46 protein-coding genes and 1 pseudogene (1 of these 47 running past the window's edge) are annotated in these 57,671 nt (G+C 39.0%); 23 read left to right on the top strand and 24 right to left on the bottom strand.

What is annotated here, in order from left to right; all coding sequences use genetic code 11:
* Positions 1-423, bottom strand: the beginning of a protein-coding gene (locus DC53_RS19180) for an MGH1-like glycoside hydrolase domain-containing protein (RefSeq protein ID WP_033028351.1). 879 nt of this gene lie to the left of the window's left edge; only the first 423 of its 1,302 coding nucleotides appear in the window; the start codon lies at positions 421-423; the stop codon falls past the left edge of the window.
* A gap of 196 nt (positions 424-619) precedes the next feature.
* On the opposite strand from DC53_RS19180, the gene DC53_RS19185 reads away from it, so the two are divergent.
* The 4 genes from DC53_RS19185 (at position 620) to DC53_RS19200 (ending at position 7,323) form a co-directional block, all read left to right on the top strand.
* Entirely contained in the window at positions 620-3,061 is a 2,442-nt protein-coding gene (locus DC53_RS19185; RefSeq protein WP_033028350.1) for a TonB-dependent receptor, read from the top strand.
* A 197-nt stretch (positions 3,062-3,258) separates the two neighbouring features.
* A complete protein-coding gene (locus DC53_RS19190) occupies positions 3,259-4,839 on the top strand; it encodes a sodium:solute symporter family protein (RefSeq protein ID WP_033028349.1) in 1,581 nt (526 codons plus the stop codon).
* A gap of 10 nt (positions 4,840-4,849) precedes the next feature.
* Positions 4,850-6,091 carry a glycerate kinase type-2 family protein gene (locus DC53_RS19195; protein ID WP_007378626.1) on the top strand — a complete coding sequence of 414 codons (1,242 nt, stop codon included), beginning with the start codon at positions 4,850-4,852 and terminating at the stop codon, positions 6,089-6,091.
* 74 nt (positions 6,092-6,165) lie between these two features.
* Complete coding sequence (locus DC53_RS19200; protein WP_002957728.1) at positions 6,166-7,323, top strand: ROK family transcriptional regulator; 1,158 nt, start codon at positions 6,166-6,168, stop codon at positions 7,321-7,323.
* 294 nt (positions 7,324-7,617) lie between these two features.
* Here DC53_RS19200 and DC53_RS19205 read toward each other — a convergent pair whose 3' ends face one another.
* Positions 7,618-8,544 (bottom strand): manganese-dependent inorganic pyrophosphatase, encoded by a 927-nt coding sequence (locus tag DC53_RS19205; protein WP_007376559.1) that lies wholly within the window; start codon positions 8,542-8,544, stop codon positions 7,618-7,620.
* 119 nt (positions 8,545-8,663) lie between these two features.
* Here DC53_RS19205 and DC53_RS19210 point away from each other — a divergent pair, with 119 nt between their 5' ends.
* The gene (locus tag DC53_RS19210) at positions 8,664-9,179 is read left to right on the top strand and encodes a hypothetical protein (RefSeq protein ID WP_007376558.1); all 516 of its coding nucleotides are present in this window, start codon (positions 8,664-8,666) and stop codon (positions 9,177-9,179) included.
* The gene (mutM, locus tag DC53_RS19215) at positions 9,179-9,988 is read left to right on the top strand and encodes a bifunctional DNA-formamidopyrimidine glycosylase/DNA-(apurinic or apyrimidinic site) lyase (protein ID WP_007376557.1); all 810 of its coding nucleotides are present in this window, start codon (positions 9,179-9,181) and stop codon (positions 9,986-9,988) included. The genes DC53_RS19210 and mutM overlap by 1 nt, the downstream gene beginning before the upstream one ends.
* A 218-nt stretch (positions 9,989-10,206) precedes the next feature.
* Here mutM and DC53_RS19220 read toward each other — a convergent pair whose 3' ends face one another.
* The 7 genes from DC53_RS19220 to lptD form a co-directional block, all read right to left on the bottom strand.
* Complete coding sequence (locus tag DC53_RS19220; RefSeq protein ID WP_007376556.1) at positions 10,207-12,222, bottom strand: methyl-accepting chemotaxis protein; 2,016 nt, start codon at positions 12,220-12,222, stop codon at positions 10,207-10,209.
* A 137-nt stretch (positions 12,223-12,359) separates the two neighbouring features.
* Positions 12,360-13,178 (bottom strand): symmetrical bis(5'-nucleosyl)-tetraphosphatase, encoded by an 819-nt coding sequence (locus tag DC53_RS19225; protein ID WP_007376555.1) that lies wholly within the window; start codon positions 13,176-13,178, stop codon positions 12,360-12,362.
* 16 nt (positions 13,179-13,194) lie between these two features.
* A complete protein-coding gene (gene apaG, locus DC53_RS19230; protein WP_007376554.1) occupies positions 13,195-13,584 on the bottom strand; it encodes a Co2+/Mg2+ efflux facilitator ApaG/CorD in 390 nt (129 codons plus the stop codon).
* Positions 13,568-14,374 carry a 16S rRNA (adenine(1518)-N(6)/adenine(1519)-N(6))-dimethyltransferase RsmA gene (gene rsmA / locus DC53_RS19235; protein WP_007376553.1) on the bottom strand — a complete coding sequence of 269 codons (807 nt, stop codon included), beginning with the start codon at positions 14,372-14,374 and terminating at the stop codon, positions 13,568-13,570. The genes apaG and rsmA overlap by 17 nt, the downstream gene beginning before the upstream one ends.
* Positions 14,371-15,363 (bottom strand): 4-hydroxythreonine-4-phosphate dehydrogenase PdxA, encoded by a 993-nt coding sequence (gene pdxA, locus DC53_RS19240; protein ID WP_033028348.1) that lies wholly within the window; start codon positions 15,361-15,363, stop codon positions 14,371-14,373. Before pdxA ends, rsmA begins: the two co-directional genes overlap by 4 nt.
* Positions 15,364-15,365: 2 nt before the next feature.
* The gene (gene surA / locus DC53_RS19245) at positions 15,366-16,661 is read right to left on the bottom strand and encodes a peptidylprolyl isomerase SurA (RefSeq protein ID WP_008136592.1); all 1,296 of its coding nucleotides are present in this window, start codon (positions 16,659-16,661) and stop codon (positions 15,366-15,368) included.
* 39 nt (positions 16,662-16,700) lie between these two features.
* Entirely contained in the window at positions 16,701-18,947 is a 2,247-nt protein-coding gene (gene lptD, locus DC53_RS19250) for an LPS assembly protein LptD (protein ID WP_033028347.1), read from the bottom strand.
* Positions 18,948-19,059: 112 nt separating this feature from the next.
* Here lptD and DC53_RS19255 point away from each other — a divergent pair, with 112 nt between their 5' ends.
* Genes DC53_RS19255 through djlA form a run of 3 tightly spaced genes read left to right on the top strand, consistent with a single transcriptional unit; the run spans position 19,060 to position 21,613 of the window.
* Entirely contained in the window at positions 19,060-20,061 is a 1,002-nt protein-coding gene (locus DC53_RS19255; RefSeq protein ID WP_033028346.1) for an aminoglycoside phosphotransferase family protein, read from the top strand.
* Positions 20,058-20,717, top strand: coding sequence for an N-acetylmuramate alpha-1-phosphate uridylyltransferase MurU (gene murU, locus DC53_RS19260; protein ID WP_033028345.1), 660 nt, complete (start codon positions 20,058-20,060; stop codon positions 20,715-20,717). Before DC53_RS19255 ends, murU begins: the two co-directional genes overlap by 4 nt.
* Before the next feature lie 29 nt (positions 20,718-20,746).
* Positions 20,747-21,613: a co-chaperone DjlA gene (djlA, locus tag DC53_RS19265; protein ID WP_033028344.1), complete on the top strand. Its 867-nt coding sequence runs from the start codon at positions 20,747-20,749 to the stop codon at positions 21,611-21,613.
* Here djlA and DC53_RS19270 read toward each other — a convergent pair.
* Complete coding sequence (locus DC53_RS19270) at positions 21,596-22,486, bottom strand: DUF3530 family protein (protein ID WP_420892167.1); 891 nt, start codon at positions 22,484-22,486, stop codon at positions 21,596-21,598. The two genes, djlA and DC53_RS19270, sit on opposite strands and share 18 nt — an antisense overlap.
* 133 nt (positions 22,487-22,619) lie before the next feature.
* Positions 22,620-23,273: a bifunctional tRNA pseudouridine(32) synthase/23S rRNA pseudouridine(746) synthase RluA gene (gene rluA, locus DC53_RS19275; protein ID WP_033028342.1), complete on the bottom strand. Its 654-nt coding sequence runs from the start codon at positions 23,271-23,273 to the stop codon at positions 22,620-22,622.
* A gap of 130 nt (positions 23,274-23,403) precedes the next feature.
* Between rluA and DC53_RS19280 the strand changes: the two genes are divergently transcribed.
* Genes DC53_RS19280 through DC53_RS19290 form a run of 3 tightly spaced genes read left to right on the top strand, consistent with a single transcriptional unit; the run spans position 23,404 to position 24,174 of the window.
* Positions 23,404-23,631 carry a ribbon-helix-helix domain-containing protein gene (locus DC53_RS19280; RefSeq protein ID WP_033028362.1) on the top strand — a complete coding sequence of 76 codons (228 nt, stop codon included), beginning with the start codon at positions 23,404-23,406 and terminating at the stop codon, positions 23,629-23,631.
* Entirely contained in the window at positions 23,631-23,918 is a 288-nt protein-coding gene (locus tag DC53_RS19285; protein ID WP_008136603.1) for a type II toxin-antitoxin system RelE/ParE family toxin, read from the top strand. Before DC53_RS19280 ends, DC53_RS19285 begins: the two co-directional genes overlap by 1 nt.
* 34 nt (positions 23,919-23,952) lie before the next feature.
* Positions 23,953-24,174, top strand: coding sequence for a hypothetical protein (locus tag DC53_RS19290; protein ID WP_033028341.1), 222 nt, complete (start codon positions 23,953-23,955; stop codon positions 24,172-24,174).
* 749 nt (positions 24,175-24,923) lie between these two features.
* On the opposite strand, the gene rapA is transcribed toward DC53_RS19290, so the two are convergent.
* On the bottom strand, positions 24,924-27,818 hold the full coding sequence (gene rapA, locus DC53_RS19300) for an RNA polymerase-associated protein RapA (protein ID WP_033028339.1): 2,895 nt from the start codon (positions 27,816-27,818) through the stop codon (positions 24,924-24,926).
* 305 nt (positions 27,819-28,123) lie between these two features.
* Between rapA and DC53_RS19305 the strand changes: the two genes are divergently transcribed.
* From DC53_RS19305 to DC53_RS19315, 3 genes are all read left to right on the top strand, one after another.
* Positions 28,124-29,521, top strand: a complete 1,398-nt coding sequence (locus DC53_RS19305; protein WP_033028338.1) for a PhoH family protein — start codon at positions 28,124-28,126, stop codon at positions 29,519-29,521.
* A 66-nt stretch (positions 29,522-29,587) separates the two neighbouring features.
* Positions 29,588-33,382 carry a PAS domain-containing hybrid sensor histidine kinase/response regulator gene (locus DC53_RS19310; protein WP_033028337.1) on the top strand — a complete coding sequence of 1,265 codons (3,795 nt, stop codon included), beginning with the start codon at positions 29,588-29,590 and terminating at the stop codon, positions 33,380-33,382.
* Positions 33,366-34,265, top strand: a complete 900-nt coding sequence (locus DC53_RS19315; protein WP_007376541.1) for a diguanylate cyclase — start codon at positions 33,366-33,368, stop codon at positions 34,263-34,265. The genes DC53_RS19310 and DC53_RS19315 overlap by 17 nt, the downstream gene beginning before the upstream one ends.
* Before the next feature lie 363 nt (positions 34,266-34,628).
* On the opposite strand, the gene DC53_RS19320 is transcribed toward DC53_RS19315, so the two are convergent.
* Together DC53_RS19320 and DC53_RS19325 are read right to left on the bottom strand one after the other, a co-directional pair.
* On the bottom strand, positions 34,629-35,009 hold the full coding sequence (locus DC53_RS19320; RefSeq protein ID WP_007376540.1) for a DUF3192 domain-containing protein: 381 nt from the start codon (positions 35,007-35,009) through the stop codon (positions 34,629-34,631).
* 185 nt (positions 35,010-35,194) lie between these two features.
* Entirely contained in the window at positions 35,195-36,139 is a 945-nt protein-coding gene (locus tag DC53_RS19325) for a D-2-hydroxyacid dehydrogenase (protein ID WP_007376539.1), read from the bottom strand.
* Between the two features lie 389 nt (positions 36,140-36,528).
* Here DC53_RS19325 and DC53_RS19330 point away from each other — a divergent pair, with 389 nt between their 5' ends.
* The 5 genes from DC53_RS19330 (at position 36,529) to DC53_RS19350 (ending at position 43,753) form a co-directional block, all read left to right on the top strand.
* Positions 36,529-37,662: a 1-acyl-sn-glycerol-3-phosphate acyltransferase gene (locus DC53_RS19330; RefSeq protein ID WP_033028361.1), complete on the top strand. Its 1,134-nt coding sequence runs from the start codon at positions 36,529-36,531 to the stop codon at positions 37,660-37,662.
* A gap of 269 nt (positions 37,663-37,931) precedes the next feature.
* A complete protein-coding gene (locus DC53_RS19335; RefSeq protein WP_033028336.1) occupies positions 37,932-38,177 on the top strand; it encodes a DUF1289 domain-containing protein in 246 nt (81 codons plus the stop codon).
* Positions 38,178-38,620: 443 nt separating this feature from the next.
* Positions 38,621-38,824, top strand: a complete 204-nt coding sequence (locus tag DC53_RS19340) for a DUF3283 family protein (protein ID WP_033023391.1) — start codon at positions 38,621-38,623, stop codon at positions 38,822-38,824.
* A 2-nt stretch (positions 38,825-38,826) separates the two neighbouring features.
* Positions 38,827-39,228, top strand: a complete 402-nt coding sequence (locus tag DC53_RS19345) for a GNAT family N-acetyltransferase (protein ID WP_033028335.1) — start codon at positions 38,827-38,829, stop codon at positions 39,226-39,228.
* Positions 39,229-39,250: 22 nt separating this feature from the next.
* Entirely contained in the window at positions 39,251-43,753 is a 4,503-nt protein-coding gene (locus DC53_RS19350) for an EAL domain-containing protein (protein WP_033028334.1), read from the top strand.
* A gap of 15 nt (positions 43,754-43,768) precedes the next feature.
* On the opposite strand, the gene DC53_RS19355 is transcribed toward DC53_RS19350, so the two are convergent.
* Positions 43,769-44,722: an ion transporter gene (locus DC53_RS19355; protein ID WP_033015870.1), complete on the bottom strand. Its 954-nt coding sequence runs from the start codon at positions 44,720-44,722 to the stop codon at positions 43,769-43,771.
* Entirely contained in the window at positions 44,722-47,391 is a 2,670-nt protein-coding gene (locus DC53_RS19360; protein WP_033028333.1) for a bifunctional acetate--CoA ligase family protein/GNAT family N-acetyltransferase, read from the bottom strand. The genes DC53_RS19355 and DC53_RS19360 overlap by 1 nt, the downstream gene beginning before the upstream one ends.
* Positions 47,392-47,505: 114 nt before the next feature.
* On the opposite strand from DC53_RS19360, the gene DC53_RS19365 reads away from it, so the two are divergent.
* Positions 47,506-48,222 (top strand): SIMPL domain-containing protein, encoded by a 717-nt coding sequence (locus DC53_RS19365; protein WP_033028332.1) that lies wholly within the window; start codon positions 47,506-47,508, stop codon positions 48,220-48,222.
* On the opposite strand, the gene DC53_RS19370 is transcribed toward DC53_RS19365, so the two are convergent.
* The 8 genes from DC53_RS19370 to DC53_RS19405 form a co-directional block, all read right to left on the bottom strand.
* Positions 48,219-48,887 carry a hypothetical protein gene (locus tag DC53_RS19370; RefSeq protein ID WP_007376530.1) on the bottom strand — a complete coding sequence of 223 codons (669 nt, stop codon included), beginning with the start codon at positions 48,885-48,887 and terminating at the stop codon, positions 48,219-48,221. The two genes, DC53_RS19365 and DC53_RS19370, sit on opposite strands and share 4 nt — an antisense overlap.
* A gap of 89 nt (positions 48,888-48,976) precedes the next feature.
* Positions 48,977-50,812, bottom strand: a complete 1,836-nt coding sequence (locus tag DC53_RS19375) for a DUF885 domain-containing protein (RefSeq protein WP_033028331.1) — start codon at positions 50,810-50,812, stop codon at positions 48,977-48,979.
* A 79-nt stretch (positions 50,813-50,891) separates the two neighbouring features.
* Positions 50,892-52,028, bottom strand: a complete 1,137-nt coding sequence (gene hemW / locus DC53_RS19380) for a radical SAM family heme chaperone HemW (protein WP_033028330.1) — start codon at positions 52,026-52,028, stop codon at positions 50,892-50,894.
* Positions 52,025-52,624, bottom strand: a complete 600-nt coding sequence (locus DC53_RS19385; RefSeq protein WP_033028329.1) for an XTP/dITP diphosphatase — start codon at positions 52,622-52,624, stop codon at positions 52,025-52,027. The genes hemW and DC53_RS19385 overlap by 4 nt, the downstream gene beginning before the upstream one ends.
* Positions 52,625-52,628: 4 nt before the next feature.
* On the bottom strand, positions 52,629-53,072 hold the full coding sequence (locus DC53_RS19390; protein ID WP_007376526.1) for a DUF4426 domain-containing protein: 444 nt from the start codon (positions 53,070-53,072) through the stop codon (positions 52,629-52,631).
* Positions 53,073-53,132: 60 nt separating this feature from the next.
* Positions 53,133-53,666: a YggT family protein gene (locus tag DC53_RS19395; protein ID WP_002962568.1), complete on the bottom strand. Its 534-nt coding sequence runs from the start codon at positions 53,664-53,666 to the stop codon at positions 53,133-53,135.
* A gap of 27 nt (positions 53,667-53,693) precedes the next feature.
* The gene (gene proC, locus DC53_RS19400) at positions 53,694-54,515 is read right to left on the bottom strand and encodes a pyrroline-5-carboxylate reductase (protein ID WP_008136620.1); all 822 of its coding nucleotides are present in this window, start codon (positions 54,513-54,515) and stop codon (positions 53,694-53,696) included.
* A 17-nt stretch (positions 54,516-54,532) separates the two neighbouring features.
* Positions 54,533-55,246, bottom strand: coding sequence for a YggS family pyridoxal phosphate-dependent enzyme (locus DC53_RS19405; protein ID WP_033028328.1), 714 nt, complete (start codon positions 55,244-55,246; stop codon positions 54,533-54,535).
* A gap of 2 nt (positions 55,247-55,248) precedes the next feature.
* Here DC53_RS19405 and DC53_RS19410 point away from each other — a divergent pair, with 2 nt between their 5' ends.
* Together DC53_RS19410 and DC53_RS0120265 are read left to right on the top strand one after the other, a co-directional pair.
* Entirely contained in the window at positions 55,249-56,289 is a 1,041-nt protein-coding gene (locus DC53_RS19410; RefSeq protein WP_008136622.1) for a type IV pilus twitching motility protein PilT, read from the top strand.
* Between the two features lie 9 nt (positions 56,290-56,298).
* Positions 56,299-57,436, top strand: a pseudogene (locus DC53_RS0120265) (PilT/PilU family type 4a pilus ATPase).
* Positions 57,437-57,671 lie beyond the last annotated feature (235 nt).

Below are 57,671 nucleotides of genomic sequence, written 5' to 3'. Positions count from 1 at the left end.
TAACGCTTTAACTTTTTGTTCTGCAAGTGCTTTATCTTTAGCGCTGGCAAGCATTTCTTTCATTATGGTGGCGACTACTGGCGGCTGTGAAATAGACGTACTTTTAATTTTTTTATCCGAACCCCATACGTCAGGGCCAGGAAAATAAGTATCTGAATCTTTATGAAACAAGATGTGCGGCACCATGCCATTATCCCATTGGCCTGAAAATAACACATCAATTTCTTGCCATGCGCGGCTTTCGTCTGATTTCATCCAACCTAGCGCTGTAATGGCTGAATCCCAGTTCCACTGAAACGGGTATAGGCCATGTGTTGGTACTGTATAGCCACCTAAGTCGTTCGCTATAAGTGTTTTAGTAGCAAGGTCTGCAAGCGATGAAGCCGTTGCTGAGTCAATTTTACCGCTGTTTGCAGTAGTCATATTGGGTGCTCTTTGTGTGTTATTTCCGATTTGGATAATATTAAAGCACTCATTATGGGTTGTAAATGTTTTTTTTCTGTGCTTAAATCCTGTTCGAAGTAACAAAAAACTAACATGTTTACTTGATTATTTCGGCTTTGCTTAGCCTCACTCTAAGTAAATACACACAGACAACCAGCACAATTGGAGAATACCCGTGAATAAAACAACGATCGCCTCTATTGTATCTTTATGCCTTGCACAGGGCGCTTATGCGGCAGAAGAAGCTGCACCAGATACAGCAAAAAAAGCTAACAACGTTGAGCGTATTATCGTCTCTGGTACCAGTAAAGGGCGTGTTATTTCAGACACTCCACAATCAGTAACATCTATTAGCGAAGACGAGCTGGTAAAGCTGTCTTCAAGTAGCCAAGCGGATGTGCTTCGCTATATTCCGGGTATTAAAGTAGAAGGCGGTGGCGGTGAAGTCGCTACTAATCTACAAGTAAGAGGCTTACCTTCATCGGGTCAGTTTCAGTTTACGCCGCTGTCTTATGATGGTTCACCTACACTGAGTGTTTTTGGTTTAAACTCATCGGCGTTTGATGTGTATTACCGTAATGATTTGGGTATTGAGCGCGTAGAGTTTGTGCGTGGTGGTGTATCTAATTTATTTGGTCAAGGTTCTGTGGCCGGCATTATTAACTATATTTCTAAAACGGGCAGTGATGATCCGCAAAGTACCGTACAAATGGAGCTTTCTGACCAAGGGCGTACTCGCTTAGATTTTGCAGCGAGCGGTCCACTTAACGAAGACGGCTTATATTATGCGCTTTCAGGCTTTTACCGTTACGACGAGGGCCCATTAGATACAGGCCTTGAGACTAAAGGTACACAGTTGCGTGGTAATATTCGTAAAGAATTTGATGATGGCTCTGGCTCATTTACTGTTTACGGACAGTACATTGACGACCAAGCTCAGTTTTACTTACCTATTCCACTTGATGGCGACAGCCGCGAGCGCTTAAGTGGTAATGATGGTCGTGAAGTCGAATCACTGCAAACGGCGCAAGTATCTAACTTAACCTACGATACAGCAAATGGTCGTTATGAATCGCCAATCAGCGATGGTGTAGTTACTAAAGGTGGTTCTATTTCAGTGGTGTTTGAAAAAGAACTCGCTAACGATTTTGCCATTAATATGCGCAGTAAATATGCTAAATACCAACACGAATTTAATCTATTTTTAGACGGCGACGGTATTATTAATGTACCTGAAAGCCAAGACGACTTTTTAGCTAACCGAGGGCTAGGTGATGCAAGCGGTGCTGAGTTTTCTTATGTTAATTCAGGTGTCGCACTTGCAAGTGATGACTTACTATTTGCTAACCGCATTTTAGACCGTGACCGCCCAGCTGAAGATTTTTCTGCAGAATTTAATATCATCAAAAGCATTTTTGTAGGTGATTTTAGCCACGATATTACAGTCGGTACATTTTTCTCGCACAGTGAAGCCGACGACGACAACGTTATTACAACTTACTTAGGTGAGTTTAATAACAACCCTCGCTTAATCGACTTAACGTATACCGATGTCAATGGCGATGAGGTTCAGTACACTCAAAATGGTATTAGTGGCCCAGGCATTTCTTATACTAACCAAACCATTAGCGCTACCCGCAGAGCATTGTACGTAGCGGATCAAATGGAAAGCGACGATTGGATTTTTGACTTTGGTGTTCGCTACGAAGAAATTGAAGGAAAAATTAGTCGTGAAGGCAGCCAAGTAGTTCAGATTTCTGATGATCCAACGCTTGCACCTAACTTACAAGTTAACACTACGGGCAGTGGTGTAATGACTTACGGCGAAGTCGACACGTCTGAGTTTGCTGCATCGGGAGCGGCGTTATATCGCCTAACCGATAACTTAAATATATATGCCAATGCATCTCGCGGGTTTTTCTTCCCAGAAATTAGAGGTATTCAGTTTAACGATTTAGGCGAGCCTGCCAGCTACGAAGCCGAAATTGTTGAGCAAGGCGAGCTAGGTGTTAAGTTTTTTGATAACGACTTTAGCGGTAGCATTGCGTTATTTAGAACTGACTTAAAAGACAGACGCAGCGTAGACTTTGTAAATGATGGTAATGGGGGCGTATTAGAGCTGCCAGTGATGCAATCAACTAAAGCAACGGGTGTTGAGCTTACCGGTCGTTACGATATTACCGATGAGTGGGCTGTTGATGCCAACATGACCTACACTGATCACGAGTTTACTGAATTTGACTCAGACCCTTCTATTATTGGTAACGAATTACGTCGTAAACCAAAAATATTATTTAACTCATCTATTAGCTACACCGCAGATAACTGGGATGCATCGATTTACCATAACTTTACCGGTAAAAATTTTGCTAACGATGCAAACTCTGTGGAACTTGATTCATTCCACTTATTTAGATTTGATGCAGGCTATAACTGGCAATTTGCACCAGAGCAAACAGTACGCTTAAGCGTTGGGGTATTTAATCTGTTTGATTCTGACGGTGTTACTGAAGGTTCACCTCGTCTAGGTAATAGCCAAACGGCAGATAACCCATATTTTGTAGGTCGCCCAATTCTCCCACGACGCGTTACCTTAAGAGTTAAATACGACTTTTAAATAAATGCTTTATGCCTATTAACCTACTTTGGGGTTAATAGGTTTTTTGCATTGTGATGTATTTTTCAGCTAAGTTAGCTACAGGTTTATCTTTTTGATTAGGTTCGTTTATTTAAAAAGGTAAGGGCAGGTAGCCATTTGGTATTTAATTTTTGAAAAGGCGCTGTGTTTTCATATTGTGAATACGCGAATTAATTATGAATATATTAGATTTTTCAATAGTTGCTCTTTATCTTGGTGCCTTATTGGTAATGGGATTTATGCTACGCGAACAAACCAATAAAAATGATTACTTTTTAGGGGGTAAAAGCTTAGGTTGGAAGCCTTTAGCTTTGTCGGTAATGGCCACTCAGCTTTCGGCTATTAGCTTTATTTCGGCTCCTGCATTTGTTGGTTTGCGTGAAGGTGGTGGTATGCAATGGCTCTCGTATGAGTTGGGTGTTCCGCTGGCGATGATTTTAATTTTAGCGACTATTTTACCCAAGCTTTATAAAAGCGGCATTGTCAGTATTTACGATTATCTAGAAATGCGCTTTGGCCGCTCAACCCGTGTGCTTATTAGTGTGGTGTTTCAATTTAGCCGTGCGTTTGCCACTGGCATTATGATTTACGCGGTATCGCTTATTTTACAAGGCACCATGGGAATAGAAGCATGGCAAGCAATTGTACTAACGGGAGTTATAACCGTTTTGTATTCACTGCAAGGTGGGATGAAAGCTGTAGTGTACGGTGATGCGATTCAAATGGTCATCATTGTATTGGGTACTATTGCTTGTATAGGGTTTGGACTGTATCACTTAGGTGGGGTTGATACCTTCATTGCCAATGTTGATTCGAGCCGATTAGAAGCGATTAAGTTTGATTCATTTGGTTTTAGTGGTGATGGCTTTGGCTTTTTACCGATGATTTTTGGTGGTGTGGTACTTTACGCCTCTTACTACGGATGTGACCAAACGCAAGCACAGCGTGCGCTCAGTGCAAAAGATCCTAAAAACCTACGCTACATGATTTTAGCAAATGGTGTAGTGCGTTTTCCTATTACTATTTTATATTGTGTGTCGGGTTTAATTGTTGGCACATTGGCAATGAGTAACCCTGAATTTTTAGCAAAAATTCCAGCAGATAACCCTGATTGGATGATGCCTATATTTATTTTAGATTACCTCCCGCACGGCTTAATTGGTTTGTTAGTTGTCGCTATTTTGTCGGCAGCGATGTCGTCACTTAGCTCTGCAATTAATTCACTTTCGGCGGTAAGTATTGAAGATTACAGCCGTATTTCTAATAAAGAGCTAGACCAACCATCTTACTTAAAGTTAGCTAAGTACTTAGGTTTAGCATGGGGTGCAATTACCTTAGTACTATCACTTTTTGCCGGTGATATAGCGCCGACCATTATTGAAGCTATTAACAAAGTCGGCTCGCTATTTTATGGCCCAATACTGGCGGTATTTTTAGTTGCTGTATTAAGTAAACGCAGTGCTGCATTGCATGCCAATATTGGCTTAATTAGTGGTGTATTAATTAACTTGTTGGTGTCGGTATTTGCGCCTGATATTTTCTGGTTTTGGTGGAATTTTATCGGTTTTGTAAGCGCTGCGGTGATTATTTATGTTACGAGTCGTTTAATTTCAAGAGAGGTAAACGAAGTCACAAAAGTACAAAATGCCGAGACCGTATCAAACTCAATTTTAACTGGCAAAGATATCGTTATGCTACTTAGCATGTTTATTGTGATGATATTAATTTGTTTAGCTATTCCTTCAATTTTTTCGTGAGCTGTGACTAATGGATTCTAAAAAGTCGTTTTTAATTGATTTATTTACCACTGCGGTAAATGCCTGCAAACCGAGTGCTTGCATGAGTAAGTATTTAGAAAATATAGATGCAAGCAAAGGTTTGTGTGTAGTAGGGGCGGGTAAAGCCGCCGCTGAAATGGCCGCCGAAGTTAATCGCTTTTATGGTGATAAATGTTTTGGCGCAGTGGTAACGCGTTATGGCTACGAAAGTAGCGGTGATACTGGGCGAATTAAAGTGCTTAGTGCAAACCACCCAACACCAGACGATAACAGCTTAGCTGCTGGCAAAGAGTTATTGGAACTTGTAAAAAATAACCCGGCTGATATTCCTATTTTGTTTATTATTTCGGGGGGCGGTTCGTCGTTGATGTGCCTACCTGTTGATGATGTGCCTTTTTCACAAAAGCAAAAGCTTAATCAGTTTTTACTTAGAAGTGGTGCAAGCGTTGATGAAATAAATGTAGTGCGTAAGCAGTTGTCACTTGTTAAAGGCGGTAAGTTAGCGCAGGCCGCTAAGTCAGATTACGTTACGCTCATTATTTCAGATGTAGTAGGGGACAAACCAAGTGATATAGCATCAGGCCCTACTATTAGCGATGGCAGTACTAAAGCCGATGCACTGGCTATTTTACAAAAGTACAATTGGCCAGTAATGGCAGAGGTTGAAGCGCATTTATTAAAACCAGAGCAAGAACGAGTTGCTGATACCGTGGGTGAGTACTTTATTGTTGCAAATGCGCAGCATGCTATTGATAGCGCTATAAGTGTTGCACAGCACCAAGGCTGGGAAACCCAGGTACTAGGGTATGATATTCAAGGCGAGGCTAAAGAAGTTGCAAAGGAACATGCGGCTATCGCTCTTGAGCAAAAAGCCCAAGGCAAGCGCGTTATGTTGTTCTCTGGTGGCGAGCTTACAGTAACTGTTGCTGATGTTTATGGCGATGGCGGGCCCAATCAAGAATACTTAATGGCGTTGGCTGAGGTACTTAATGGCGAAGCGGGTATTTACGCACTTGCTTGTGATACCGATGGTGTTGATGGTAGTAAAGATGTAGCGGGTGCGTATATAAATAACAGTACGATTGCTCGCGCACAAGATGCAGGCGAAAACTTACGCGCACAGTTAGAAGGGCATAATAGTCATCAGTTTTTTAAAGCCATTGATGATTTAATTATTACTGGGCCAACTAACACAAATGTGAATGATTTTAGAGTGATAGTGATTGAGTAGGCGCAGTTTGCCCACTTGTTCTTTATAATGGTTTCACGTAATCTTGTGCTCCAATTTTGTTAGGGTTAATACCTATGTTTTCGTTAAACAACAGTAACTTATTACGCTCTGGTTTTGAGCTTGGAAAAGGCGAAAAGCTATTTCAAGATATTGAGCGCGATATTATAAAAGTGGTGTTTTGGGAAAAGTGCGTAACTCAAAGTCATATTGTGAGCGCAACTCGTATTCCACAGCAAACTGTGTCGCGTTTACTTAAGTCGTTAACCCAACACGGTGTAATTGTACAAACTGATACGCTAATTCCTAATAAAAAAGGCAAACCTGGGTTTGGCATTGCCCTTAATCCCGATTACGGATTTACCTTTGGCTTAGCTATTTTGCTTGATGCTATTTCGCTTGCTGTAATGGATTTTACGGGAAAGGTGGTTTACACCCATATGCAGCTAATGTCGGATATGAGCATTAATAATGTGCTTAAATGTGCACAAAAGCTGGTAGAAGATATAAGCGCTGAGCGTGACATTCCAAGTGAAAAAGTACTGGGAATGGGTGTGGGTATCTCTGGCTTTTTTAGCTCAATGGATGGGAAAATGAATACCCACCATATGCTAGAAGAGTGGTCGCAGGTTGATATTATCGATATTGTGTCGCAGCATTTTCAACTCCCAACTTGGGTTGTTAACGATGCTACAGGCGCAGCCGCAGGTGAAGGTGTTGCAGGTATTGGGCGCGAGTATAAAAACTTTGTTTATATGTTTGTGTCGGCTGCATTTGGTGGTGGTATTGTAAATAATGGCGACGTACTGCGCGGTACATACGGAAACGCAGGTGAGCTTGGCGACATGCTACCGCCTAAATTATATGCCCACCCTAATCTTGAATTACTAAAACGTATTTTGAAAAAAAATGGCGTAGCGGTTACTTCTATTTACGACCTGCATGACAACTTTGATCCTGATTGGCCAGGCGTTGAAGAGTGGTTGTTTAAGGTTCAAGACTCATTTGATTTAGTGGCAACCTGTTGCTCTGCTTTATTAGATGCTGAGGCGATTATTATTGGTGGCCATATTCCAAAAGAGTTGGCTGAAAAAGTTATTGCACGAACTGAGGTTTATGCACAATTTAGACGTGGCGCTAAACGCCCTATGCCAAAGCTGGTGGTATCTAATATTGATAATTTTCCGGTATCAATTGGCGCAGCCACATTGCCATTTAGAGAATTGTGTTTGTAGCTTAATACCAATCCGCAATAATACTTAATCATTTTGCGGGGCTACACGTGTCGCTACCTGCGTTAAAAAATTCTCATTTACGACTGCATGGATGCAAAAGGTAGAGCAATGCAGGAGCAATTGCCGAGAACAACTAAATATCGAATTTTTTGCCTAGCTATCAACACGTTTTTCCAACCTCAAAATAGCTTATTTAATTAAGCTAATTGGTATAAGAAATACACATTTTAAAAACAAAAAAGCCGATATTGTTTTATGCAATATCGGCTTTTTTAGTGCTATTTGTTAAAGTTATTAGGCTTTTGAAAACGCATCTTGCAGTGGTGGAACTACTTGCTTTTTACGGCTCAGTACACCATCTAACCATACTTTATCATTCTCTGGTTTTACACCGTAAGCCTGCTCAACTAAGTTTGCATCGTCAGATACAATTAGCATTTCTGAGCCTTCTTTCATTATGTCGGTAAGCAGTAAAAATACAGAGTGGCGGTTGCCCTCTACTTTTAACTTAGCAATATCGGCTGCAAGGTCTGCTTTAATATCGTCAAAAACAGCAAGGTCGATTACTTCTAGTTGGCCAATGCCTACTAGGTTACCGTTCATGTTGAAGTCTTTAAAGTCACGCATTACTAAATCACGTGCTGGTGTGTTTTCTACCGCAGATTTAACGCGGAACATATCCATACCAAGTTCTTTAAAGTCTTCTACGCCTGCAATTTCAGCTAGCGCTTCAACACATTTAATATCGGCAGTAGTACATGTTGGTGATTTAAATATGACTGTGTCGCTTAAAATTGCGCACAGCATAATACCAGCGATGTCTTTAGGGATTTCTACACTGTAAAAATCGTACATCATTTTAATAATGGTGTTCGAACAGCCAACAGGGCGAATCCAACATTCAAGCGGAGTCGATGATGTTAAGTCACCTAGTTTATGGTGATCTACCACACCAACAACGCGAGCTTGGTCGATATCATCGGGTGCTTGTGTTTTTTCTGTGTGATCCACAATGTAAACGTCTTCGCCAGCGTAGCTTAATTTTAGCTCTGGTGCTTCGAAGCCAAATTTATCAAGGATAAATTGAGTTTCTGGTGAAATTTCACCAAGACGTGTTGGAATTGCTGGCTCATCGATTTGGTTTTTTAAATAAGCCAGTGCAATTGCACCACAAATAGAATCTGAATCTGGGATTTTATGGCCCACTACATACATAGACATTGACGGAACTCCTTTAAATTTGCCGATATTCTAACAAAGTCTGCACGGTTTAACATATAGACAGTGCAATTAAGTTTTAGTTACACTTTAAAATCTTGAATTAAATAGGAAGTGTGCACATGCAACTTGGTCGCAAAGGTTGGAACAACGTTATTATTTTTTCAATGTTGATTATGATCTTCTTTTTAAATGGCTGGCATAAGCAACTTTTTAATTCAGCTGATGAGCCTTCGGTACAGCCTGTATTACCAATTCAAAGCTTTGTATTGACGCTTACATTTGTTGATCAAAAAATTGAGCGTATTGGAACTAGTTGGCGTACAACAATGTTACAAAAAGATGCGCCATTTATCTGGCAAGCTTCTGAGCAACAACTTAGTGATTTAATTAACCAATGGCAAAGCGCGCAGTTAATGGGTGTTAACGAATCTGTTGTTTTTAATCCTAATGCGCCTTTATATGTTGCTACTTTTGAATTAGCTGGTGAGAGTTTACCTTGGATTTATTTGCTTTATAGAGGCGATGGGCAATATTACTTACTCGAAAAGAGTAGCCAACGAATACTCGCACTCGATTTAAAAACTGCACAGCAGTTATTTCCTAGTTTTGATTTTTCACAAAGTGAGTCTAATTAATGCCTGAATTACCAGAGGTAGAAGTGAGCCGAATGGGCATCACTCCCCACGTACAAAACCAAGTTGTCACAAAGGTAAATATTTACAATGCCAGTATGCGCTGGCCAGTGCCAGATGACGTGTATCAACTTGAAGGGCTAATTGTTACAAGTATTGAACGACGAGCTAAATACTTACTTTTACACTGTGAGCTTGGCAGTACTATTTTACATTTGGGTATGTCAGGTAATTTACGTGTTGTAGATAAAAGTGAGCCGCTTAAAAAGCATGACCATGTAGAGTTTATTTTTGGCAACGGTAAAGCACTGCGCTTAAACGATCCTCGTCGTTTTGGTTGTTGCTTATGGCAAGAGCCCGGTGAAGTGCATAAGCTACTCTCTAAGCTTGGTCCTGAGCCGCTTACCGATGATTTTTTTGCTAAACGCGTGTACGAACAATCGCGCAATAAAAAAGTACCCGTAAAGCAGTTTATTATGGATAACGCAGTGGTAGTAGGTGTTGGTAACATCTATGCGAATGAATCGTTATTTAAAGCGGGTATACATCCAAAGCGAGAAGCGGGAAAAGTTTCACAAAAGCGCTATCAAGCACTTATTCCTATTATAAAAGACACGCTTGCTGCGGCTATTATGCAAGGTGGTACTACGCTTAAAGATTTTGCACAAAGCGATGGTAAACCAGGGTATTTTGCACAAGAATTATTAGTATATGGGCGTAAAGGCAAGCCATGTATGACATGTGAAAGCGAACTGCAAGAAATACGGCTAGGGCAGCGCAGCACCGTTTTTTGCAGCCATTGCCAAAAGTAATAACACCAGCCTTCTTAATGAAGCGCATTGGCATAAGTAACCTGAACTCTGGATAATAAATCTATCTGGCTAGAGAAAATAAATTTAAATATCACCATGATTCAATACGTTAGTAAACCTCTTAACCAGAGCTCAGGTTAAGTACTTTATTTAAATAAACAAAAACCCCGTTGATACTTGGTATCAACGGGGTTTTTAGTTTGCGCTAATTGCGTTATTTAAACCTTAAACTCATCGACTGATAAACGAAGTTCTTCAGCAAGTTTTGCTACTTCTGAACTTGAGATGTTTGTTTGGCTTGCGCCTTCAGCGGTTTGTTCTGCAATGGCTACGATTGATTCTAAGCGTTCACTAATCTCTTGTGCTACTTGTTGTTGCTCTAATGCAGCAGTTGATATTTCTTCACTGACATCGTGAGCTTGAGATACCGCAAATGTAATAGAATCAAGCGCGCTACTAGCTAAGTCTGTTTGCTCAACACACGATACAGCACGTTGTTTACCTTTGCTCATTGCTGTTACCGCAGCTTCTGCGCCTGTTTGTAGCGATTCAATCATTGATTGAATTTCTTGAGTCGACTCTTGTGTTTTACTTGCTAAAGAGCGAACTTCATCGGCTACAACCGCAAAGCCTCGGCCATACTCACCAGCACGTGCAGCTTCAATTGCAGCATTAAGTGCTAATAAGTTTGTTTGGTCTGCAATACCGCGTATTACATCTAATATGCTACCAATTGATGCGCTATCTTGATGTAGTTTATTGATAACTTGAGAGGCGTCGTCTACTTCACGAGCAAGCTGCTCAATCGTCGCTTTATTGTTGTTAGAAATACCTTTAACGCGTTCGGCTTCTTTGTCAGCATTTTTAATTTCACTAAGCGCTTGTTGAGCACTGTTGCTAACTGTTTGCGATGTGCTGCTCATTTCAGTGGTTGCAGTTGCTGCTTGTTCAACTTGTGCTTGTTGATTGCGAATTGCTTGACTTGATTCTGCAGTAATTGCAGACGTTTCTTCTGAAGCGGCGGCCAGTTGAGTCGAGCGAGAAATAATGCCTTTAATTAAGCTGCGCAAGCTATCAATTAAAGTATTACAACTTTTAGATAGTTCGCCAAACTCATCTTTAGCAGTGTCATCTAAGCGTTGTGTCATGTCGCCACTGGCAACAATATCTAAAATACGATTAACTTCAGCAAGCGGTTTGGTTATACGACTAACTGTAATAATGGCAATTGCTATCGCTAGAAGTGTTGCGATAACCATCCCTACCCATGTCCATAAATTAGCTGAATCTACATCGCTGCGCACACCTTTTTGTAACTCAAAGGCAACATTGCTTGCTTGTGCAACTAATTCATCAATTTGATTAAGTGCCATTTTCGTTGCTTGCTCTGATTCGGCAAGCTCTCTTTCGGTCAGTGTGATTGAGTCAATTAGGCGTTTTTTATTTGCAGCTAAACCACTATTACCTTTAATATTATTTTCGAGGGTATCTACATACTCTTTTAAGTTATTGAATAAATCACTGTGAGTTTGCTCTATAGCAGGCTTTATTAACGCTAGAGTGCGTGTTACTTCATCAAAATAGTAGCTTTGTTCGTTTTTAACAATATCAAGTGTATTGAGTGTTTTAACTGTCAGCATGTCGGTACTATTACTTACAACCGACATAAAGTTATTCTCTAAATTATTAGCCGCTTGAAATGCGCGTGCATGATTTTGCTCAAAACCGTCTATGTCCAAAATGTCGAGTACGACAGAATTTGCATCTTCAGCGTTAAGTTCGATAATTTCTAATTGAGACTTTAATGTTTTATTAAGTGCTAATTGTTTACTCTTATCTACAAGCAAGCTCTCTACAGTACTTAAAAAACTTAGGTAGGTTTGTTCTACATTTCTACTGCTTTGGTTTAAAGCTGGATCATCTTTTACGACTGCTTGTAGTTCGCTATGAAGGCTATTAAATAGCTGTTTTTGTTCGAGTACTTGTTTTTTTATTGGCGCCAGTTCATTTGCAGATGAAGTGTAAAAACTCGCTTGAGCGGCTTTACTCATTAAAATGAATTCAGCTTGTAACTCAGAGCTTTTATTCAGAGCTGGAAGTGATAGTTGGTTCACTTTTTGAGTTGAGCGGTCAATATTTGCTATTTTTATTAAAGAATTGCCACCAATTATTAAAAGTAATAGCGTGATAAATATAAAACCACCCCAAATACGTTGGCTTACTGTTAGATTCATATAGGTTTCCACTCAAAAGTACTTCAGTTAGAACTTATCGGCGTTTGTACTGATAAGTTAAGTAATTAAAATCAATTACTTTAATTAATTTTAATTATTAGTCTATAAATCTAACAGATGTATTAGATTATTTCAGGTTATTTAGACAAAAGGTGGGATTTTTCTACAATTTTTTGTTTGCTAGGTAGTTTCATTAGCGTCATGCTGTTACCCCACACACACCCTGTATCTAAAGCGTGTACACATTTATGGTTTGTATTACCTTCAAGGGCAGCCCAGTGCCCAAAAATAATATCCTGTTTAATGTTTAATATATTTGGATGCATAAACCAAGGTGTTAACTCATTATTATTGATTGTTGCGCCTTTTGCACTAAGTTCTAGTTGATTATTACTTGTTAAAAAGCGCATTCGAGTAAAATAATTAACTATGTATCTAAATTTTTCAAAGTCGTCTAGATCATTATGCCATTTCACAGGGTGTGGCTTATACATTTGCTCAAAGAAGGTTTTTGCATTATTTGATTGGTAACAGCTTTGCGCAAACTGTGCATATTTTAACGCATTTTCAATTGACCAATCAGGGTTAAGACCAGCATGAGATATAAAGCTATTATATTTTTTTAAGTATAAGGCAAGAGGCTGAGTTTGAAGATATTCAATGTAATAGGTGAGTTTATGGCTATTGAATATTGGGCTAAGTTTGTCTTTTGGGTTAGTTGGTTTATTTAAGTAATAGCAGGCAATCATATGCAAATCATGATTGCCAAGTGTAATCGTTATGCTGTCTTGGTTTTGGTAAATGTAATCTAAGCAGGCTAAAGAGTCTGGTCCGCGAGCGACTATATCTCCTACTAAGTAGAGGTGATCTTTACTTGGGTTAAAATCTACCCGCTGTAGCAAGGTGCTAAATTCGCTAAAGCATCCTTGTAAATCACCTATTACATAATCAGCCATACAATTTAGTTATCATTTAATGCAAAATATTAGGGCAAGCTAAACGAAACACGTTAATAGGTGCCTGAAACTCAGAACCGAATTCATTGCGTAAAGTATAATGCCCTTGCATAGTGCCTACTGGTGTATCAAGTATAGCTCCACTGGTATATTTGTAGCTTTCACCAGGGCCTATGGTTGGCATTTCGCCAACAACACCTTCACCTTCTACTTCAGTTTCTTTGCCATTTGCATCTGTAATCAACCAATAGCGGCTAAGTAACTTAGCGCTACACAGGCTATGATTTCGAATGGTTACCGAATAGGCAAATACGTATTTTTCGATCTCTGGTTGAGACTGACCTTCTACGTAAAATGTTTCTACAGATACCTTAACAGGCGATCCAATATTACTGCTTGTTGTCATAAATCCAATTAGCTATATCAATAAATTGTTGTAAAGATAAGCGCTCAGCGCGCAACGTTATGTCTATCCCAATGCTTGTAAGCTCTTCTGCTGTTAGTAAGTTGCCCAAGCTGTTGCGCAGTGTTTTACGGCGCTGATTGAAGGCTTCCAAGCACACAGTGTTTAGAATTTTAACGCTTTTAGCCGTGCGTTGTTCTGGCTTTTTAGGGATTAAACGAATAACTGCAGAATCAACCTTAGGTGCTGGCTTAAAGCACTCAGGTGGCACTTCTATCACTGGCATTGCATTACAGTAGTATTGAGTCATTACACTTAAACGGCCAAAGGTTTTACTACCAGGGCCTGCAACCATACGCTTTACGACTTCTTTTTGTAGCATAAAATGCATGTGTTCAATATTGTCTGCAAATTCAAAAAGATGAAACAGTAAAGGCGTAGAAATATTATAAGGTAAGTTGCCAAACACTTTTAATTTTTTGTCGTCTCTTACTAGGCTTGCAAAGTCAAACGTCATTGCATCGCCTTGGTTAACGGTTAATTTAGGGCCTAAAAATGGGTGCTCAATTAAACGTTGTGCTAAATCTTTATCTAGTTCAACAACCGTTAGGTGGCCACTAAGATCAGCGACAGGCTCTGTAATAGCGCCAAGTCCAGGGCCAATTTCTACTAAGTTGTCTTCTGGTTTAGGATCGATTGCAGAGACTATTTTATCGATGATCATTTCATCAAATAAAAAGTTTTGCCCAAAACGTTTACGGGCGCGGTGTCCTAAATGTACTTTATCGGTCATTGATTTTGTGCTTTTTCTTGGGCGAGCTTAATTGCTTCGCGGATCGCTAATTCAAAACTGCCAACGTCAGCGGTACCTGTACCGGCTAAATCTAGCGCAGTACCATGATCAACTGAAGTGCGGATAAATGGTAAACCTAATGTAATATTCACAGAATTACCAAATCCCTTGTATTTTAGCACAGGTAATCCCTGATCGTGATACATAGCAAGCACAGCATCAGCTTCAGATAGATATTTATCTTGGAATAACGTGTCCGCAGGTAATGGACCTATTAAATTCATACCTTGGCTTCTAAGTACATCAAGAGTAGGTGTGATTGTTTCAATCTCTTCACGTCCTAAGTGACCATCTTCTCCTGCATGCGGGTTTAAACCGCATACCAAAATACGTGGCTTTTCGATACCAAATTTAGTTTGTAAGTCGTGATTTAAAATACCCGCTACTTTAGTAAGACGTTCTTCGGTAATAGCACGCGATACATAAGCAAGTGGGATATGGGTTGTCACAAGTGCGACACGTAAGCCCTCAGTTGCCAGCATCATCACAACGTCAGCAGTATCTGATTGCTGTGCAAAGTATTCAGTATGGCCGCTAAAAGAGATACCAGCTTTGTTAATAATACCTTTATGGACAGGACCAGTTACAACAGCATCGAATGTACCATCCATGTTTTTTTCACTTGCGATACGCAAAGTGTCTAAAACGTATTGGCCATTACCGTCGTTTAATACCCCAAGTTCTACATCAACACCTAAATCAACTTGATGTATATAAACACTACCCGCAGGTGCTACTTTTGTGGGGGCATTTTCATCAAACTTAATTAAATTAATAGGCAAACCAAGATGTTTAGCACGTTCTTTAAGCAGTTTACCATCAGCTAGTACGACAAGCTGAGCATCCCACGCTTGCTGAGCAAGCGTAAGAAGTAAATCTGGGCCGATGCCTGCTGGCTCGCCCGGGGTAATCGCAATTCTTAAGGTCATATTTATTGGTCTGTAGGGAAAATTTCAACGTGAGCTTGCTCGCGCATTTCTTGTTGCCAGTTAAAACTTTCTTCTTTAAATTTACGATTGAACAACATGCCATGAGCACGATTGCGTTTAGCAAGCTCTGTTTTATCAGCTACACGTTTGCCAAGTAACTGAACAATATGCCAACCAAATCGAGTTCTGAATGGTTCACTAATTTCATCTTGTTTAAGAGAAAGTAAAGTATCTCTAAAAGCTGGAACGTAAGTTGTTGGATCAGTCCAATCGTATTCGCCACCTTTGAGAGCTGAACCTGGATCTTCAGAATATTCTTTAGCTAGTTCACCAAAATCAGCGGTACCAGCACGTAAGTCTTTTGCAAAACCAGCAAGCATATTTCGTGCTTTTTCTTCGCTTAAAATAATAGAGGGTTCGATTAGTATATGACGTGAGCGCACTTCAGTTGTTTCTACAACTTGTAGTCCACGAATTTCTTGTACTTTAATTATATGAAATCCAGCGCCAGAGCGAAGAGGGCCAATAATAGCACCACTTTTTTTGCCTTTAACTGCTTCTGCAAATAATGATGGCATTTCATTAATACCCATCCAGCCTAGTTGTCCGCCTTCAAGTGCTTTTGAACCGCTTGATGACGAAATGGCAATACGTTTAAATTCTTGATCATCATTTAATAGTTCTATTACTTTATCTGCTCGTGTTTTTGCTGCAGATATTTCATCAGCAGTCGCATCATTAGGAATATCGATAAGAATGTGCCCGATATTATACTCTTCAGAGTTTTGTCCCTGACTTTCCATAATTTTTAGCAAATTATCAACTTCTTGATCGCTAATATAAATTCGGCGATCTACATTGGCGCGTGTAACTTGTTGAGTGGTTATTTCTTTACGGATTTCTTCACGGTATGCTTGAAAACTCTCGCCAGAACCTTCAATGGTTTTACGTAGATCAGCAATTGTACCGCCTTGCTCTTTTGCCATATTTGCTAGCGTTTGGTCTAGCTGGCTATCAGATATTTGTAATCCCATACGTTCAGCCATTTGCATCATCAATGTTTGGCTAACTAAGCGTTCTATTGCTTGTACACGTAAGGTTTCATCTTTAGGAAGTTGTTGCCCTTGCTCTTCGGCTTGTTTTTTAACACGATTTACAATGGTGTCTACTTCACTATTTAAAATAACGCCTTGGTTTACAACGCCAATCACCTTGTCGATTTCTACAGGGGCTGCTAATGCACTTTGGCAAAGGCTGATACTTAAAACTGTTGATACTAATAATTTTTTTAAAGTCATGTTCTCTTTACTACTCTTGCTAATAGTACTGTTGTGATACTAGTTACTAAGAAAATACGGTCTACGATAGCCAAAAATACCTTGTTGTAATAGTTTTTGTGCATCATAGCGGCTTTTACTACCCAGTCCTTTTAATACAAAATTAAAACCAATACTTGAGTCAAAAGTTGCTTGTTCTTGTCCTATTGACTGATTTAAGTCAGTTTCGATTTGGCGATGACCAGTAATTTGGAATGCCCAACAGCATGATTCATACTGTAATCCGCTCAATATTTCGATACTTCTGTTATTTTCAAGATCTCGATGATAGCTTGCAATAAATTGCCATTCGTCACTAATGGGAATACTTGTAAATACACCCGCTTGCTCGATTGTATTTCCTGAGACATCATTTGCATAGCGATGGTTCAATTGTACTAGCTGATTATTATCACCTTTGTAATCAAGTGTTACATTTGACTGAACCATTTGTTTACCATCTGTATCGTATTGAATACCTCCAGCAAGATACCAACGTCGATGCCAATGTAACATGGTTTGGGCTGCAAATAGTGCATTATAATTAGTGTCTGAGTTTAAACCTTGCTCTGTTGGTTTAGATGAGTCACTTAAATAAAATATTTGTCCAGCGCTAAAGTTAAACACTTCTTCTTGTTTTTTATCAAACAAACGCGTTGTTGCACCCAATGTAAATTGGTTTGCAGCGGCAATACGGTCAACACCCGAAAATCGAGTGTCTCTAAATAAGCCATAGTAATCGTCTTGTAGCTTAGTTGTATCGAATAACCCAATATCAGATTGGTCTTTATTGGGGGTATATAAATACTGAACTTGAGGCTCCAAAGTTTGAATACCATCTTCAATAAAAGATGATGTATTACGTTCAAAATTTAGTTGAGAATATAAACGAACTTTAGGGATTGTACGTGATACGCTTTCGCTGTATTGCGTGCCATCTAAATCACCATGTTGTTTATAATTTGTTTGCAATAAACTTACTTCAGATAAAAACGACCATGCATGTTGTTTGTAATCAAAGCTAGCTTTAGGCTCTAAATGCACTCGCGTTGCTTGATCTATAATGGCTGAGTCGTTAGTAAAATGACTGATTTCGCCAGAAACTGTAAAATCAAAATTATCAATACGCCATGGGGCTGTTTGAGTAAAGTTGATTTGAGGTATAGCGGTATATGATTCTAAGTGATCACCGAGTACTTCAAAGTTTTGCACTTTAATATCTGTACGCCATGTCTCACCTAAGTGTGTTAGTGCGCCAGTTCGGTAAAGTTGGGTATCGGTTTTATTTGCATAGTTAGAATCAAGATCAGTAATGTAATTGTCATCACTTACGTTGGTAATATCTACATTAGCTCGCCAGCTCTCACCTAAATAACTTCTTTGTTGCCAATGAAACATATAACGTGAATCAAGAGTTGGCTCTGAATCGTCTTTATTTAAGTACTCTACACCGACCAAACCTTCATGTTGCTCAGTTAAGTACCGAAACTCTGTTTGCAGTTGCAAGCCTTTACGAGACATATAGCGCGGGGTAATAGTGGCATCAAAATTTGGCGCTATGTTCCAGTAATAAGGTGTAATTGTTTCAATACCATAGCGATCTGAGCTGGAAATATTAGGCTTTAGTAATCCTGATTTACGACGTTCATCGAGTGCAAATGTAAAATAAGGCAAATATAAAACAGGTGTATCAAGAATTCTTAGTATCGCATTGTGAGTTTCACCCCAGCCTTCCTCGCGGGATAAATTAATTTCGTCTGCTTCTATTTCCCATACAGGGCTTTGACCAGGACAAGCAGTAAAGCTTGCATTCATGAGCACTAAGCCAGAATCATTCACGGTCAGCTTTTCTGCACCACCTTTACCTTGTTGATCGGTTAAACTGTAATCTGCACCAAGTAGGCTAATTTCTGAGTTGCTTAAATCGGCGTTTAGCCCTTTGCTGCTTATTTGGCTAATTGTGTCACGATAAGTAATTGGTCCGGTTGCATTTAATAAACCACGCTGTTTATCTATCAACGCAGTTTGTGCGGACAAACTCATATTAACGGTGTTAATATCAACATTGCCGGTAAATTCAGCACTTTGAGTGCCGAGGAGCTCTACATCATCAGCTTTAATATCAACAGTACCAAGCTCAAGGCCTGGAAGTGGTTGCCAAGCTCTGGTTTGCATTGAAATGCCACAAAGGTTGTGCGTCAGTTCAGTTTCGGCAAGCGATGGTGCGCTAACTACGCTTAGCATCAATATGCCCCAGGTTTTGCTCATTTATTGACCTTAATGCTTTGTGATTAAATATAATTTACACATAATAAAGGAAAATAATGGCAAATACAGTAATTGACCTAATTAACTTAGTTAAAAATAGATATCTTATAAAATGACACGCTTTGATAATTTACAACAATTTATAAACACACACTTTAATACGCAGCCTACTTTGTTAAGTGCGATAACAGGGGATGCTAGTTTCCGTCGCTATTACCGTTTAACGTGCAGTAATGAGCATTTTATTGTGATGGATTCAGAACCCCAAAAAGTAAATAACGCGCCTTATATATCACTTAATAAGGTATTTACCGAGCAAGGCTTTTTACTTCCAAAAATAATTGCTAGCGACGAGCAGCAAGGCTTTTTTATACTAAGTGATTTAGGCAGTAAGCATTTGGCTGATATGCTAGATGATGAAAATCGTATTGAGTATTACAAAGCTTTAATAAGTTTAAGTGCTCAATGGGCAAAAACACCACCCTCAGCTGTTATGCAAGCTTACAATAAAGACTTTATAAAACTTGAGCTCGATATATTTAGTCAGTGGTTAGTAAACGACTTTATAGATGAATCCCCAACTGCAGCGTATCAAGCTATGTGGCAAACAAGCTGTGAGTTACTCACTCAGGCTATGCTTGTGCAGCCTACAGTAACCGTGCACCGTGATTATCACAGTCGAAATATTATGAATAGTAATGGCCTGTGGGCGATTATAGATTATCAAGATGCGGTACGTGGTCCGCTTTGTTACGATTTAGTATCGCTGCTTCGAGATTGCTATTTTAAACTTCCGGCAAAAGAGCTAACAAGCTTGCTTGATTTTGCTTATAGCGAGTTCACTGCTCAAAATTTAATGGTTAATACCTCATTTGATGAGTTTAAATATTGGTTTGATTTAACCGGTATTCAGCGCCACTTAAAAGCAGCTGGTATATTTTGTCGATTATATTTACGCGACGGGAAAACAGGTTATTTAGATAATATTTTACCCACACTTGATTATATTATTGAAGTGGCTGCTAATTATCCCGAGCTTAAAGCATTGAGTGATTGGACTAAACATACCATAGTGCCAAAAGTGACTGAAAAGTTAGCAAAGGAGCGCACATGAAAGCGTTGATTTTAGCCGCAGGACGCGGGCAGAGGATGATGCCGCTAACACAGCATATGCCAAAACCAATGTTAAAAGTAGCAGAAAAACCACTTATTGAGCATCATATAAATAACCTCAAAGCTGCCGGAATTACCGATATTGTAATAAACCTCGCTTGGCAAGGTGATAAAATAAAAGATTACTTTAACGATGGCAGTCAATTTGGGGTAAACATACTTTACAGTCAAGAAGTTGAAGGTGGTCTTGAAACTGCTGGCGGTATTATTCAGGCGCTACCTCTGCTTGGAGAGTCTTTCATTGTAGTTAATGGCGATGTATATACCGATTATGATGTAAGTGCGCTAATGCAGCTGCATTTGCAAGCGGGTGAGGCGCATATTGTGCTAATACAAAACCCACCACATAATCCAGATGGTGATTTTGCATTAAGTCATTTATCGCCAGAGAGTCAAAAGTATACATTCTCAGGGATCAGTCGGTATCAGGCTGATTTTTTCAAAGGGTTAACGCAAGGGAGGCGTCCTTTAGGGCCTATTTTACGTGAAAAGCTAAGTAAGCATGTAATCTCTACTGAGCTTTATATTGGTCAGTGGGATGATATAGGTACACCCGAACGTTTAAATGACTTAAACAAACGCCTTGCGGCGCATTAACTAAATTTTTTAAAAAGGCAGCATTATAAATGTGGGGAAAAATACTCGGTTTTTGTTTTGGCTTTATGTTTGGCAAAATTTTTGGTGCCATTTTAGGTTTATACCTTGGCCATTTATTTGATAAAAGCTTAAAAAGTAACTTTGATAAAGCGGGTGGCTTTTCAAGCTTGTTTAACGATGCAGATGTAAACGAGCGCCAAGCTTTGTTCTTTTCGAGCTGTTTTGCCGTAATGGGACATATTGCTAAATCGAATGGCAGAGTTAGCGAAGTGCATATAAAAGCCGCCAACTTGTTTATGGATGAAATGGGTTTGAAAGGCGAAGAGCGCCGCGAAGCACAGCAGGCTTTTCAGTCGGGTAAAGAGGGCGACTTCTCACTTAAAGAAACCGTGCACGACTTTAAAGAACGCTTTGCTAAGCGAAACGACTTGATGCAATTGTTTTTAGAAATACAAATTCAAATGGCATTCTCTGATGGGGTGTTAGCCGAACAAGAAAAGCAATTGTTAGCAGAGGTAAGTAAGCAGTTAGGGATTTCGAAAACGCATTTTGCATTTGTATTAAAACGCTATCAAGCAGAATTTAACTTTAGAAAGCAACAACAGCGCTTTAATCAACAGCAACAAAGCCAAGGGCAAAGTAGCAGCTACCGTGAAGGCTCGGGTCATCATGTCCCACCCAATAATAATATGAATCGTACACAGGCATTGGCGTTATTAGGGCTTAATGATGGTGTGACTGAGCGTGAGATAAAAGTAGCGTACCGTAAACTTATGTCCCAACATCACCCAGATAAATTGGTATCGCAAGGTTTACCAAAACACATGATGGAGCTTGCAGTTAAAAAGAGCCAAGATATTCAAGCGGCTTATGAATATTTAAAAAAGGCGGCGTAAAAAGCCGTCTATTTCTTTTGTAAGGCGTGCGTGTTGATCTGGTTGATCGCGCAGGCCAAACAGCTGGCGTTGGCGATAATCAAATTTAGCATTTCGGTTAACCCAGCGTTGGCGATTTTTAAGGCTCATTAAAATATCATTGCTGTCATTAGCATAGTAAATATCGAGTAAAGCTGGCGTAACAAGTGATGTTGTTTGGCTCAAATCTTTATTACGTTTAGTATTAGGTAAGTAACTGCTTAAACTTATAAATGCATCTACTCTCTGTTCTGGAAAGTCGGCATAGTGCTCAAGTAATACGCCAGCACTGGTACCTTGTGCAATAACCACTACGTTACCTGGCTCTTGCATTGCAGTTTGGTATAGCGCATTAAAGCGAGCAATCAGATTTATTTTATAATTGTCGAGTACCTCATTAGTCACTTTTTCTAAAGCATTAACATAATGAGGTTCTGCATTTTTCTTCATATCTGCAGTCGCAGGCTCTGTGCTTGTAGCTGCATCAGGTGTCGTTGTTTCTGCAGGCATTTCTGTTGATGAGTCTGGTTTTTTGCTGGCTTGCCAGTCTATGTCGGGTACCGTCATTGCGTAAGTGGTATAGCCTAAGTTATTAAGTTCTTTTCGTAAAAAACTCATGCCAGCATTGTTTGTTGGCACTGATTGCCAGTCGGGTATAAGTAATACAACACCTCTAAAGTCGGCGCTCATATATTCGCTGTATAAACTCAAAAACTCGGTTTCACCTGCAAGTATTGATTTTATTTCGTCATTTGGAAGCAAGCGTTCAATATCGTTGTTTTCAATACTTGATAATGTAGGAGGGGCAATATGCTCTGCAGCTGTTACCTGTATGCTTAAAAATAGCGTACACATCAGTAATACGTTAAGTATACTTTTTAAAAACTGCGCAGATACCATAAGAAGCTCAAATAATGAATACTAATTAGGTATCGGCGTAGTACGGTAAAAGTTTAGCACTATGGCTTAATAATCATTAATGCAATGATTAAAACTCAGGTTCGGCTTCAAATGTAAGTATTTGCTCTGTTGTAGGGTGCTTCAACTTCAGCATTTGTGCGTGTAATTGTAAGCGAGGAGCTGCGGCAAGTGCGTCTTTATGGGCATAGAGCCTATCACCTAAAATAGGATGTCCTAAACTTAGCATATGTACACGTAACTGATGTGAGCGCCCAGTTATTGGCGTTAGCTCTACACGGGTAGCATCGGCTTCGCGCTCAAGTATTTTAAAGTGCGTAAGCGATGGCTTACCATTTTCGTGATCAACCATTTGTTTAGGGCGATTAGGCCAATCACAGATAAGCGGCAGATCCACGGTTCCCGTATCGACCTCAAGCTGCCCAAATACACGTGCAATATAACGCTTAGCTGTTTCGCGTTCTTGAAACTGCATACTTAAATGCCTGTGCGCTGCTTTATTCATAGCAAGGCAAAGTATGCCTGATGTTGCCATATCTAAACGGTGGACTATTTTAGCTGTTGGAAAAACACGATTAACACGGTTAATTAAGCTGTCGGCGTGTTTAGGATCTTTACCCGGGACGGTTAATAACTCGCTTGGCTTATTAACGATGAGCAAATCGTCGTCTTGGAAAAGTATTGTTAAATACGGGCTCATTGGGGGATTATAGTTAACTAACACAGCCTGCCTTAATGATTTTTAAGGGCGCTATTTTAGTGGAGCGAGGCTGAAGGCTCAAGGGAAAAATTTATTGCGTGTTTTTTGTTCTGGTGTAAAATTACACCAACTATTGCAAGCAAGGTTTAATGTTATGGCTAGACAAAGTATTTCGCTTACTGAGCAAAATGATTTATGGCTGCGTAATCACGTTGAAAACGTGGGTGATTACGCAAATAAAAGTGAACTGGTAAACGACCTGATCAGGCGTGCTCGAAGAGCTGAGGTAATAAATAGTAAGCTTGTAAAGTCTGAGCAAAGTGGCTTTAGCACTCAATCTGCAGATGAAATGCTAGCAGAATTCAAATCAAGCACGAAGTAATGCGTACATACAAGCTTTCAAACGATGCTAAAGAAGATTTACGTCGCATTTACCAGTACGGCTGTGATGAATATTCACAACAGCAAGCAGATAATTATTTTTATGCTTTTTTTACTATGTTTGAAAAACTAGCAGCAAACCCTTATTTCTACCAATCAGTTGAGCATATACGTAAGGGTTATCGGCGAGCAGTCTGTGGTTCAGACAGTATTTATTACAGGGTTACCGAAGAAAATGTAGAAATTATGGCTATTTTGGGTGGACAAAATACACAAGAGTGGTTGTGAAAATTTAATCTGGATACCAAGCAAAGGATGTTTCATGTATGGAAATATAGAATTTTATTGCAGTCGATGTGGTCAATTAAATAGTCATGAGCCCGATTCTAATAATGACTTACCTCTTGCTATTGACGGGGAGGTTGAGCACCAATTAGAAATTCTTAATTGCACTAACTGTGACAATCCTTCTCAGGTGCATGTAAGTAAAGATCCTCACTCTTTAAATTTTGATTATCACCTAAATGATGGCTATAAGCTATAAGCTATAAGCTATAAGCTAGGAGAAGGAGAAAGTGAGTATCAAGCTGTATTTAAAAGTGCCGTATTTAACTTAGAGCAATTAACCTATCATCTTTTATCAGAAAACTATGTCAATAATACTTATTTTAATAGACTGTTTTATACTCAATGTATCATTACGTTGGAGACTTACTTTGGTGATGCATTAAGGTGTCATGTACTCAGTTCAGATGAGTATATAAAAAAGTTCATTCTTACTTCGGAAAAGCTTAAAAATGAGACGTACTCTCTTAAGCTTATTATTCAAAAACCTAATTTATTAGAAGATATAGTCACCAGTAGATTATCAGAAATTCTTTATCATAATCTCGGGGTAGTTAGTAAAATATATATGAATGTATTAGATATTGATCTTCAAAAGCTGATAGTAAATGAAAGGAGATATTTTGAGACTGCAATACTTATCAGGCATGATTGTGTTCATCGAAGTGGAAAGACAAAAGATGGAAAAGCTCATTATATTTCAAGGGATGATATCCAAAAGCTTGCAATCTCAGTCAGCCAATTGATTTTAAATTTACATGATGCAATGCAATATCTCGACGTGAACATAAGCGAAAATATTGGAGGTATTAGCTTCTAGTTAATATAGATTGTGAGTCTAGTGACGGAATAGTTACTGTGTTTTAGATGTATTTTTATGAAAAAAAGTGCGATATAAATACCGCACTTTTATTTAACTTACGCTTATTAGCAGTCTTTTCTGAAACCTTAGTGCGAAACAACAATTAAGCGAATGGCATCAAGTTGTAACTGCGTTTTTTCAATATACGTAGTTAGGTCGTTGCGTTGCTTATCGTAAAACGTTATTTCTTCTTGGCGAATATTCGGGTTAATTTGCTTAAGGGCAACAAGTCGCTCTTGCTCTTCACTGAGTGATGTTTGCATTTTAACAAGCGACGCTGCACGAATAACTTCAAGTTTTTCTTGTGCCATATCTTTAGCGGTTGTGATCATAGGGTGAACAGCGCTTTGCAGTGCTCCCGCAAGTTTACTGGCTGTTTGGCGGCCAACGGCTGATAGCTGCTGATTAAAGCCTTCAAAAGCCACATTCTCACCTAAGTTATTGCCTGCTTTATCAAGCAATATACGAATTGGTGTAGGCGGTAAAAAGCGACCAACTTGCAATACTTTTGGTGCCATTGCTTCTGCAACAAAAATAAGCTCAACAAAAAAGGTACCAGGCGGTAACTTTTTGTTTTTAAGTAAAGCCACCGATGCGCTACCAAAGTCGTCGTCACAAATCATATCCATGGTGCCTTGCACCATTGGGTGATCCCAACTAATAAAGTGTACGTCTTCTTGCGAAAGAGCTGTGTCGCGATCAAAGGTAACCGTCATGCCATCGTCTTTAAGCGATGGGAATGAGGCGCTTAACATATGCTCAGTTGGCTTTAAGATAATGGTGTTTTCGCCTTTATCTTCTTGGCTTATGCCAAATGTATCAAACACGTTGATCATGTAGCTTGGCAACTCAAACTGGTTATCGAGTTTTTCGATATCAGCTACAAGTGAATCGGCAGCACCTTGACCCGATGAATGTAGCTCTAGTAAACGATCTCGTCCGCTTTCCATTTTTTTACGCAGTACCGCATTTTGTTGTGCTACTTGCTCAAGTAATGGATCGAGTTCGTCTTCATCGCAGTTATGCGCAGAAATATATTCAAGTAAGTCATCACGGAACTCTTTATAAAGCATTTGACCCGTTGTTGATGTAGATTCGAATGCATCTAGACCTTCGTTGTACCAACGTAGCAATACTTCTTGAGCGGTGTTTTCAAAATATGGCACATGAATGTTCACATCTTGCGTTTGACCTATACGGTCTAATCGACCAATACGTTGCTCTAGTAAATCAGGGTTCAGTGGTAAATCAAACAGTACTAAGTGATGCGAGAACTGGAAATTACGACCTTCTGAGCCAATTTCTGAACACAGTAATATTTGTGCATTATCGTACTCGTCTGCAAAAAATGCAGCAGCGCGGTCACGCTCAATAATAGACATACCTTCGTGGAATACCGACGCTTTAATAGCTTCACGTTCACGCAGTATTTGCTCAAGGCTGATAGCTGTTTCAGCTTTAGCACATATAAGCAGTACTTTTTCGCGCTTAAGTGTTTTAAGGGTGTCGATTAACCAATCTACACGTGGATCGAATAAACCCCAGCTTGCGCTTTCGCCTTCAAACTCTTGGAATATTTTTTCAGGAAACAGAGCACGGTGTGCACTTAGTTCAGGGTTTTGAATGCCGCCCATGTTACCAAGAACCGACATAGCCGTTTTATACTGTTTTGGCAGTGCCATTGGGTAGGCGTGTAATTTACGGCTTGGGTAGCCGTCAATGCCGCTGCGGCTATTTCTGAATAATATACGACCTGTGCCGTGGCGATCGAGTAGCATGTTAAGTATTTCTTTACGCGCTGGTAAATCACCTTGCTGTGCTTTTTCAAGAATATCAGTAATGTCGGTTTCTTTTAATAACTCAATTAGCGTGGCTTTGGCTGCGTCGTCCAGAGCTTGCTCTTGCAGTAATTGATTTGCCGCTTGCGCTACGTCTTTATAATTTGCTTCTTCTTCTTTAAACACGTCGTAGTCGTAAAAACGATCCGGATCGAGTAATTGTAAACGCGCAAAGTGACTGCTGTGACCAAGTTGATCAGGCGTTGCTGTAAGCAAAATAAGGCCAGGAATATCTTGGCTAAGCTCTGCCATACGTTGGTACTCTGAGCTTGGCTTGCCGTTATTGATGCTTAGATGATGGGCTTCATCTATTACTAAAAGATCCCAATCAGCAAGTGTTGCTTGTTCAAACCAACGTTTTTTCTTGGTTAAAAACTCAAGGCTGGTAAGTACTAGTTGCTCTGTATCAAACACGTTTGGAGAATCTGCAAACGCTTCGTCGCAGCGCTCTTCATCAAAAATAGAAAAACGTAAGTTAAAGCGGCGTAGCATTTCTACTAACCATTGGTGCTGTAAGTTTTCAGGAACCACAATAAGTACGCGACTCGCACGGCCACTAATAATTTGTTGATGTAGTATCATGCCCGCTTCAATTGTTTTACCAAGGCCTACTTCATCTGATAAAAGTACGCGTGGTGCAAAACGTTTACCCACTTCTTGGGCAATATAAAGCTGGTGCGGAATAAGATTAGCACGCTGACCAATTAAGCCTTTAATAGGCGATTGTTCACGTTCAAATTTATGTAACCACGTTTGGTAGCGAAGTGTGTAGCGATCAAAACGATCTACTTGGCCTGCAAATAAACGATCTTGTGGTTTATTAAACTTAATAAAATGATCTAAAAAGGTTTCTTTTAACTTGGCTGTTTCGCCGTTATCAACACGGGTGCCGTGATAACAAAGTAACTCGCCTTGTACTTCAATAGACTCTACTTCTAATTCCCATTCTTCAACGCTTTTGATCACATCGCCAGGATTAAATGCCACACGGGTAACAGGTGCTTCTGCACTAGAATAAACACGGCTCTCACCACTGGCAGGAAATAATATGCTGACCTGACGGCCTTCAATGGCAACAACGGTGCCTAATCCTAAATCTGACTCTGTATCACTGATCCAACGCTGACCTAAGGAAAAATTCATGTATGTCTCGTCTATGATGAAAAAGGCGGCTATGTTACCTGTAAGCTAACACCACTGCAAGGCGCTATTTGGCTCACTTTTAATTAATTTTGTAAGTGTTAATTATTACTATTAAAACAGCTTGTTTATGACTCTTTTTTAGGTAAATCAAAACTAATTACAGTTTGTAATAAAACGGACTTTTATGACAAATAGACTAAACTTACATTATGCCTTAGCAATTAAGTATTGCAGGTTTAAGTTTTGCCCGTTTTACTTAGTTATTTTGGTATAGCATAAAAATCATAAAACGTAAGGAAAGTGCTATGGAAAAAGCTTCGAACCTTGAAAGTAAAATGTATGTGCTAGATACCAACGTACTACTTCACGAACCACTCGCTTATTTGTCTTTTCAAGAACATGACGTTGTTATCCCAATGACGGTGCTTGAAGAGCTTGACCACATAAAAGACAGAAAACACGATGTAAGTCGTGATGCGCGCGTCGCTATTCGTGGATTAGATGAAGTACTTAAAAATGCAACGCCTGAACAAATGCTACAAGGCGTGGCGCTGCCGAGTAACAAAAAGGCAAAAGCGAGCTCTGCAGGTACCCTCATTATTGTAAACGATCATTTATTTGCCGACTCCATTTCTGGTTTACCAGGTAACGAAAACGACCATCGTATTATTAATTGCGCCGTGTACTTACAAAAGCAGCACAGTGATTCAAAAGTAATACTTGTTACAAAAGACATAAATATGCGCCTAAAAGCCAAAGGCGCCGGGCTTAAATATGTTGAGGATTACCGCACCGACCAACTTATTGACGATATAAGCCTGCTTACTAGTGGTTATAAAAAAATTGAAGGGGATGTTTGGGAGCATGTAGGGGAGTGTAATACTGAGCAGCATGGGCGCGATACGTTTCATCATGTGCCTAAAAACTTAATACCTGATGTATTTTGTAATGAATATTTACTTGATGGAGGGGATCAGTTTGCGGCGCGCGTTAAATCGTACGATGACGAGCACATAACGCTAAAAGATATTGGCGTTGAGCGTTTAATGCATCAACAAGCATGGGGTGTTAAACCTAAAAACATTTATCAAGGTATGGCGCTTGATGCACTGCTGGATACAAGTATTGAACTTGTTATTTTAACCGGCCCTGCGGGGTGTGGTAAAACCTTGTTAGCACTTGCCAGTGCCCTTGAAATGGTCATCGAAAAAGGTATTTACGATAAAGTAATAGTCACCCGTAATACCCCTGAAATAGCAGAGTCCATTGGTTTTTTACCCGGCACAGAAGAGGAGAAAATGGCGCCATGGCTTGCAGCCATTACCGATACGCTGGAGGTATTGCACAAAGGCGACGAAAATCCGATATCAAGCCGAAACTACATTATGGAAAAAGCCAATGTGCAGTTTAAATCGGTTAACTTTATGCGTGGGCGTAGCATTCAAAATGCGGTGGTAATTTTAGATGAGAGCCAAAATTTAACGGCATCTCAACTTAAAACGATTATTACTCGCTGCGGCGAAGGTACTAAATTAATTTGTACGGGTAACTTGGCGCAAATAGACAGTAACTACCTAACACCGGTGACTTCGGGCTTAACGTACATAGTAGAGCGTTTTAAAAACTTTGAGGGCAGTGCAACGATAAACCTTAACGGGGTTGTACGTAGTCGCTTAGCGTCATTTGCAGAAGAAAATTTATAACTTGCGCTTAACAAATTGGCTCGATAGTCTATCGATTGATTTTCGAGCCATAACGCAGGCAGTACGTTGAATTTTTTACCTCTTAAACATTATTATCGTTCTTTATTTGTTGCGCTTTTGGTTCCATTAGTTGTAGCTCTTTTATTATGCTTACATTTATATAATATTAAGCTTGAACGCATTGTTGAAAAGCGCGAAGCCGATTTTATCAATGTATCTGCACAAGTAAGTCATGGCATGCAAGCGGCAAGTGACTTACTTACTACGATGTTTACACTGTACGAACTGCCTCCTTATAATCAATTAAATAGCACTCTTCTTGAAGGTATTAGCCAGTATGATGGTTACTACTACCGTCATTTTATAAACCAAGGCACTGAAATTGTTGGTAAAGGAGATTTTTCACTTTCTACTCGTGAGCTTTTACAGTGGCAGCAATTAGTCGCGTTAGGCCCTTCTTTTAATACGACGCTTTCGCTGATGCAGTCACTTTCAGCAGTCGCTTATGTGGATGAGCGTGGTATTGCATATGTGGCAAGGCGTAATAAAAGTAAAAGCTTTTTATTAACCGAAATTTTAGACGGGCAATTTAAACCCGAGTTTTCTCCAAATAACCTTTCATCAAGCCCAATAATTAATATAGATGGTAAAGCTTATTTTGCTATAGGCCGTCAGCGAGAACTTGGTTCAAGCGATTACATTATTTTAATTTACGATGTGCAGGCAATGTCTACTTGGCTAAAAAAAGTATCACCTAACCACGGTGAATATGTATTTATGAATCAGTTCCATCACATTATTGCCAGCTCAAAAAATCTAATTGACGAAGCCATTGATCTAAAAACCTATTGGCCAAGCATCGCAGGTCCGGAGAATAAACTGACGATATTAACCAGTAACACTAATTATTTTATGCAACCAATGGGCAATTTGCCTATTCATGCTGCATTTCACGAACCTAAATCAAATTTAGTAAACTCTATTCGTTACGAAGTATTATTAGAATTTATATTTTTAACACTATTTTTAAGCATTATGTTTGGTGTGTTTTTTTGGTTAAGCCAGCGTATTTTTATAAAACCGATGACGCATTTAATGCACTATTTAGAGCAAAATGATACACAACAAAATAAACAATTAGATTATCAAATACCTCTTAATTGGCAGCCTTGGTTTTCGAAAGTAAAACGCGTATTTGCTAAAAATAAGCAACTGGTGGAATCACTGCAAAATGCTAATAAAGATCTTGATGAGCAAGTGCAGCTGCAATCCGAAAAGCTAAAGCGTAGCTATGAAGCAAAAGAACGCCACCTAGCATTACTCAACACGATGCTTAACAGTGTGCCCGATTTAATTTATTTTAAAAATATTGACGGTTTGTTTTTAGGGTGTAATAAGGCATTTGAAGCGTATTTAGGTAAAGAGCAAACAGCATTAGTGGGTAAACGCATGGAGGAAATTAGCAATGATGATGAACAAATTAGCGTTTTAGAAAAGCAAGTTCTACAAAACCGTCACGATGTACAACAACGAATAGACACAGAGAATAAGTCCTATCAATTAACCATAGCTCCTTTTTATAATGAGCATCAACATTTGTTGGGTACAATGGGAATAGGACGAGATATAACTGAGCAACAACAAACGTTGTACGCTTTAAAAGCTTCAGAATCTAAATTTAGAAGTGCGATTGAATTTGCTGCTAATAGCGTTGTGCTGCTGTCGCTTGAGCACACGATTGTACAAGTTAATAAAGCGACCAGAAAATTATTTATAGAACATCCTGTTTTAGTAGGAGAGCAGCTTAAAATGCTCTTTGACGACAGCCAATGGCAAGAAATAAAAATCACTTTAGCAAAGTTACTCGACGACAAGAAAAAGGTATACCATTTAACCTTAGCGCAAGGGAAATTAGCCAATTGGTTACAATTGAGTGTATCACTCGTGTGGGATGAAAAACGTGATCCTTCTTATTATGTTATTCATTTACAGGATGTAAGCGCACTAACTAAAGCTAAGCATGATGCTGAGCGAGCAACCCTTGCTAAAAGCCGTTTTATTGCTAATTTAAGCCATGAAATACGCACTCCACTTAACGCGGTATTGGGCCTACTTGATATGTTAATAGATCAGGGGCTTACCCAAAAGCAACTACAACAAACAGGCCAGGCTAAACACGCTGCGCAAAGTTTATTATTGATGCTTAACCGAATGCTGGATTTTGCACGCGTAGAAAGTGCGCAAGCTGAACTTAAGTTAGCGCCATTTAATATTGTAGAGCTAATTGATATTTGCGATAGCTTAACGGCGCCGCTGTGTGAAAATAAAAATGTTGAGTTTATTATTGATGTAGACCCTTTAATTGCTCCTGTTTTTATATGCGATAGTATCCGCTTACAGCAAATTTTAGGTAATCTACTAACGAATGCGGTTAAGTTTACAAGCTCGGGCTCTATTGTACTAAAAATGGATTTAGTACAAAGCGTAAGTATTGAACAACAGCTTATCTGTTTTCGTGTAATTGATACTGGCTGCGGGATTGATAAAGCTGATCAAAGGCGTTTGTTTGATGCTTTCACGCAAGGCGATGAATCATCAACAAGGATCCACCAAGGCGTTGGATTAGGACTCGCTATTGTTAAGCATGCGGTATCACTAATGGGTGGTGAAATTGCATTAAATAGTGAGAAAGGTCATGGTTGTGAGTTTTATTTTAGTATTTTGTTACAGGTGGATACAACAAAAAGTAGCGTATTACCAGCAAATGCATTAGCCGTTATATCTGAGCAAAGCTATGAGCTACAACGTGTTGTGGGCGCTTTACCGAAGTTAATAAGTATTGACCTAAAGGAAGCGTTAGAATATCCCATAAAGTTAACCGAAACTGAAAACTTAATTATAGATGCTGATGATTTACCTAAATTACTAAGTGTGCAAGCAATCAACGATTCATTATCTTCAAAAGCAATTTCAGTGGTTATCATCAACCATCAACACACATTAAATTTGTCAACAAGTCAGCTGCTATCAGTTCAACATGTTAAAGCATCAGCACTTGCTCAACGCTTGCTTAATTTGGATGTTGCCTCGCAGCCTAATATAAACAGTGAAATAGTAGTAACGAATGAACAGGTGTATAAAAGGGGTATAGCGGGATTATTAGTGTTAGCAATTGATGACAACCAATTGAACTTAGACATTATTAGCAGTGTGTTGCATCAAGCTAAAGCTAATGTTGTTACAGCTATGAGTGCCGTTGAGGGAATAGAACTATTACGCGTTTTAAAGCCTGATTTAATTTTAATGGATGTACAAATGCCGCATATTGACGGCTGTCAAGCAACAGCTTTAATTCGCCAACAGTTTGACACTAAGCAATTACCTATTTTTGCATTAACCGCTCATTGCGAACCAGCTGATGTTGAGCGCTCATTAAAATGCGGTATGAATAAACACTTAACAAAGCCTGTAGTGGCTGACGTACTCATTGATGCAATTGCAGACTTAGGGCTCTCCAAACCTAGCTTTTTTGAAGAATCATTTGCATTAACGCAGTTCAGTTTTGATGAGGCATTACTCAAAACCATGATTGATAAGTTTGCTAATTTGTGCCAAACCCAGCTCACCCAAATAGAAGGAAGTACCAATAGAAATGATTTGGTACGCTTAGTGCATAGTATAAAAGGTGTGGCAGGCAATTTAGGCTTCAAGCGGTTATCACTTTGTGCCCAACAATGTGAACATCAGTTTAAGACAACCAATGAGTCTGTTGAAATTTCGTTAAAAGAGCTTATTATGCAGCTAGAGCAGGTAATTGTTTTTATAAAAGGCTTGGGAGCAATGGATGTCGAAAAAAGCTAAGGTATTAATTGTTGACGACGATCCTCTTAACCGTTTAGTGCTCGAAAAAACACTCAAAGGTGAGCATGATGTGTTTTTAGTTGAAAGCGGTGAAAAAGCACTGACTTTTGTGAAAACAACACAGGTTGATTTGATCATTCTCGACGTTGTAATGCCGGGTATTGATGGCTACGAAGTACTTGTGCAATTAAAAGAAAACCCAATCACACAGTCTATCCCCATTATTTTCATATCAGCTAATCAAAGCCATGAAGATGAATCTAAAGGTTTAGAGCTGGGGGCTATGGATTATATAATTAAGCCATTTAGTGCTTCAATTGTCAGGGTGAGAGTACGTAATCAGTTACTCATTAAACAAAAAAATGACTTGCTTGAGATGTTAGCTTCAATTGATGGCCTAACAGAAATACCTAATAGACGTTATCTTGATGAAAATTTATCTCGTGAATGGCGCAGAAGTAAACGAGGTAGCACACCCCTGTCGGTATTACTGATGGATATAGATCACTTTAAACGTTATAACGATTGTTATGGGCATCGTGCCGGTGATGAGTGCTTAAAAAAAGTGGCGCAAGTACTTGTTGCTCAGTGTAAACGCGGTGGTGATTTTGTAGCTCGTTATGGCGGAGAAGAATTTGCTGCCGTGTTACCTGGTGTTAATAAACACGAGGCTATTCAATTTGCTAACACATTACGAAATGCTGTAAACGCACTGAAGATAGAACATAAAGCGTCACTTAATGCTGAACATATAACTATTAGTATCGGAGTAGCAACGACTGAAAGTGGTAAAGTGTATGCTGAGCAAACACTTTTAGAAGAGGCTGACTTAGGTTTGTATGCAGCGAAAGATGCTGGGCGTAATCAAATTATTGCACGCTAATTGAGCTTTTATCTCCTAAGTGACCTGTATTGCGTATAATAAACTACTTTTACTTCTTATCTTATAACAACTAACACCAGCGTGCTGAGTGAACTTACAATAGGAAAAAGTTGGTTTGTATATGCCATACCAACTTGCATAAATCTTTGATCAATTTAACGAATTAAATTGCACTATAACGTCGTTAAAATTTTTTATTTAGAACAACACGCCCTAAATACAAAAACTTTTGCCTAGTTCTAGCGTAATTTTCTTAACGTTAAATAGACCCCATATATAAGCAGATTGGTATCACACTCCTACAAATAACCTAACCTAAGTTCCATCAATAAAGGCGGCAATAACAATGTAGTGACGGTTTTTTTAATTATTTATCATTCCCAAAGCACTTTCGCCCATACCGACTAATTTGTCATTTTTAAATATCAGTGGAGTACATTCATCTTTCGTTGTTTTTCCGTCAGAATGAAGGCTATGCGTTACGTAAAACAGTATTTGATAAACATCATCACCTTTTTTTAATAATTCAGTGAAGTCAGGTGTTTTTAATTTAGTTAACACGGATTGATAGCTACTATCCATTGCAAGCTCTGAAATGGCTTCACGATTATTTTTATTCTTAGTTTCCCAACTAGATGAATTTTTACCAGCCCAATGTGTTTCTGTTTCGCCATCTGACACTGCAATAACACAGCCTGTTAAAAATGGAGCGATTAAAGCTGCAGCTAAAAGTGATTTTTTCATTTTTATTTACCTTAATAAAGTTTTTAATTTGTTATTAGCTGTATTAATGCAAAGGGTATACCATAATTATAAGTTGTTATTAATCACTGCCTTAAGTTGTCTTGGCTGTTTTTATCTAGCAAAATATTAAATGTGTTAGTAAAAACAGCCATTTTTTAGTTTTTTTGATTACTACAATAAAATCACTACACCAAGCGGTTACGTGATTCACCATTATTAAATGCAGTAATATTTAAACTTACTTCATTAATTAAGCGTACGATAGATTCAGTACTTGCCCATGCAATGTGTGGAGTGAGTAATAAATTATTGCCTTTATAATTAGCAAGTGGATTTGAAAGCTCGGCAGGCTCTTTAGTTAGTACATCAACACCTGCGCCTGCAATTAGGTTTTGCTCAAGTGCTTTAGCTAGGTCGGCTTCGTTAATAATGCCACCACGTGCGGTATTAATAATAATGCTACTTGGCTTCATCATTTTAAGCTCATTAAGCGAAATTAAATCACGTGTTTCATCTGTTAGCGGGCAGTGTACGCTGATTATATCTGCTGTTTTAATGGCGTCTTCAAAAGGCGTACGACCATCTCGACATTTAACCCCTTTACGCTCTGCTACAATAACATTAGCGCCAAATGCCTCAGCCACTTTCGCAACACCCTTGCCTAACGTACCACCGCCTATAATGGCAAATGTTTTACCTTGTAGGTCGTTAAAGCTGTAATCGAGTATGCAAAACATGTCACTTTTTTGCCACGCGCCTTGCTGGCAATCCGCCTGATAGCGGTGTGTGTTACCCAGTAAATTAGTAATTAAAGAAAACGTATGTTGAACAACAGAAGGTGTTGAATAGCCAGCTACATTAGTTACGGCAATACCAAATTCTTTAGCGGCTTCTAAATCAACATTATTAGTACCAGTTGCGCTAACGCAGATTAGTTTAAGCTGAGTCAGTTGACTAATCGTGTCGCGATTTAAAACTGCTTTATTAGTGATTAATACATCAGCATCTTGGCAATGTTCAATAACTTGCTCTGGGCTAGTAAGTTCATAAGTCGTTAATTTACCAAGTTGTTCAATACAAGTAAGAGATGTTTTAGCTAATGTAGCGTTATCAAGAATAGTAATGTTCATTATGAGCCCTAAAATAAGTGGTTCTGAAAGAGTTAAAATCGTAAAAAAGAGGCTTACGATCCATCAAAAATCTAAAATATGGGCTTAAGGTACTACGAAAGAAAGGCTTTGTTAATGGTATTACTACCAAATGATTAGAGGGCTATGTAGTAGTGGTCAGCCCACTAACAGTCTAAGAATATGGTATTTTATTGGATTGGTTAGCTAAATTTATTGCACTAATACCAGGTTTCATGGTCGAACTTTATGTAAAGTTAAGAGCATGATCCACTTAAGTAATAAAAGCCGTTTATTGGTTATTTCGCATTTTAGATTGGCTGAGTTATAATCGAACGTAGACATAAACGGTGCGCTTTGGCGTGCCGTTTTTTAACATTATAGATGTAGTAATGAGTGAATTAGAAGACAAATACACAGATATACGCCCATATAATGACGATGAAGTTGCGGCTTCGCTTACGCGTTTAATCAACGATAATGCGTTTATTGATGTAATAGCAAAGTATAATTTACCGCGTTTTTTATCGTTTGTACCATTCATTACACGTCCACTGGTAAGAAGCCAGCTGCGTAAAAAATGGGGGCAGGTAAAAACTGTTGAAGACGTACAGAACGAGGTTGCACAATACCTTGATAAGCTAGTAAAACGCACCACGTCAAAAGTTACTTTTTCAGGTCTCGATGAATTAGACCCTAAACAAGCTTATTTATTTATCTCTAACCATCGCGACATAGTACTGGATCCAGCATTAGTCAATTGGGGTTTGTTTCAACACAAAATGAAAACAGTGCGTATTGCCATTGGCGATAATTTATTACAAATACCGTATATCACTGAACTTATGCGCTTAAATAAAAGCTTTATAGTTAAGCGCTCAGCTAAAGCACCTAAAGAAATGCTAAAAGCACTTACTCAACTTTCATCCTATATTTATGATTCGTTGATGAGTGGTAATTCAATTTGGATTGCACAAAAAGAGGGGCGTGCGAAAGATGGATTTGATCAAACGGATCCCGCGCTTCTAAAAATGCTGCAACTTAATGGGCGCAAGCAGAAGAAAGAATTTGGTGATTATATAAAAGAGTTAAAAATAGTCCCTGTTTCTATATCTTATCAATACGAGCCGTGTGCTATTTCTAAAGCTAAAGAGTTATATCATAAGCAACTCCACGGTGAATATATTAAGTCTGCTGGTGAAGATATTGCCAGTATCGTCGAAGGCTTTAGTACCGCCAAGGGACATGTTCATTTAGCGTTTGGACGGCCTATTGAATCCAATTGTGATAGCGCAGAAGCGTTGGCAAAAACGATTGATCAGCAAATAGTGGATTCATTTTATTTACACCCCGGAAATTATATTGCTGGTGGCTGTAAAAAAGCAGTAATTGACTCACCAGATACAGCCACCTTCGAACAGCGAATGGCTAATGTACCTGAAGAGCTTAAACCGCTTGTACTTGCAATGTACGCTAAGCCTTTTCATCGTAAGAGTGAGATTAATATTAAAAGTTGTGAGCACTAAGCGGGGTCTGCTTACCTTTTTAGATTGAACATACGCTGCCCTTTGAGTTCGCTCTTGGGCGACTTACTCTTTGTTGCCCTGTATTTACTTTGCCCACGAGATTGCAGACCTCGCGCCGTGATTCAATTGCGTCTAAATAGAACCTTTATGCTCAAAGGTCACAGGTGAGTTTAATAACCTTTGAAAAGTGACTGTTTATTTGTCACTTTTTTTTTGCTTAAAAAAAACGCTATACTAAAAGTCTGACCTTCTTAAGTGGTATTAATACAATGCAACAAATTGAAATATTTGATATTCCAAGCCCTTGCAAAGGTATTTGTCTAGTGAATAATAGAGGGTATTGCAAGGGATGCTACCGCAGTCGAGATGAGCGTTTTACTTGGAACTCACTAAGTAATGCCCAAAAAAAGAAAGTGCTTAGTTTATGTCAACAACGCTACAAGCGTTACCTGCAAAAAGATCAAAAAAATTCAGCGTTAAATAGTAAAACCGAACAGCAAGGATTTGATTTTTAATTCTTATCTGCCTTTTGGCACATATAATGCCAGTGCTGCATAGAATTTGAACAATTTAGCGCTGAAAATAGCTGCTTGGGATAGATTCATTATCCAAAGCTTCGATTAATTAGCCAGTCACTAAAGTACTATTTACGGCCACAAAGCTACTGTTACGACTATTAATCTATAATCGATACCTCATAACTAATTCCATCTAAAGCTTGCTTTTCTATGTGCCAATTGTGTTCTTGGAACACACAAAACGGTTGTTAAAATACGACGGGATAAAAATAAATTAATCAACAATAATAAGATGCTAAAATGTTGTGGCTGCTATTTTAAATTACTACAGAAGTAAATAAAATACGCGGCGTATAATGCAATATGGCCTCCTTATTGGTTGGTTTATAGCATTATTGCTATTTAAGCTGGTAATTTATTGGAATGAATTAGGAAATACTATGAGCTTTAACTTATGTCTGTTACCACGTGAAGAAAAATACCAAATTCAGCTCGATTATGAAGCGTCATTTTGGGCGTATCAAATTAAACGCAATAAAAAAACGCGTGAACAAGTGTATAACACTATTCATAGCCGTCCGGTTGCTGAGCAAATGTTTTTAAAACAGCAATTTGAACAGTATTTGTCAATGATGCTAAGTTAGGTATGTATAAGGTTGAAATATTAGAACAAGTTAAAAGTCCACTTGTTAATAAATTTTATAAGCAATATAGCGTAAGGGGGCGTGCTAATAAGCAAGATCAACTTTGGGTTGTTTATAATAAAACAGATATTGTTGCTGCGTGCCGCTTACAACATAAAGCCGAATTTTTATTTTTGTCGACCGTTTTTGTCGCTCCTCAGCATAGATCTAAAGGTTTAGCAAAGCTATTAATAACAACACTCTTAGAGAAGCAAAATAAAGTTGTTTATACCTTTGCCTACAAAACACTAGTTGATTTATACCGCACTATTGGTTTTAACCAAATGTTAACATATACTCTTGCTTTACAAGTACTTTTCGATACTTATAAACACCGCAATGTAGTCGCCTTAAAATACCCATAGCATCAAATAATATGGAATAAGCATGAGCAGATGTGTTAACTGGATCATATGTAGTTTAATAGCTTTTACTGCTATTTTAAGCTCTCAAGTAGGCGCACAAGTGAAGCGTTTATCTCCAAACGAAGGTTTGTCACAGAGCTACGTTAACACTATGCTTATTGATAATAGCGGTTACTTATGGCTTTCGACAGAAGCGGGATTGAATCGTTATGATGGTTATCAGGTTATTCCTATTAATGGCCCTAATGGCGAATTAGAAGAAGCTATTATTGACCGTATTTACCAAGACCCTCAAGGCCATATTTGGATTGCATCATTGCTTGCGGGCTTGTTTAGGTACGACCCTGCAACTAACTCATACAAACAATTTCTAGAAAAACCCACTAGCGAAGAACAAATTATTAACGAATCTGCTTTTAGCATGCTAGCGATTGATGAAAAAACACTGTGGATTGGACGAGGTAGAGACTTTGCAAAGTTAGACATTGAAAGTGGCATAGTAACTTCTATTTTTGAGCTTTCACATGAATATAAGAACACTTTAGTTAGGGAGCTTTTTCACTACAATGGCTATATTTTTATTGGCACTAGCCACGGTGCTTATGTATTTGATATCGCGACGGAACAAATACGTCCACTACAGCATTTAAAGGGCGAGCCTGAACATATTTACCAAAATAATGTGAAAGCGTTCGCTTTAGACGAAAGTAATCAACTTCTCGTTGGTGCTGTAAAGGGGTTGTATCAAGTAGATATCAGTAATTTATCGAAGATGTTTGAGCGCCCCGACCTACCATTTAAAAATAAGGCTTTGTTGGCAGATTTAAATATTTGGCAAATTGTTAACGCTCATGGAAAAGTAGATTTAGCTACAGATAAAGGATTGTTTAAGTTTGACTTAACCAGTGGCGAATTGATTAAAAATACGCGTATAACGCAAAGTAAATATACGCTTGCTGATACTAGTATTATTGATATGGTAAAAGATAAATCAGGTGGCACATGGGTGGCGACCAAAACAGATGGCGCATTTTATTTATCAAACGATAATTATAATTTTAGTAATGTTGATGGCAGTTTATTAGGTGGTGATGGATTGTCGCATCATTCGGTGTGGGGCATTACCGAATACAATGATAAGTTATGGTTAGCCACGCACAATGGCATAACCGAGGTCGATTTAAAAGCCAATACAGGAAAGGTCTACTTAAAAGACTATAAAGTAGATTTACTAACAACCGAATTTACTGTTTATGAAATAATGCCCTATAAAAATAAATTGTGGCTTTACAGTAACCGAGGGCTGTTTGTTTTTGATCCAATTACACATGATGTTAGTAAACCAATAACAAAAAATCCTGCTAACCAAGATAAAATAAAAGGCTGGGTGCATGGTGTTACACTTATGCCAAATGGCGATTTATATTATGTGCACTCAGATCATGGCGTGTTTATTTATAACATTGATACGCAAATAGTGACTCGTTTAGGTGGTGAATTTGCACAATTTCAACCCTTCCTAGCCCATGGTTTTTTACCACCACTTTCTAGTAAACCCGATTCACCATTGTTTTTTAATGCGGGAATTTTATATCAAGTAAACCCTGAAAATTTTGCATTGAAAATGATTTATAAAGTACCCAAACAGCATGAAAATGTTGCTATTAGTGTGTTGTCGTATGTTATAGATAACAACAATATTTTATGGATATCATTGTCTAATTTTGGCCTAATAGGACTTGATGCTTTAACTTATCAGCTAGTACATACAATTGATTTGGAAAAAAATAAATTGGGCACTTTACTCTATGACATGGTGCTAGATGATGACGGTATGATTTGGATGAGTAGCCACAAAGGTATCTGGCGGTTAAACCCAAAAACATTACATTTTCAACAGTTTACTGTATCTGAAGGGCTGCTTTCGGCTGAATTTAATAGCAACGCAATGGCACGCCTAAAAGATGGCCGTATTGCATATGGTGGCTTAAAAGGTCTCACCTATTTCCAGCCAATGGAAAATAAAAATACTCAGGTGCTAATTGATCATGTCAATATTACACGAGTCAATTTGATGTCGCGTGATTTATCGTTTGATTTAAAGCAGCCACTAAATGAAGTTATTCTGAACCATGATGACATAGGACTTGAAGTTGCTTTTTCTGCTATGGCATTTAGTAATCAAGAGCGTATTATTTATGAGTATCAATTAGGCAATGGCCAGAAAACGTATACTCGCAATAATAATCGCGTTTTATTCCCTAAACTTAATCCGGGTAACTACCAATTAAAAGTGTGGGCGAAAGATCCACTTACAGGCAAATACACAGCACCTGCAACTTTAAAAATAAGAGTAAAATACCCGCTTTGGCGAGCGCCTTATTTTATGGTGCTATATGCAATGTTACTCGTTGCATTTGTAACAATGTGGGTGATGCGACGCAATAAAATTCAACGGATTCTATTAGCAGCAAATAAAGAGAGCAAAGAAAGTGAAGCCCGCTTAAAAATAGCGTTAGAAGGCAGTGAATCTGGGGTATGGGATTGGCAGTCAAGTAACCCCTCCATTTATCAGCCTCGGTTAAAAAATGAACTTGGCTACGATAATGAAACAGTGAGTTTGGATGATTATTTAGCTAAAATTCACCCGCAAGATAAACAATTATTTCGCTTAGAATGGTTAGAATTTTTATCTACTGATAAAGGTTACTTTAACTGTACCTACCGCCTGCGCCACGCAAAAGGCTATTGGCGGTGGTATAAAGATTTTGGCAAAGTTGTAGAGTGGGACGAAAAAAACCCGCAAAAAGTGGCGGGGACCTACACTAATATGACCCGTGAGATGGTATTTGAAGAGCATGCATTGTTGTTTACCGCAGCATTTGAGCAAACCCGTGATTGGGTGCTTATACTCGATAAAAACTTTAATATCCGTGCCTCAAATAAATCACTTCAAACAGCCTTTAACTTCTCTGCTGAGTCGCTTTCTAGTCGCTCTCTAAATTTAGGAATTTCACGCAGCAATCGTTTTGGCTATTTACGGATTATACAAAAACTATTAGTTGGCGAGCATTTCACTTGCGAAGATACTGTAGTGCTTGCAAATGGTGAGTCTCATTATGTATTAGTGAAAATAAGTGCAGTGGCCGATAACGAGCAACGATTAAATAGTTATGTTGTTATATTAACGGATATAAGCGCTCAAAAATCAGCTGAAAATGAACTTCATTTGCTCGCTAATTACGATGTATTAACGGGATTACCAAACCGTACGTTGTTTAACGATCGTGTTGGGCATGCGTTAGAACAAGCAAAAAAGCACAGCTGTAAAGTTGCACTGTTATACATAAATATTAAGCGCTTTAAGTACTTTAATGATTCCTTAGGGCACGAAGCGGGTGATGAATTAATTAAAAAAGTCGCAGAGAGATTAAAATGTGCATTACGCCCATCAGATAGTGTCGCACGTTTTAGTGGTGATGAATTTGTTGCGCTCGTAGAGGATGTTCATAAAATAGAAGAGGTTTTACTTATATGCGTAAAACTAATGGATTGCGTAAACCAAAATATTAGTGTTAGCGGACAGGTCGTTAATATTAATTTAAGTATTGGTGTTGCTATATCTCCTGATGATGCAAAAGAAAGCGCTACATTATTAAAAGCGGCTAACATTGCGCTTTACCATGCTAAAGATTCACTTGAAAGTAGCTATCAATTCTATAAACAAGAAATGAATCAGCATGTACAAAAAACACTTCACCTGGAGTCACAACTTACTAAAGCTTATCAAGAACATGAATTTTGTAATTATTACCAACCCATTGTTAACGCAAAAACTTATATTACAGAAGGGTTTGAAGTGTTATTACGCTGGCCTGAAAATAATCTTATCCAAACTCAAGAATTTTCTTTAGCGGCTGAAGGCATTGGTTTAATAACAAAGATAATGCTGCAAACATTGGCGCGTGCTTTAGAGGATTTGAAAGAGTGGCGTAAGGTATCGCCGAAGCTTTATTTATCAATAAATTTATCGGCACTTGATTTTGAGTTTATAGAGTTAGTGCCAGAGATCAGAAAAGCCCTAAGTAATGCCAATATACCCTCAGACGCGATTGTATTTGAAATTACCGAGTCGATACTTATGCGTGATTCAAAACAAGCATTGCACAGTATGGAGATGCTTAAAAGTTTGGGCTGCAAGCTTTATATGGATGATTTCGGTACTGGTTATGCTTCATTGACTTATCTAAAACGTTTTCCTATCGACGTACTAAAAATTGATAAGAGCTTTGTACAAGACATAGGCATAGACTCTGACGACGAAGCCATTATTCAATCAATACTTGCCCTTGCACACAGTTTAGGTAAAGAATGTGTAGCAGAGGGGGTTGAAAGCTCACATCAGCTCGCCTTTTTAAAAGAAAGAGGATGCAGGCATTTCCAAGGCTACTTATTTAGTAAACCTGTACCAAATAACGAAGTACTACCACTTATTAATCGCGATTGGAGTGATATGTTCAATTGATAATATTGTACTTATTTAAGGCCTTTTACCGCAGTGCCTGCAAAATAAATGGCCATTGTGCTCATTTAACTGTGTTTTAATAGCCTTATTAGCTTCTAGTTTACTCAAGCCTAACTTATAGCGTAGTTCTTCTAGGTGTTCTTGTTGAGTATCATTAAGAGTACCATTTTGAATTTGTTCATGTACGGCATCTTCAAAAAACTGGCGGCGTTTACGTATTTGTTCTGAAAAACTAGACGCGAGTAAACCGGTAGGTATAGCAACCATTCCCATGCTCAGTAGTGTGATAACCCCGCCGAAAAACTTACCTAATGGCGTTATAGGTACTACATCGCCATAACCAACGGTTGTTAATGTTGCCATTGCCCACCACATAGCAGCGGGAATCGAGCCAAATTTATCGGGTTGTATGTCGTGCTCAATTAAGTAAATTCCGCATGAAGCTAAAATAAGCACCACTGCCATAATAAAAAAAGCAGCCATTAGTGAACTACCTTCATCGTTAAAGGCTTTTAAAAGTAGTTGCATGGCGCGTGAGTAGCGTGTGAGTTTAAATACTCTTAATAGTCGAAGCACACGTAAAAAACGTAAATCGAGAGGAAATAAAAACATCATTAAGCTCGGCAAAATCGCGATTAAATCAACAATTGCCAAAGGGGAGAAAAAATAACTAAGCCGACGTTTGGTATTAGATCCTTTTATTGCAGCATATTGTGTTTTATCTACGCAAGCCCAAAGTCTGGCTAAGTACTCAATAGCAAAAATAGCGACTGAGACAATTTCTAAAACTAAGAATTCGTTGTAATACTGCTCTACCACACTTGGGATTGATTCAATAACAATGGCTACAACGTTGATCATTATTAAGCTAATGAGTGCAATATCAAGAATATGCCCTGCTCGGCGGTACTGGCCTGTGCCTTCAAACAGGCAAGCCAATTTTTGTCTTAAAGTCTGCGAATTATTCATTATGTAAGTTTGAGTACCATGTTAATACTGCCCTCTTCAAAGTCGCGGCTAATTTTAAAACCTAGCTTACGGGCAAGCTCAATCATCCCTGTATTCTCAGGTAAGGTTATGCCTTCAATCGACTCCACACTTTGGCGTTTGCAGTGATTAATTGCAGCGCTCATTAGTATACGACCAAGCCCTAAGCCTTGGCAGTCTGAGCGTACTACAATAGCAAATTCAGCGTGTAGGTTATCGGGATCCATAATGACGCGAGATACACCCAAAGTGCGGGTTTTACCTTCAAAGCGTTGGCAAACAATAAACGCCATTTCACGGTCGTAATCAATTTGGGTCATTTTAGCGAGTTGATCGTGGTTAAACTGTGGAAGCTCGCCAAAAAAACGTTTATATCTGTCTTCTTTATTAAGTGACTCGTCAAATACTTTATGAGCTTGTTCATCTTCTGGTTTTATCGGTCTGAGCGTAGCTTGGGTGTTATTCTTAAGTGTTACCACTTCAACAAGTTCAATAGGGTAGGGACGAATAGATAACCGCTTACGATTGCTCTGAGCTTGATAGCGATTAAGTGTCATAGTGGCATCAAGCACTAAAAACTGCCCATTACTGGCAAGAATAGGATTTAATTCCATTGAGCTAATGTCAGGTTGATCAATTACTAACTGAGAAATGCGTGTTAGCAGTGCACACAAGCGATACTTATCAACCTTTTCTGGGAGTATGCGCTCCTTTAATACGCCTTTGTCGTGCGCTGCAGCAATTAAATACTTTGCCAAGTTCATATTTAGTGGAGGCAGTGCAACGGCGGCTTGTGCATATTCAAGGCCAGTGCCTGCTTCACCTAATAATATAACAGGGCCAAAATTAGGCTCTGTTTTGATCGCAATTCGCAGCTCATTTGCTCCTGCTCGTGGCGCCATTTTTTGTAATGAAAACCCTTCAATAACAGCATCCGGATAAGTGTTTTTAATACGGATAAGCATTGCAAAAGCAGTTTGTTCAACCTCGTTGGCGTCGTTTAAGTTAAGTACCACACCACCGACTTCAGACTTCGAGGCAATACTTGGACTAATAAGTTTCAACGCGACCGGAAAGCCAAGCTCTATGGCTTGCTCTTTGGCTTCTGTTGGGGTGTAAGCGACCTCAGTTTGAATGCATTTAATACCATAGTGGTTTAATATTTGACTTGCCTGATGAGTAGGTAAGTAGCTTTGTCCGTCATCTAAAAACTCATTAATAAGCGCTTTAGCTGCCACTTTATTTATTTTAGCGTCATCAGTGTTCGACTCAGGTGTTTGCGTTAAATGCTTTTGGTTACGACGATACGTTACCAAGTGCATAAACGCGCCTACAGCACCCTCTGGTGTTCTATAAGTTGGTATTGCGTTGTTTGAGCACACTCTTCTGGCGGCGTAAGATGCGTCTTCACCCATAAAGTTAGTTATAACGTAAGGGCGCGCCATTTTGGGTAATGTTTGTAAGGTTTCTACAATAATGTTGGCGTAGTCTTCGCTGGGCGCAAGCGCTGAGGGAGTATGGATAATCAGTAAGTTTTTAACTTCTTTTGCGTGCAGTAAAATTTCTAATGCTTGCTTATAACGCGCAGGTGCTGAGTCGCCAAAAATATCCACAGGGTTTGAGGTGGTTTCTGATTGCGGAATGACTTTATTTAGCGCATTTCGGGTTTCAATGCTTAGTTCTGCTAATTTACCGGAGCTTTGAATAAGTTCATCAACGGCCATAACACCTGGGCCGCCACCATTAGTTAAAATTGTCAGTTGTTCTACTTTTAATAATTTTGGATGCATGGCGAGTGTTTGTGTCGCTGCAAATAGCTCTCGTAAATCATTTACACGCAGCATACCCGCTCGTTGGAATAACGCATCATAAACAGCATCAGAGCTTTGCTTTGCGCCGGTGTGAATTTCGGCTGCAAGTGCGCCCGCAGTTGTTTTACCTGTTTTAATCGCAATTACAGGCTTACTAAAGGCCGCTGCTCTTGCTGCTGATATAAAGCCACGAATATCTTTAATGTTATCTATGTAGAGTAAAATAGCTTTAGTTTTAGCATCACGACCTAAAAAATCGAGTAGTTCATTAAAGTTTATATCAAGGCAATCGCCTACCGAGACAAAATATGAAAAGCCAATTTCTTTGTTTTTAGCCCAATCTAAAATGGTTGAGCATACTGCTGCTGATTGCGATACAAATGCAATTTTACCTGGGCTTGCCACAGTATGTGAAAAGCTCGCATTTAAACCAATATGAGGGATCAGCAAGCCTAAACAATTGGGTCCAAGCAAAGTCACTTGCTGGGTTTGAGCACATGCTTTAAGCGCGCTTTTTTGCTCTCCAGAAAGTCCATCTGCAATAACAATAGCCGTTTTACAGCCAAGCTCTCCAAGCTGCTCAATAACATCAATTAAGGTATTTTTATTAGTACAAATAACAGCAAGATCGGGGACTTTTGGTAAATCAGCAATAGAGGGGTAAGCAAGTACGCCATGTACTGCGCTATGGCTTGGAGTAACTGGCATTATCGGCCCTTTAAAGCCACCTTGGAGTAAGTTGCGCATAACTACAAAACCAGCACGAGTTGATGTATTAGAGGCGCCAATAACAGCCACTGAGCTTGGGTTAAAAAACTGGGTAATACGCTTAAGGCTCATGGCTTTTCCTAGGTTGATTAAATTTTGCGTTATTTATAGTCTCAATGTACCCTGTTTACTGTGTTATTTCGAGCGTCTCGATGCTTATTATTGATATCAATCAAGGAGATTATTGTGAATAAACAACCCGGTTTTTACATTGTTATAGCGGCTATTTGTTTAAGTATAGGCTTAATTAGCTTAGGGTTTATTTTAAAAAGTACCGCTCTGGGTGTGAAAGGAATGGAACGTACTGTGCAGGTTAAGGGATTGGCCGAGCGAGAAGTAATAGCTGATACGGTAATTTGGCCTCTGCAATTTAGTGATGCCGACAATGATCTTGAAAAATTAGTCAGCCGAGTTGAGAAAAAAAATGATGCGGTAACTGCTTTTTTAAAACTGCATGGTTTTGACGACGATGAAATAACTATAGGTAGCCAATCAGTTATTGATAAACAATCACGTGAATACAGTAATGAAAATCAAAAGTTTAGATACATAATACGCTCAAATATTATTGTTTATTCAAATGCACCAGATAAAGTACAAAACGCGCTGAGTAAAGTAAGCCAGCTTGCTAAACAAAATATCGCAATAGTGCAGGATAGTTACGAAACAAAAGTTGAATACATTTTTACAGGCCTCAATGATGTAAAACCTGCGATGGTGCAAGAAGCAACTGAAAAAGCGCGTGAAGTCGCTAATAAATTTGCTAAAGACTCTAATTCAAAATTAGGCAAAATAAAAACAGCTCGCCAAGGGCAATTTAGTATCAGTAATCGCAATTCAAACACTCCACAAATCAAAAAAATACGCGTTGTTACTAGTGTTGAATATTATTTAGATGACTAAATTGCTCTAATTAAATGCGCCACCTGTGCGGTTGAACGCTGCAAGTAAGCAGCACTAAGTAAAATGCTAGTTTCGTTAAGGCCTGCGCCTTTTAATGTATTTGCCAGTTGCTGTTTAGCCATTGGGTTTTGTTTTTGCTCTATTTCCATGAGCGCTAATAACGCTGAAAACTCATGTTTAACCGGCGTGCTTGGCTTATTCGCATACGCAATGTAACAAGCTACGGGTGTTAGGCCGCGATCGTTTGGCTGGGCAAGGGCTTTTACTAAATCATCGTTAGATTCAAACAGCATTAAAGAGCGCACATAATTAAAAGGTAATTTTTGATCGTCGGCGTGTTTAAACACATTATGCAGCGCGTTATTGCCCCGCACGTCTTGCGCTAAAAAGCCTTTATTAACTTTAAGTGCTGGGGTAAAAAAGGTTAACGTATCTGTTGTTGTCAATTGGTTTATAAACGCGGCTGGAGGTGCATTGGTAGTTAAAATACGCGTTGCCACATTTTGCATAAAGTCGTATTTAATGCTCATACGCTGAGTGCTTTCATATAAATGATTTAGCTGCAATGTCTGTTGGGCTGGGCTTAACTGTTTAAAGTCGTTATCAAGCTCATCTAGCTGATGCTTTGAAATACGTGCGTTAAGTAGTTGTATGCTTAAATCCATTATTATTTCCAAAGTCTTTTTTGCTACTATAAAACAAAAAAGGTCGCAAATGCGACCTTTCATCTTTAAAGCAATTGTTTAAATTGGTTTTAAGCTTTTTTGCTTGCTACCCATTCATTAACAAAGTTTTCTAGTACATTAAGTGGTACAGGACCATTTTTAAGGACAACGTCGTGGAACTGGCGAATATCAAACTTATCACCCAGTTGCTTTTTAGCGTCTTCACGAAGCTCTAAAATCTTAAGCATACCCACTTTATAAGCCGTTGCTTGTGAAGGCATTACAATGTGACGCTCAACCATTTTAACACCGTCAGATGTTGCATTAGGCGTATTATTTACGTAGTAATCAATACCTTCTTGACGAGTCCACTTCATCGCGTGAATACCCGTATCAACCACTAGACGACATGCGCGCCATAGCTCCATTGAAAGACGACCAAAATCTGAGTAAGGGTCTGAGTACATGCCCATTTCTTTAGGAATGAACTCTGAGTATAAACCCCAACCTTCAATATACGCTGTGTAGCCACCAAATTTACGAAACTTAGGAACGCCTTCTAGTTCTTGCGAAATAGCTATTTGCATGTGGTGGCCCGGAATACCTTCGTGGTATGCCAGCGCTTCCATTTGATACGTTGGCATAGCTTCCATATCGTAAAGGTTAGCGTAGTAAACACCAGGGCGTGAGCCATCAGGAGCTGGCTGTTGGTAAAATGCTTTACCTGCCGCTTTTTCACGGAATGCTTCAACCGCTTTTACTTTTAAATCAGCTTTTGGTTTAACAATGAATAGCTCATCTAAACGAGTTTTCATTGTATCAATAAGCCCTGTTGCTTCATCAAGGTAGCGTTGTTTACCTTGTGCATCATTAGGGTAGTAAAATTGTTTGTCAGTTTTCATAAACTGCATAAACGCTTTTAAGTCGCCTTTAAAGCCAACTTTATCTTTAATTTCACGCATTTCATCATGAATACGTGTTACTTCAGACAGGCCAATTGCATGAATTTCTTTAGCCGTTAAATCTGTAGTTGTAGTGCGCTTAAGTGCGTTGTTATAAAACGCTTCGCCATCAGGTAATTTCCATGCGCCATCACGGTTATCTGCACGTTTTTCTAACTGTGCTAGGTAGTTAATTAGCTTAGAGTAAGATGGTTTAACAGCCGATTTTAATGCATCTGATGCATCGCTGATTAACGAGTCTTTTTCGTTTTGGCTAATTTCAAGCACTGCTACTTTACGTTTAAAATCAGCAAGCAATGTAGAATCATCGCCTTTTTCGAATGGGGCACCGTGAATAATGTTTTTACTTGAATCAATAACATGCGGGAACACAAATTTAGGAGCGATAATGCCTTTTTCTGCACGTACATTTAAATCAGTAATAAGCTGATCAATAACCTCAGTAACACCATTTAAACGTGAAATGTAGTCTTTAGCTTCTTTTGCATTACTAATTGAGTGCTGATTAATTAAAAACGCAGGGATCATAGAATGCGTACCAAACATTTGGTTCACAGGGTAATTATGGTAACGCCATTTAAAGTCGGCAATTGAACTTTCAAGATCTTGTTTTTTTAAGTCGTAACTTACTTTTGTTGCATCATCTAATAAATCACGATTAATTGCTTTTAATGCAACTAGGTCAGCTTTTGTTTGTGCTAAATCTTTAAGCTTTCTTTCTTCGCTGCCATCGTCCCACTTATCGTAATCTTGCTTAATACCCATATATGTTTGATATACAGGACTGCTCATTACATCGCGATTAAATGTATCTTCAAAAAATGCATTCGCTTTGTCGATTTCACTTTGTTGTGATTGAACTGCTTGTGCAACAGAGGCTGGAGTTGATTGTTGTGTTGTTTGCTGGCAACCAGCAAGCAGTGCAACGCTTACAGCCGCTGCAATAAAAGTAAGTTTACGCATTGTTTTCCCTTTTGTTGTTAGAAACCCATTAGGGTGTTTTATATTTATTCGCTTTATATTGTCGTGTAGTGCCTTAGCGCTACACGAACAATTCTAGTAGGTCATTTAAAAAGCGATGACCTTTTAAGGTTACCTGCCAATGGCTGTCTGTTTGAGTCAATAAACCTTTATTAAGTGCTTGGTTTAGTGCGCTTTGTTGACTTTGCAGTGGCAGTATTGTTAGTTTATTAAAATCATTAATTGGGCAAGGCTCAACAAGGCGAAAGCGATTCATAAAAAATTCAAATGCTAAATCGTCTTGCTCTACATGCCAGCTTTTGTACATATACGGTTTAATTAAATCCATATAACCGCGCGGGTGCTTAACCTTTTCGGTGCGCGTTATAAGCCCTGTATTTTCATCAGTAACCTTACCATGTGCGCCGCAGCCAATACCAAGATAATCGCCAAAACGCCAATAATTCAAGTTATGTTGGCATTGATAGCCCGGTTTTGCATAACCCGATATTTCGTATTGTACGTAACCGGCTTGCTTGAGTAATTCTACTCCTTGTTCTTGAATGTCCCACAGTGTTTCGTCTTGTGGCAAGGTAGGGGGTTTTGAAGCAAACTGCGTATTGGGTTCAATAGTTAGTTGATACCAAGATATATGTGGTGGATCGAGCGCTATAATTTGCTTTAAATCACTCAGTGCATCGTCAAGAGTTTGCCCTGGTAAGCCGTGCATTAAATCAAGGTTAAAGCTATTTAAACCGGCTTCTTTAGCCTGCTGTGCAGCATAATTAGCCTCGTCGCTGCCATGAATCCGACCAAGTGCTTTTAACTTGTCGTTTTGCATGCTTTGTACACCAATAGAAATACGGTTAATGCCTGCTTTTACGTAATCTTTAAAGCGACCTGTTTCTACTGTACCAGGGTTGGCTTCAAGGGTAATTTCGCAGTGTTCTTCAAGCCCAATTAGGTTGTCGACTTCATTTAATAATCGGGTATAAGCTGCACCAGTTAATAAGCTCGGCGTGCCGCCACCAATAAAAATACTGTGAATTTTACGCCCTTGTACTAAGTGCAAATCAGCTTTTAAGTCATCAATTAAGTGTTGAACATATTCAGCTTCAGGTATTTCACCTTTTTGTCCGTGGCTATTAAAATCGCAGTACGGGCATTTTTGCACGCACCAAGGCACATGCACATATAAGCTCAGTGGTGGAAGGTTCACAGGCCGCCTTTTTGCTGTAGTTCTAGTAATAATTTTTGCAGCGCTTGTCCGCGATGACTCACTGCATTTTTTTGCTCTTTTGTAAGCTCAGCACTGGTGCAATTTTGTTCTGCTACAAAAAACACTGGATCGTAACCAAATCCACCGTTGCCATTTTGAGTGAGCGTAATTTCGCCCTCCCAACTAGCACTACAAATAAGCGGAGTCGGGTCGTCTGCGTGGCGCATTAACACCAGTACACACCAAAAACGTGCACTTCGGATAGGATTATTACCTAAATCAACGAGTAACTTATCAATGTTATCTTGATCACTGGCACCTGTACCTGCAAAGCGAGCAGAATACACACCGGGCGCACCATTTAAGCCATCAACTTCTAAACCGGAGTCATCGGCAATAGCTGGCATGCCGGTAATTTTAGCGGCATGGCGCGCTTTAATAATGGCATTTTCAACAAAGGTAGTACCGGTTTCGGCAACTTCACCTACGTTAAAGTCGCTCTGTGGAACTACATTAATATTCAGAGAGCTTAGCATATTAGCTAGCTCTTTTACTTTGCCAGGGTTACCTGTAGCAAGTACTAAAGTTTTGGTCATGTTATTAATCTACGTAAAATTTTTGCTGAAACTGTAATTTTTGAAATTGATTACTTTGCTGTATTTCAATCTCAAAGCGTAAAATCTCTTCGTTGGTGTAATCAACTTGGGCAAGGTAATAAATTGAATCACCTTCTTTTACTTCTTTAAAAGTAAGCGTTTGTTTGTTGCCAAGTAGGTTTCTAGCTGTGCCAGTAAGCTTTGCTGTTTGGGCTGTATTTTCGGCATCATTTTTTAAAACAGAAATATTCACAATGCCTTTGTATCCGCTTCGCTCAAGGCCATACGCTTTTGCTATTTTTGGCTGAATAAAAGTAGAAGGAAAAGCAATGTAATGCACTTGCCATGGGCCAAGCTCTTTGTATTGTGCGCCTTGCATTTCTTCGCTTTGCGCGTTAAATGCAAATGCTAAACAAGCAATAAAACAAAACTTAATTAAACGGTTCATTATGTATTCCTCAAAACATATAAAAAAGAGGCCTTTGGGCCTCTAATTAAAAAATCCATATTAGACTAAAAAATCCATAAGCAGCATTTGCAAAAACTGAATACCAATAATAAGTACTAAAACTGATAAATCTAAGCCACCCATTGATGGCAATATTTTACGAATTGGTTTTAGCATTGGTTCAGTAAGCTGATGGAAAACCGCTTCTATAGGGTTATAACCTTGGCTAACCCAACTTAAAATAGCGCGAATAATAAGTACCCAAAATACTAAATTAAGGCCTTCTTTTAGTACCGTTATAAGTGCTTGAATAAGTACAGGCTGTATTGCCCACGCATTATATATAACAAGCATTAAAGTACTGATTTTGGCTACAGCGACTATAAATGCCAGCAACAGAGAAGCTAAATCAAGCCCACCAAATCCAGGAATGATTTTACGCAGAGGTTTTACTGCAAACGAAGTGGCTTTAACCACAAACTGGCTCATTGGGTTGTAAAAGTCGGCTTTTGCCCACTGCAGCCAAAAGCGCAGTAATACCACCATTAAAAACAAATCAAACAAGGTACTGATTAAAAATTGCATGGCATTCATAGTGTAACCTTCAATAAAAAAGTAGTTTTAAAGTTCTTTTTCCATTTGCTCTGCACGCGCAATACACGCATCCATTGCATCGCCAACGGTTTTAGTTAAGCCTTCATCTTTTAAGTGCTCAACAGCTGCGTGAGTAGTACCGCCTTTAGATGTTACGTTCGAACGTAGTTGCGAAATACTAATATCAGGCTGGCTAAGTGCCATTTCGGCGGCGCCAAGGGCTGTTTGTTGCACTAAACGACGAGCGTCTTCGTCGTTAAAGCCCAGTGCTTTGGCTTTTTCTTCAATGGCTTCCATAAACAAGAAAAAGTAAGCAGGTGATGAGCCGGTCACAGCAATAATATCGTTTATTTGTGACTCTTCTTCAACCCATACCACAATGCCAGTGCATTCAAAAACTTGTTGTACAAATTCGTGTTCGCTTTGTGTTTCGCCCGCACCATATAAACCTGATACTCCGCGACCTAATAAAGACGGTGTATTTGGCATGCAACGTATCATTTTAACGTCTTGACCTAGCATTTCGCGCAAACGTTTTACGGTTAAGCCCGCAGCAACAGAAATAAACAGTTTATTGCTAAAGTCTATGCCTGACTCTTGAAACGATTTACATAAATCGCCCATCATTTGTGGTTTAACAGACAAAACAATTACATCAGCATCGCGCAGGGCTTCGTTATTGTCACTGGTGGTTTGCACCTTGAAATCAAATGCTACCTTTGCAAGCTTTTCTTGGTTGCGGTTAGTTGCAATAATATTACTTGCGTTAAAACCGTTTTTTACCATGCCACCAATAATGGCGTAACTCATATTACCTGTGCCTATAAATGCGATTTTTTTATCTGACATAAATCTGTTATCACCTTTTAAGTTCGTGTTCCAAAAATGTCTGTGCCGATCCTCACCATGGTTGAACCTGCACTAATGGCAGCTCCAACATCGTTACTCATACCAATCGACAAAGTATCTACTTGAGGATATTGGGTCTTTAGTTTATCAAAGCAAGTTTGCAATTGCTCAAAAGATTGAATTTGTGTATCCAGTTTGTCGCTTTTAGCAGGAATTGCCATTAAACCTCGAAGTGTTAGGTGCTCACATTGGTTTATATAATCGGCAAGTTCATCTATTTCATCGCGGTGGCAACCTGACTTTGCTTCCTCATTACTTATATTTACTTGAATAAGTACATTTAGAGGCGCTTTATCGCCTGGGCGCTGGGAGTTTAATCGTTTCGCTATTTTCATGCGATCAACGCTTTGCACCCAGTCAAAATTGGCAGCCACTAAGGCACTTTTATTGGATTGAATAGGGCCAATGAAATGCCAAATGATGTCGCTATATGACTGTAGTTGAGCTATTTTATCTATAGCCTCTTGAACATAAGATTCACCAAATTCGCGCTGGCCGTGTTTGTAAGCTGCAATTATATCTTCGCTTGGTTTCGTTTTAGACACTGCCAGCAAGGTTATTTCGTTGTTATTTCGCTGTGCATTTTTTGCAGCCATTGCAATTCTAGCGTAGGCGGATGTGAGTCGTTCTGCTATTGTAACCATATATTTATCAGTTAGTTGTGGAGTCATAAATGGATATTACCGAATTATTAGCGTTTAGTGTGCAACATAAAGCATCCGATTTACACCTATCGTCGGGTGTTTCACCTATGATACGCGTAGACGGTGATGTTCGTCGCATTAATATACCTGCATTAGAAGATAAAGACGTAAACAGTCTGGTTTACGATATTATGAACGATAATCAACGCAAGGACTACGAACAAAACCTCGAAGTGGATTTTTCGTTTGAAGTACCTAATTTAGCACGCTTTCGTGTGAATGCGTTTAACTCTAATCGCGGGCCTGCTGCGGTATTTCGTACCATACCAAGTGAAGTGTTAACGCTTGATGATTTAGGTGCGCCAGAAATTTTTAAAAAGATATCTGATACTCCACGAGGACTAGTTCTGGTTACAGGGCCTACGGGTTCGGGTAAATCAACAACACTTGCCGCGATGGTCGATTATATAAATCAAAATAAACATCATCATATTTTAACAATTGAAGATCCAATCGAGTTTGTTCACGATAATAAATTAAGCCTTATTAATCAACGTGAGGTACATCGCGATACTCATAGCTTTTCAAACGCGCTACGTAGTGCTCTGCGTGAAGACCCTGATGTGATATTAGTCGGTGAGCTACGTGATTTAGAAACAATTCGTCTTGCAATGACCGCAGCCGAAACCGGGCACTTGGTATTTGGTACGCTACATACCACTTCAGCACCAAAAACGATTGACCGTATTATCGATGTATTTCCTGGTGAAGAAAAAGCAATGATCCGTTCAATGTTGTCTGAATCATTACGCGCAGTAATTTCACAAACATTACTTAAAAAAGTGGGTGGTGGGCGAGTCGCTGCACATGAAATTATGATTGCAGTGCCTGCTATTCGTAACTTAATTCGTGAAGATAAAGTAGCGCAAATGTATTCATCTATCCAAACTGGCGCATCCGTTGGTATGCAAACAATGGATCAGTGTTTAACAAACTTAGTTAATCACGGTATTGTTAGTAACGTTGCAGCTAAAGAAAAAGCACAAGACAAAACACAATTTGGCGGTTAAGGAACTATTATGACGTTATCTTTAAATCATTTTTTACTGTTAATGATTGAGAAAAAAGGCTCTGATTTATTTGTATCAAGTAGGTTGCCTGTAAGCGCTAAAATAAATGGCGAACTTATCCACTTAGGTGATGAAAAGTTAACTGATGAAGAAGCGCTCGAGCTTGTTGAGTCTGCTATGAGCGAAAAGCAAAAAGCGGAGTATCACGCAACTAAAGAATGCAACTTTGCGATTGCAACTGACGAAGGGCGTTTTCGTATTTCTGCCTTTTGGCAGCGTGATAGAGCCGGTATGGTTATTCGTCGAATAGTTACGCAAATACCTGATGTAGAAGAGTTAGGTCTGCCTTCTACGCTAACGGATGTAATTATGTCTAAGCGTGGGCTTGTGTTATTTGTGGGTGGTACAGGGACGGGTAAATCAACGTCTTTAGCGGCGCTTATTGGTTATAGAAATCGTCATCAACGTGGTCACATTTTAACAATTGAAGATCCTATTGAGTTTGTTCACGAACATCGTAAAAGTATTATTACTCAGCGCGAAGTAGGGCTTGATACAGAAAGTTTTGAATCAGCACTCAAGAGCTCATTGCGCCAAGCACCCGATGTAATTTTGATTGGTGAAATACGCTCACAAGAAACCATGGAATATGCACTTAGCTTTGCTGAAACAGGTCATTTATGTGTTGCTACACTACACGCTAATAATGCTAACCAAGCTATTGATCGAATAATGCATTTAGTACCTAAAGAAAAGCACGATAAGCTTAAATACGATTTAGCGCTAAATTTGCGCGCTATTATTGCTCAACAGTTATTACCTACTTCTGATGGTGAAGGTCGTGTTGCAGCAATCGAAATACTACTTAACTCGCCGATGATTGCAGAGCTCATTAAAAATGGTGATATTGGTGGTATTAAAGAGGCGATGGCAAAATCGAAAGAAATGGGCATGCAAACTTTTGATCAAGCATTATTTGAACTTTATAAACAACAATCAATTAACTATGCTGATGCGCATGCACCATGCTGACTCGCCGAATGATTTACGTTTGATGATTAAACTACGTAATAATGAACAACAAGGAGCTGGTTTTTTACAAGGTGTAACGATAGATGGTTTAGATGGAAAAGACAGTAACTACTAAATGCTAAATGAAAAATATAAAAGCGCCAAGTTGGCGCTTTTATATTTTATACGGCCTTATTATTCACCGTAACTAGGGCGTGTTGATCTTTGTGGATTGAAATTTGTTCAATCTAGGGGCGATTAAATCGCGGCGTGAGGTTTGTAACCTAGTGGGCTAAGTAAAAACCGAGCAACAAAGAGTTAATCGTCCCTAGAAAGAACCCAAAGGGCAGTGCATGTTTGGTATTTATGCT

This window comes from Pseudoalteromonas fuliginea, assembly GCF_000690055.1.
In the GTDB taxonomy this organism is placed as follows: Bacteria; Pseudomonadota; Gammaproteobacteria; order Enterobacterales; family Alteromonadaceae; genus Pseudoalteromonas; species Pseudoalteromonas fuliginea.
Note: the sequence above shows the minus strand (reverse complement) of the source record. Positions and strands in the feature narration are given on the sequence as shown.

Bases quoted from the DNA above. Each gene is read 5' to 3' on its own strand.
- DC53_RS19210 (WP_007376558.1), top strand. From the start codon at position 8,664: ATGCAACTTGGTCGCAAAGGTTGGAACAACGTTATTATTTTTTCAATG.
- DC53_RS19395 (WP_002962568.1), bottom strand. From the start codon at position 53,666: ATGAATGCCATGCAATTTTTAATCAGTACCTTGTTTGATTTGTTTTTA.
- DC53_RS19375 (WP_033028331.1), bottom strand. From the start codon at position 50,812: ATGCGTAAACTTACTTTTATTGCAGCGGCTGTAAGCGTTGCACTGCTT.
- DC53_RS19290 (WP_033028341.1), top strand. From the start codon at position 23,953: ATGTATGGAAATATAGAATTTTATTGCAGTCGATGTGGTCAATTAAAT.
- DC53_RS19305 (WP_033028338.1), top strand. From the start codon at position 28,124: ATGGAAAAAGCTTCGAACCTTGAAAGTAAAATGTATGTGCTAGATACC.
- DC53_RS19225 (WP_007376555.1), bottom strand. From the start codon at position 13,178: ATGGCTGATTATGTAATAGGTGATTTACAAGGATGCTTTAGCGAATTT.
- DC53_RS19410 (WP_008136622.1), top strand. From the start codon at position 55,249: ATGGATATTACCGAATTATTAGCGTTTAGTGTGCAACATAAAGCATCC.
- lptD (WP_033028347.1), bottom strand. From the start codon at position 18,947: ATGAGCAAAACCTGGGGCATATTGATGCTAAGCGTAGTTAGCGCACCA.
- djlA (WP_033028344.1), top strand. From the start codon at position 20,747: ATGTGGGGAAAAATACTCGGTTTTTGTTTTGGCTTTATGTTTGGCAAA.
- pdxA (WP_033028348.1), bottom strand. From the start codon at position 15,363: ATGACCTTAAGAATTGCGATTACCCCGGGCGAGCCAGCAGGCATCGGC.
- DC53_RS19370 (WP_007376530.1), bottom strand. From the start codon at position 48,887: ATGGATTTAAGCATACAACTACTTAACGCACGTATTTCAAAGCATCAG.
- DC53_RS19320 (WP_007376540.1), bottom strand. From the start codon at position 35,009: ATGAAAAAATCACTTTTAGCTGCAGCTTTAATCGCTCCATTTTTAACA.
- DC53_RS19270 (WP_420892167.1), bottom strand. From the start codon at position 22,486: ATGTGTACGCTATTTTTAAGCATACAGGTAACAGCTGCAGAGCATATT.
- apaG (WP_007376554.1), bottom strand. From the start codon at position 13,584: ATGACAACAAGCAGTAATATTGGATCGCCTGTTAAGGTATCTGTAGAA.
- DC53_RS19360 (WP_033028333.1), bottom strand. From the start codon at position 47,391: ATGAGCCTTAAGCGTATTACCCAGTTTTTTAACCCAAGCTCAGTGGCT.
- mutM (WP_007376557.1), top strand. From the start codon at position 9,179: ATGCCTGAATTACCAGAGGTAGAAGTGAGCCGAATGGGCATCACTCCC.
- murU (WP_033028345.1), top strand. From the start codon at position 20,058: ATGAAAGCGTTGATTTTAGCCGCAGGACGCGGGCAGAGGATGATGCCG.
- DC53_RS19255 (WP_033028346.1), top strand. From the start codon at position 19,060: ATGACACGCTTTGATAATTTACAACAATTTATAAACACACACTTTAAT.
- DC53_RS19405 (WP_033028328.1), bottom strand. From the start codon at position 55,246: ATGACTCCACAACTAACTGATAAATATATGGTTACAATAGCAGAACGA.
- DC53_RS19335 (WP_033028336.1), top strand. From the start codon at position 37,932: ATGCAACAAATTGAAATATTTGATATTCCAAGCCCTTGCAAAGGTATT.
- proC (WP_008136620.1), bottom strand. From the start codon at position 54,515: ATGTCAGATAAAAAAATCGCATTTATAGGCACAGGTAATATGAGTTAC.
- DC53_RS19285 (WP_008136603.1), top strand. From the start codon at position 23,631: ATGCGTACATACAAGCTTTCAAACGATGCTAAAGAAGATTTACGTCGC.
- DC53_RS19195 (WP_007378626.1), top strand. From the start codon at position 4,850: ATGGATTCTAAAAAGTCGTTTTTAATTGATTTATTTACCACTGCGGTA.
- DC53_RS19350 (WP_033028334.1), top strand. From the start codon at position 39,251: ATGAGCAGATGTGTTAACTGGATCATATGTAGTTTAATAGCTTTTACT.
- DC53_RS19205 (WP_007376559.1), bottom strand. From the start codon at position 8,544: ATGTCTATGTATGTAGTGGGCCATAAAATCCCAGATTCAGATTCTATT.
- DC53_RS19315 (WP_007376541.1), top strand. From the start codon at position 33,366: ATGTCGAAAAAAGCTAAGGTATTAATTGTTGACGACGATCCTCTTAAC.
- DC53_RS19200 (WP_002957728.1), top strand. From the start codon at position 6,166: ATGTTTTCGTTAAACAACAGTAACTTATTACGCTCTGGTTTTGAGCTT.
- DC53_RS19325 (WP_007376539.1), bottom strand. From the start codon at position 36,139: ATGAACATTACTATTCTTGATAACGCTACATTAGCTAAAACATCTCTT.
- DC53_RS19340 (WP_033023391.1), top strand. From the start codon at position 38,621: ATGAGCTTTAACTTATGTCTGTTACCACGTGAAGAAAAATACCAAATT.
- rsmA (WP_007376553.1), bottom strand. From the start codon at position 14,374: ATGACCGATAAAGTACATTTAGGACACCGCGCCCGTAAACGTTTTGGG.
- surA (WP_008136592.1), bottom strand. From the start codon at position 16,661: ATGACTTTAAAAAAATTATTAGTATCAACAGTTTTAAGTATCAGCCTT.
- rapA (WP_033028339.1), bottom strand. From the start codon at position 27,818: ATGAATTTTTCCTTAGGTCAGCGTTGGATCAGTGATACAGAGTCAGAT.
- DC53_RS19345 (WP_033028335.1), top strand. From the start codon at position 38,827: ATGTATAAGGTTGAAATATTAGAACAAGTTAAAAGTCCACTTGTTAAT.
- DC53_RS19385 (WP_033028329.1), bottom strand. From the start codon at position 52,624: ATGACCAAAACTTTAGTACTTGCTACAGGTAACCCTGGCAAAGTAAAA.
- DC53_RS19355 (WP_033015870.1), bottom strand. From the start codon at position 44,722: ATGAATAATTCGCAGACTTTAAGACAAAAATTGGCTTGCCTGTTTGAA.
- DC53_RS19390 (WP_007376526.1), bottom strand. From the start codon at position 53,072: ATGAACCGTTTAATTAAGTTTTGTTTTATTGCTTGTTTAGCATTTGCA.
- DC53_RS19190 (WP_033028349.1), top strand. From the start codon at position 3,259: ATGAATATATTAGATTTTTCAATAGTTGCTCTTTATCTTGGTGCCTTA.
- DC53_RS19220 (WP_007376556.1), bottom strand. From the start codon at position 12,222: ATGAATCTAACAGTAAGCCAACGTATTTGGGGTGGTTTTATATTTATC.
- DC53_RS19280 (WP_033028362.1), top strand. From the start codon at position 23,404: ATGGCTAGACAAAGTATTTCGCTTACTGAGCAAAATGATTTATGGCTG.
- DC53_RS19330 (WP_033028361.1), top strand. From the start codon at position 36,529: ATGAGTGAATTAGAAGACAAATACACAGATATACGCCCATATAATGAC.